At 49.2% G+C, this 57,230-nt stretch carries 56 protein-coding genes (1 of these 56 cut by a window edge); 30 read left to right on the forward strand and 26 right to left on the reverse strand.

From position 1 onward, the window contains the following. Positions 1-180 precede the first annotated feature (180 nt). Positions 181-810, reverse strand: a complete 630-nt coding sequence (locus HHL17_RS12585) for a pyridoxamine 5'-phosphate oxidase family protein (protein WP_169225062.1) — start codon at positions 808-810, stop codon at positions 181-183. Between the two features lie 65 nt (positions 811-875). Here HHL17_RS12585 and HHL17_RS12590 point away from each other — a divergent pair, with 65 nt between their 5' ends. Continuing rightward, positions 876-2,354: an aminotransferase-like domain-containing protein gene (locus tag HHL17_RS12590; RefSeq protein WP_169225063.1), complete on the forward strand. Its 1,479-nt coding sequence runs from the start codon at positions 876-878 to the stop codon at positions 2,352-2,354. Here HHL17_RS12590 and HHL17_RS12595 read toward each other — a convergent pair. Next, the gene (locus tag HHL17_RS12595; protein ID WP_240975176.1) at positions 2,341-3,411 is read right to left on the reverse strand and encodes a mechanosensitive ion channel family protein; all 1,071 of its coding nucleotides are present in this window, start codon (positions 3,409-3,411) and stop codon (positions 2,341-2,343) included. The two genes, HHL17_RS12590 and HHL17_RS12595, sit on opposite strands and share 14 nt — an antisense overlap. A gap of 161 nt (positions 3,412-3,572) precedes the next feature. Here HHL17_RS12595 and HHL17_RS12600 point away from each other — a divergent pair, with 161 nt between their 5' ends. The 3 genes from HHL17_RS12600 (at position 3,573) to HHL17_RS12610 (ending at position 6,518) form a co-directional block, all read left to right on the forward strand. Continuing rightward, entirely contained in the window at positions 3,573-5,375 is a 1,803-nt protein-coding gene (locus HHL17_RS12600) for an erythromycin esterase family protein (protein WP_206155970.1), read from the forward strand. Between the two features lie 187 nt (positions 5,376-5,562). Then, positions 5,563-5,877, forward strand: a complete 315-nt coding sequence (locus HHL17_RS12605; RefSeq protein ID WP_169225066.1) for a hypothetical protein — start codon at positions 5,563-5,565, stop codon at positions 5,875-5,877. A 68-nt stretch (positions 5,878-5,945) separates the two neighbouring features. After that, entirely contained in the window at positions 5,946-6,518 is a 573-nt protein-coding gene (locus tag HHL17_RS12610) for an NADPH-dependent FMN reductase (RefSeq protein ID WP_169225067.1), read from the forward strand. Between the two features lies 1 nt (position 6,519). Here HHL17_RS12610 and HHL17_RS12615 read toward each other — a convergent pair whose 3' ends face one another. Beyond that, on the reverse strand, positions 6,520-6,975 hold the full coding sequence (locus HHL17_RS12615) for a hypothetical protein (RefSeq protein ID WP_169225068.1): 456 nt from the start codon (positions 6,973-6,975) through the stop codon (positions 6,520-6,522). A gap of 71 nt (positions 6,976-7,046) precedes the next feature. Here HHL17_RS12615 and HHL17_RS12620 point away from each other — a divergent pair, with 71 nt between their 5' ends. The 3 genes from HHL17_RS12620 to HHL17_RS12630 are packed head-to-tail and all read left to right on the forward strand — an operon-like array spanning position 7,047 to position 8,781. Further along, the gene (locus tag HHL17_RS12620) at positions 7,047-7,958 is read left to right on the forward strand and encodes a helix-turn-helix domain-containing protein (protein ID WP_169225069.1); all 912 of its coding nucleotides are present in this window, start codon (positions 7,047-7,049) and stop codon (positions 7,956-7,958) included. 53 nt (positions 7,959-8,011) lie between these two features. Then, positions 8,012-8,473 carry a hypothetical protein gene (locus HHL17_RS12625; RefSeq protein WP_169225070.1) on the forward strand — a complete coding sequence of 154 codons (462 nt, stop codon included), beginning with the start codon at positions 8,012-8,014 and terminating at the stop codon, positions 8,471-8,473. Positions 8,474-8,475: 2 nt separating this feature from the next. After that, the gene (locus HHL17_RS12630; protein WP_169225071.1) at positions 8,476-8,781 is read left to right on the forward strand and encodes a DUF3817 domain-containing protein; all 306 of its coding nucleotides are present in this window, start codon (positions 8,476-8,478) and stop codon (positions 8,779-8,781) included. A 41-nt stretch (positions 8,782-8,822) separates the two neighbouring features. On the opposite strand, the gene HHL17_RS12635 is transcribed toward HHL17_RS12630, so the two are convergent. Next, positions 8,823-9,035, reverse strand: coding sequence for a helix-turn-helix domain-containing protein (locus HHL17_RS12635; RefSeq protein WP_169225072.1), 213 nt, complete (start codon positions 9,033-9,035; stop codon positions 8,823-8,825). Between the two features lie 3 nt (positions 9,036-9,038). Next, complete coding sequence (locus HHL17_RS12640) at positions 9,039-9,584, reverse strand: DUF2975 domain-containing protein (RefSeq protein WP_169225073.1); 546 nt, start codon at positions 9,582-9,584, stop codon at positions 9,039-9,041. A gap of 104 nt (positions 9,585-9,688) precedes the next feature. Between HHL17_RS12640 and HHL17_RS12645 the strand changes: the two genes are divergently transcribed. Further along, positions 9,689-10,600: a polysaccharide deacetylase family protein gene (locus HHL17_RS12645; RefSeq protein WP_169225074.1), complete on the forward strand. Its 912-nt coding sequence runs from the start codon at positions 9,689-9,691 to the stop codon at positions 10,598-10,600. Here the strand turns inward: HHL17_RS12645 and HHL17_RS12650 are convergent. Further along, positions 10,595-11,089, reverse strand: coding sequence for a DinB family protein (locus HHL17_RS12650; RefSeq protein ID WP_169225075.1), 495 nt, complete (start codon positions 11,087-11,089; stop codon positions 10,595-10,597). The two genes, HHL17_RS12645 and HHL17_RS12650, sit on opposite strands and share 6 nt — an antisense overlap. Before the next feature lie 143 nt (positions 11,090-11,232). Here HHL17_RS12650 and HHL17_RS12655 point away from each other — a divergent pair, with 143 nt between their 5' ends. Both HHL17_RS12655 and HHL17_RS12660 read left to right on the forward strand, forming a co-directional pair. Then, positions 11,233-11,532, forward strand: a complete 300-nt coding sequence (locus tag HHL17_RS12655; RefSeq protein ID WP_169225076.1) for a hypothetical protein — start codon at positions 11,233-11,235, stop codon at positions 11,530-11,532. Between the two features lie 28 nt (positions 11,533-11,560). Beyond that, complete coding sequence (locus HHL17_RS12660; RefSeq protein ID WP_169225077.1) at positions 11,561-12,337, forward strand: 3-keto-disaccharide hydrolase; 777 nt, start codon at positions 11,561-11,563, stop codon at positions 12,335-12,337. A gap of 16 nt (positions 12,338-12,353) precedes the next feature. Here the strand turns inward: HHL17_RS12660 and HHL17_RS12665 are convergent, their stop codons facing one another. Beyond that, the gene (locus HHL17_RS12665; protein WP_169225078.1) at positions 12,354-12,500 is read right to left on the reverse strand and encodes a hypothetical protein; all 147 of its coding nucleotides are present in this window, start codon (positions 12,498-12,500) and stop codon (positions 12,354-12,356) included. 171 nt (positions 12,501-12,671) lie between these two features. Between HHL17_RS12665 and HHL17_RS12670 the strand changes: the two genes are divergently transcribed. Further along, a complete protein-coding gene (locus tag HHL17_RS12670; RefSeq protein ID WP_169225079.1) occupies positions 12,672-13,655 on the forward strand; it encodes a GlxA family transcriptional regulator in 984 nt (327 codons plus the stop codon). 105 nt (positions 13,656-13,760) lie between these two features. Here the strand turns inward: HHL17_RS12670 and HHL17_RS12675 are convergent, their stop codons facing one another. After that, positions 13,761-13,961 (reverse strand): hypothetical protein, encoded by a 201-nt coding sequence (locus tag HHL17_RS12675; RefSeq protein WP_169225080.1) that lies wholly within the window; start codon positions 13,959-13,961, stop codon positions 13,761-13,763. A 36-nt stretch (positions 13,962-13,997) separates the two neighbouring features. Beyond that, entirely contained in the window at positions 13,998-14,222 is a 225-nt protein-coding gene (locus tag HHL17_RS12680; protein WP_169225081.1) for a hypothetical protein, read from the reverse strand. Positions 14,223-14,615: 393 nt separating this feature from the next. On the opposite strand from HHL17_RS12680, the gene HHL17_RS12685 reads away from it, so the two are divergent. Both HHL17_RS12685 and HHL17_RS12690 read left to right on the forward strand, forming a co-directional pair. After that, the gene (locus HHL17_RS12685; RefSeq protein ID WP_206155971.1) at positions 14,616-15,104 is read left to right on the forward strand and encodes a GNAT family N-acetyltransferase; all 489 of its coding nucleotides are present in this window, start codon (positions 14,616-14,618) and stop codon (positions 15,102-15,104) included. Positions 15,105-15,248: 144 nt separating this feature from the next. Then, entirely contained in the window at positions 15,249-17,609 is a 2,361-nt protein-coding gene (locus HHL17_RS12690) for an ABC transporter permease (protein ID WP_169225082.1), read from the forward strand. 2 nt (positions 17,610-17,611) lie between these two features. Here the strand turns inward: HHL17_RS12690 and HHL17_RS12695 are convergent, their stop codons facing one another. The 6 genes from HHL17_RS12695 to HHL17_RS12720 are packed head-to-tail and all read right to left on the reverse strand — an operon-like array spanning position 17,612 to position 22,323. Continuing rightward, positions 17,612-18,301 carry an SIP domain-containing protein gene (locus HHL17_RS12695; RefSeq protein WP_169225083.1) on the reverse strand — a complete coding sequence of 230 codons (690 nt, stop codon included), beginning with the start codon at positions 18,299-18,301 and terminating at the stop codon, positions 17,612-17,614. 55 nt (positions 18,302-18,356) lie between these two features. Continuing rightward, complete coding sequence (locus HHL17_RS12700; protein ID WP_169225084.1) at positions 18,357-19,232, reverse strand: AraC family transcriptional regulator; 876 nt, start codon at positions 19,230-19,232, stop codon at positions 18,357-18,359. 10 nt (positions 19,233-19,242) lie between these two features. Beyond that, positions 19,243-20,112 (reverse strand): aminoglycoside phosphotransferase family protein, encoded by an 870-nt coding sequence (locus tag HHL17_RS12705; protein ID WP_169225085.1) that lies wholly within the window; start codon positions 20,110-20,112, stop codon positions 19,243-19,245. A gap of 60 nt (positions 20,113-20,172) precedes the next feature. Then, a complete protein-coding gene (locus tag HHL17_RS12710) occupies positions 20,173-21,027 on the reverse strand; it encodes an NAD(P)-dependent oxidoreductase (RefSeq protein WP_169225086.1) in 855 nt (284 codons plus the stop codon). A 46-nt stretch (positions 21,028-21,073) separates the two neighbouring features. Further along, complete coding sequence (locus HHL17_RS12715; protein ID WP_169225087.1) at positions 21,074-21,808, reverse strand: hypothetical protein; 735 nt, start codon at positions 21,806-21,808, stop codon at positions 21,074-21,076. A 41-nt stretch (positions 21,809-21,849) separates the two neighbouring features. Beyond that, the gene (locus tag HHL17_RS12720) at positions 21,850-22,323 is read right to left on the reverse strand and encodes a hypothetical protein (protein ID WP_169225088.1); all 474 of its coding nucleotides are present in this window, start codon (positions 22,321-22,323) and stop codon (positions 21,850-21,852) included. Between the two features lie 229 nt (positions 22,324-22,552). On the opposite strand from HHL17_RS12720, the gene HHL17_RS12725 reads away from it, so the two are divergent. Continuing rightward, on the forward strand, positions 22,553-23,869 hold the full coding sequence (locus tag HHL17_RS12725; protein ID WP_169225089.1) for a sensor histidine kinase: 1,317 nt from the start codon (positions 22,553-22,555) through the stop codon (positions 23,867-23,869). Positions 23,870-23,961: 92 nt separating this feature from the next. Next, positions 23,962-24,519, forward strand: coding sequence for an RNA polymerase sigma-70 factor (locus HHL17_RS12730; protein ID WP_169225090.1), 558 nt, complete (start codon positions 23,962-23,964; stop codon positions 24,517-24,519). 26 nt (positions 24,520-24,545) lie between these two features. On the opposite strand, the gene HHL17_RS12735 is transcribed toward HHL17_RS12730, so the two are convergent. Both HHL17_RS12735 and HHL17_RS12740 read right to left on the reverse strand, forming a co-directional pair. Beyond that, entirely contained in the window at positions 24,546-25,079 is a 534-nt protein-coding gene (locus HHL17_RS12735) for a hypothetical protein (protein ID WP_169225091.1), read from the reverse strand. A 4-nt stretch (positions 25,080-25,083) separates the two neighbouring features. Next, positions 25,084-26,394, reverse strand: a complete 1,311-nt coding sequence (locus HHL17_RS12740; RefSeq protein ID WP_169225092.1) for an AAA family ATPase — start codon at positions 26,392-26,394, stop codon at positions 25,084-25,086. A gap of 154 nt (positions 26,395-26,548) precedes the next feature. Between HHL17_RS12740 and HHL17_RS12745 the strand changes: the two genes are divergently transcribed. From HHL17_RS12745 to HHL17_RS12765, 5 genes are all read left to right on the forward strand, one after another. Continuing rightward, complete coding sequence (locus HHL17_RS12745; protein ID WP_169225093.1) at positions 26,549-27,658, forward strand: FecR family protein; 1,110 nt, start codon at positions 26,549-26,551, stop codon at positions 27,656-27,658. Positions 27,659-27,887: 229 nt separating this feature from the next. Beyond that, positions 27,888-31,322 (forward strand): TonB-dependent receptor, encoded by a 3,435-nt coding sequence (locus HHL17_RS12750; protein WP_169225094.1) that lies wholly within the window; start codon positions 27,888-27,890, stop codon positions 31,320-31,322. Between the two features lie 18 nt (positions 31,323-31,340). Beyond that, the gene (locus tag HHL17_RS12755) at positions 31,341-33,119 is read left to right on the forward strand and encodes a RagB/SusD family nutrient uptake outer membrane protein (protein ID WP_169225095.1); all 1,779 of its coding nucleotides are present in this window, start codon (positions 31,341-31,343) and stop codon (positions 33,117-33,119) included. A gap of 18 nt (positions 33,120-33,137) precedes the next feature. Next, a complete protein-coding gene (locus tag HHL17_RS12760; protein WP_206155972.1) occupies positions 33,138-34,556 on the forward strand; it encodes an arylsulfatase in 1,419 nt (472 codons plus the stop codon). A 102-nt stretch (positions 34,557-34,658) separates the two neighbouring features. Next, on the forward strand, positions 34,659-35,765 hold the full coding sequence (locus tag HHL17_RS12765; RefSeq protein WP_169225096.1) for a Gfo/Idh/MocA family protein: 1,107 nt from the start codon (positions 34,659-34,661) through the stop codon (positions 35,763-35,765). Here the strand turns inward: HHL17_RS12765 and HHL17_RS12770 are convergent, their stop codons facing one another. Beyond that, complete coding sequence (locus HHL17_RS12770; RefSeq protein ID WP_206155973.1) at positions 35,766-36,662, reverse strand: helix-turn-helix domain-containing protein; 897 nt, start codon at positions 36,660-36,662, stop codon at positions 35,766-35,768. It lies immediately after the preceding gene. Between the two features lie 132 nt (positions 36,663-36,794). Between HHL17_RS12770 and HHL17_RS12775 the strand changes: the two genes are divergently transcribed. Beyond that, positions 36,795-37,559 (forward strand): SDR family NAD(P)-dependent oxidoreductase, encoded by a 765-nt coding sequence (locus tag HHL17_RS12775; RefSeq protein ID WP_169225097.1) that lies wholly within the window; start codon positions 36,795-36,797, stop codon positions 37,557-37,559. Between the two features lie 607 nt (positions 37,560-38,166). Here HHL17_RS12775 and bglX read toward each other — a convergent pair. Both bglX and HHL17_RS12785 read right to left on the reverse strand, forming a co-directional pair. Beyond that, positions 38,167-40,437 carry a beta-glucosidase BglX gene (gene bglX / locus HHL17_RS12780; protein WP_169225098.1) on the reverse strand — a complete coding sequence of 757 codons (2,271 nt, stop codon included), beginning with the start codon at positions 40,435-40,437 and terminating at the stop codon, positions 38,167-38,169. Positions 40,438-40,470: 33 nt separating this feature from the next. Continuing rightward, complete coding sequence (locus HHL17_RS12785) at positions 40,471-41,388, reverse strand: TolB family protein (RefSeq protein WP_206155974.1); 918 nt, start codon at positions 41,386-41,388, stop codon at positions 40,471-40,473. A 491-nt stretch (positions 41,389-41,879) separates the two neighbouring features. Here HHL17_RS12785 and HHL17_RS12790 point away from each other — a divergent pair, with 491 nt between their 5' ends. Continuing rightward, positions 41,880-42,293: a transcriptional regulator gene (locus HHL17_RS12790; RefSeq protein WP_169225099.1), complete on the forward strand. Its 414-nt coding sequence runs from the start codon at positions 41,880-41,882 to the stop codon at positions 42,291-42,293. Between the two features lie 187 nt (positions 42,294-42,480). Beyond that, positions 42,481-42,780 (forward strand): DUF3175 domain-containing protein, encoded by a 300-nt coding sequence (locus HHL17_RS12795; protein ID WP_169225100.1) that lies wholly within the window; start codon positions 42,481-42,483, stop codon positions 42,778-42,780. A 394-nt stretch (positions 42,781-43,174) separates the two neighbouring features. Here the strand turns inward: HHL17_RS12795 and HHL17_RS12800 are convergent, their stop codons facing one another. Further along, positions 43,175-43,441, reverse strand: coding sequence for a hypothetical protein (locus HHL17_RS12800; protein WP_169225101.1), 267 nt, complete (start codon positions 43,439-43,441; stop codon positions 43,175-43,177). Between the two features lie 224 nt (positions 43,442-43,665). Between HHL17_RS12800 and HHL17_RS12805 the strand changes: the two genes are divergently transcribed. Then, positions 43,666-44,247: a PhnA domain-containing protein gene (locus tag HHL17_RS12805; RefSeq protein WP_169225102.1), complete on the forward strand. Its 582-nt coding sequence runs from the start codon at positions 43,666-43,668 to the stop codon at positions 44,245-44,247. A gap of 1 nt (position 44,248) precedes the next feature. Here the strand turns inward: HHL17_RS12805 and HHL17_RS12810 are convergent, their stop codons facing one another. From HHL17_RS12810 to HHL17_RS12820, 3 genes are read right to left on the reverse strand one after another with little or no spacing between them, the layout of a single operon-like run. Further along, the gene (locus HHL17_RS12810) at positions 44,249-44,944 is read right to left on the reverse strand and encodes a LytR/AlgR family response regulator transcription factor (RefSeq protein ID WP_169225103.1); all 696 of its coding nucleotides are present in this window, start codon (positions 44,942-44,944) and stop codon (positions 44,249-44,251) included. Between the two features lie 5 nt (positions 44,945-44,949). Then, positions 44,950-46,011 carry a sensor histidine kinase gene (locus HHL17_RS12815; protein WP_169225104.1) on the reverse strand — a complete coding sequence of 354 codons (1,062 nt, stop codon included), beginning with the start codon at positions 46,009-46,011 and terminating at the stop codon, positions 44,950-44,952. Next, positions 46,004-46,963, reverse strand: a complete 960-nt coding sequence (locus tag HHL17_RS12820; RefSeq protein WP_169225105.1) for a histidine kinase — start codon at positions 46,961-46,963, stop codon at positions 46,004-46,006. The genes HHL17_RS12815 and HHL17_RS12820 overlap by 8 nt, the downstream gene beginning before the upstream one ends. Before the next feature lie 308 nt (positions 46,964-47,271). Here HHL17_RS12820 and HHL17_RS12825 point away from each other — a divergent pair, with 308 nt between their 5' ends. Genes HHL17_RS12825 through HHL17_RS12840 form a run of 4 tightly spaced genes read left to right on the forward strand, consistent with a single transcriptional unit; the run spans position 47,272 to position 54,127 of the window. Then, a complete protein-coding gene (locus tag HHL17_RS12825; protein ID WP_169225106.1) occupies positions 47,272-50,328 on the forward strand; it encodes a SusC/RagA family TonB-linked outer membrane protein in 3,057 nt (1,018 codons plus the stop codon). 11 nt (positions 50,329-50,339) lie between these two features. After that, positions 50,340-51,683, forward strand: a complete 1,344-nt coding sequence (locus HHL17_RS12830) for a RagB/SusD family nutrient uptake outer membrane protein (protein ID WP_169225107.1) — start codon at positions 50,340-50,342, stop codon at positions 51,681-51,683. Between the two features lie 31 nt (positions 51,684-51,714). Beyond that, positions 51,715-52,944: a TlpA family protein disulfide reductase gene (locus HHL17_RS12835; protein WP_169225108.1), complete on the forward strand. Its 1,230-nt coding sequence runs from the start codon at positions 51,715-51,717 to the stop codon at positions 52,942-52,944. A gap of 19 nt (positions 52,945-52,963) precedes the next feature. After that, positions 52,964-54,127: a TlpA disulfide reductase family protein gene (locus tag HHL17_RS12840; protein WP_169225109.1), complete on the forward strand. Its 1,164-nt coding sequence runs from the start codon at positions 52,964-52,966 to the stop codon at positions 54,125-54,127. 61 nt (positions 54,128-54,188) lie between these two features. Here the strand turns inward: HHL17_RS12840 and HHL17_RS12845 are convergent, their stop codons facing one another. Both HHL17_RS12845 and HHL17_RS12850 read right to left on the reverse strand, forming a co-directional pair. Then, positions 54,189-55,772: an oleate hydratase gene (locus tag HHL17_RS12845; RefSeq protein WP_169225110.1), complete on the reverse strand. Its 1,584-nt coding sequence runs from the start codon at positions 55,770-55,772 to the stop codon at positions 54,189-54,191. Between the two features lie 69 nt (positions 55,773-55,841). Then, on the reverse strand, positions 55,842-56,501 hold the full coding sequence (locus tag HHL17_RS12850) for a GNAT family N-acetyltransferase (protein ID WP_169225111.1): 660 nt from the start codon (positions 56,499-56,501) through the stop codon (positions 55,842-55,844). Between the two features lie 123 nt (positions 56,502-56,624). Between HHL17_RS12850 and HHL17_RS12855 the strand changes: the two genes are divergently transcribed. Beyond that, on the forward strand, positions 56,625-57,188 hold the full coding sequence (locus HHL17_RS12855; RefSeq protein WP_169225112.1) for a peroxiredoxin: 564 nt from the start codon (positions 56,625-56,627) through the stop codon (positions 57,186-57,188). A 25-nt stretch (positions 57,189-57,213) separates the two neighbouring features. After that, positions 57,214-57,230, forward strand: partial view of an NUDIX hydrolase gene (locus HHL17_RS12860; RefSeq protein WP_169225113.1) — the 5' end (the start) only. The gene runs 388 nt beyond the window's last position; only the first 17 of its 405 coding nucleotides appear in the window; the start codon lies at positions 57,214-57,216; its stop codon lies off the right edge, out of view.

The raw sequence follows: 57,230 nt of genomic DNA on the forward strand, positions 1-57,230 counted from the left end.
CTGATTTTCCTGATTAACGAAGATCAGTACGAAGCTATTGTGTTTTTTTGATCATCGGCTATTTTTATTGACTCTTTTTTCTTTGTCCTTTCTCTTCGTATTATTTTATTCTATTATTACTCGCTTCGGTCTAAGCTTTTAATCTTCGTTAATCAGGAAAATCAGTAATCATCATGTCCATCACAGTTTCAAATGTGGAGGCAGGGGGATTCCTTCGCTCACGTCCTCTGTCACGGGCGCCAGTCGCCTTGTTTCCAGCGGAATGATGCCGGACCAGATAGGCTGCTCTTTATCTTCATCATCACCAGTCATGCCGGTGCGCACTTTGGCGGAAGCTTCATCCAGGGAGAAAGCCAGTACCGTAGTTTTCCGGACTTCATTTTCCCGGATAGGCCGCAGATAGTCCCAGCTGTTGGGAACGAACTTCTCGGTGAGCCACCGGAAGGCTTCTATTTTCTGCTGCACGTCCTCAATTTTTTCGGGGGTACCGAACAGGATGACGGAACGGTAGTTAACAGAATGGTTGAAAGCTGATTTGGCTACCACGATGGCATCTATCAGGGTGACGGAAATACATACCGGTAGCCCTTTTTCTATTTCGCGGATGAAATGGCTGCCCACGGAACCGTGGATATATATTTTGTCCTCATGGCGTACAAAGCCGGTCGGAATGGCAAACGGTTTATTGTCAAGCGTAAAGCTGATGGTACAAACGAGCGCTTCGTCCAGGATGGCGTTGATGGCATCCCGGTCGTAGGTAGCCCTTTTGGGATAGCGGCTGGGAGTGAGATGTGGGGGAATAGGTTGCATGTCGTTGTAATTTTTCACAAAGTTGTACCTTTATTGGCTCGGTGTTATCATCCGATTCAGATAAAATGAGTAGTCCAATTTTCTCCTTGTTGCAATTAGACCGGGAAGACAAACAGCCAGTTTACCTACAGCTGGCCAATCAGTTGATGGGATTGATCCGGACCGGTCCCTTGCATGCCGGTCAAAGGCTGCCCAGTAGCCGGGAAATGGCAGAGAAGCTGCAATTGCACCGCAAGACGGTGGTACGCGCCTACGACGAGCTGTTGGCCCAGGGCTGGCTGGAAAGCCATACCGGCAGTGGTACCTTCGTGGCCCGTCATCTCCCTAAAACAGAATTACAAACGCTGACCGGTAGCCAGGAGGCTCCTTTCAACCCGCAACGCACGGCAGGTTTCTCTTTCACCGTACCGGAACACCTCAATCGTCCGGTGATGAAGGCCACCAGCCATCTGCACCTGGATGATGGTTTCCCGGATGCCCGCCTCGCGCCACTGGAGGAACTGACGCGTAATTACCGCGGCCAGTTGCTGCATGGCAATCCCTACGTGCGGCTGGGCTACGGTGATACCACCGGTGCTTCCCGCCTGCGGCAGGAGCTTTCCACTTATCTCAACGAAACCCGCGGCCTTAATACGACCGCAGAAAATATCCTGATCGTCAGAGGCACCATTATGGGCTTCTTCCTGGTGGCCACCGGACTGGTGAGCAAAGGGGACCATGTGGTCAGCGCCAGCATGTCGTGGGCCGGCGCAGCGGCTAATTTTAAACAGGCCGGCGCGATTCTGCATACTGTGCCCGTAGATGAATACGGCATGGACACAGATGCCCTGGAACAGCTCTGTCAACAGAAAAAGGTACGCATGGTGTATGTGACGCCGCATCACCATTATCCCACAACTGTTGTACTGCGGACCGACAGGCGGTTACAACTGTTACGGCTATCCGAAAAATATGGTTTTATCATTTTTGAAGATGATTACGACTATGACTTCCACTACCTGAGTAAACCGCTGGCGCCATTGGCCAGTGCAGACAAGGCCGGTATGGTATTGTACGGCGGGTCGTTTACCAAAGCCATTTCCCCGGCTTTTCGTGTAGGCTACCTGGTAGGATCGGAAAATGTGATCCACTATCTGGCCAAACTGCGGCGTATTGTGGACCGTCAGGGTGATCTGATGCTGGAGAATGCTTTCGCGGAGCTGTTGCACAGCGGCGTGATTCACCGGCACCTGCGCAAATCCCTGCGCCTGTACCGGGAGCGCAGAGACTTTTTCTGTGAACTGCTGCGCTCCGAGCTGGGCAAGGAGGTGGATTTCCAGGTACCGGTAGGAGGTATGGCAGTATGGACCGGCTTTGATCCCCGCATTAACCTGAAGATGCTGGCGGAGAAAGCGCTGCAACAGGGCCTTTACTTTTATGACGGTCATACCTTTGATGTGCCGGGCGTTAAGTTAAATCACACGCGGCTCGGTTTTGCGTCTATGACGCCATCGGAACTGGAACAAGCGGTGGGCATCCTCCGGAAAATTATCAGGAAGATGTAAGCGGAGTATGTGTTTTAGCCAATGCTGAATCCTCCACGATAGCCCTTGTTTTAGGAAGACATTCAGGGTGGTTTTCGCGGATGTATTTCACCAGTTCTTCGCGCATATAACAGCGGAGGTCAAAAGCATTGCCGGAAGTGGCGGCGCTCATCAGCGTTCTTACTTCGATGGTACGTTCAGACGTGTTCGTTACCTGTAGCGCGCTGGCGCGTCTGTCCCACAGGGGAGATGCCTGCAGCAGCCGGTTGAACTCGGCCCGGATTTTATCTACCGGCGCACAGTAATCGAGATAAAAGAAGGCAGTTCCTAATATTTCGGAACTGTTGCGTGTCCAGTTCTGGAAGGGTTTCTCGATAAAATAATTAATAGGGAGGATCAGTTTACGCTGGTCCCATATACTCAATACCACATAGGTAAGGGTAATTTCTTCCACACGTCCCCATTCACCTTCCACAACCAGTACATCATCGATACGGATGGGCTGTGTAAAAGCGATCTGAAAACCAGCGAGCAGATTACCGAGTGATTTTTGCGCAGCAAAACCAATGATAATGCCGCTGACGCCCACACCGGTGAGCAGGCCTGCGCCCAGTTTACGCAGACTGTCAAAACTCAGCAGGATAACACAAGCGGTGAGTATCAATACTATTGAAATAGCCAGTTTACGTACAAATTGCAGCTGGGTGCGTATTTTCCGTTCTTTCAGATTGTTGCTCTTCTTCAGATCATATGTGTGATATACATAATCTTCCGATACTTTGATCGCGCCAATCACCAGTGCTGCGAAGGAGAGCGTGAGCGCTATTTCCACCACGCGGCTCAACAAGGGCTCATCTTTGGGCGGTATCCGCATCAGTGGCATCAGTATGTTGAGGATGAGCAGTGGCAGGAAATAATTAAAAGCTTTTCCCAGGTGAAGCAGTGAACTGTGTACCAGTGAAAAGTCTCCATCTTTTGAAGCCGTTTTACGCAGGAACTGAGACAGCAGAAACTTGATCAGCCATCCTGCAATTACTGAAATGCCCACCAACATCAGGTCCCATATGATGTTGGGCAAATGGTCCGTTTTTTCTAATATTTCATTCCACATAGCGCGCAGGGCACAAAAACGGTGCCGCAGGGGGATGTGATCATTAAAATAATGTTAGAATCAAATTATCCTGTCGTTAAAAAAAAGACAATTGAATAATTTTTATCATGGCAGACTGTTATTTTAGTATGACCAAGATCAGATATTCCTATATGAAAAAAGTCCTGTTATTACTGCTATACTTTACCCCTGCTGTATTGTTTGCACAATTGCGTTACAACCTGGATATGGAAAAAACGGATTCGCCGTCGGTGCTGCCTGCGGGGTGGACGGGCTTTGCAGCTAAACCCACAGACGACTGCCATATGTTACTGGACAGCACAACGGTTTATTCCGGGAAATATGCTATCCTGTTAATGAAAGATAGTATTGGAGAGACAACCCCCAGTATAGTGGTTTATGAGATACCGGTAGATTTTTATGGTAAAACCGTGAAGCTGCGTGGGTACGTACGGACAGAAGCCGTGGAAGGCGGCTGGGCCGGGCTCTGGATGCGGGTGGATGGTACCGCCGCTTTTGATAATATGAGCAATCGCGGCATCAAAGGCACCACGCCCTGGACACCCTATGAGATAGAACTGAAACTGGCTAAATCGGCCACACAAGTTACGTTGGGAGGACTGCTGACCGGGAAAGGAAAAATGTGGATGGACAGTCTTTCGTTTTCCGTAGATGGGAAAGATATACAGCTGATACCGGAAGAAAACGTTGCTGCTAAAACGGATGAACAGCACTGGCTGAAAACCCATGCCATGCCGTTGAAGACCGTGGATGCCGGTCATGGCAGCGAAGACCTGCAAGGCCTGAAACCATTGGTTGGTGATGCGCGAATAGTGGCGTTAGGTGAATGTACACATGGATCGAGCGAAGTGTTCCGGATGAAGCACCGGTTGCTGGAATTTCTGGTGACAGAAATGGGTTTCCGGATTTTCGCGATAGAAGCCAACCTGCCCGAAACCAATATCATGAATGACTATGTGTTGTATGGCAAAGGCAGCGCGGAGAAAGGCCTCGATGCCATGTACTTCTGGACATGGCATACCAAAGAGGTATTGGAGATGGCCAAATGGATGCGGGCCTATAATGTAGCGCATCCGGATAAGATGGTGCAGTTTGTGGGTTTTGATATGCAGTTCACCCAGGGTGCCTGTGATAACCTATCGCAGTTTGCTACACAGTATGCGCCTGAACTAAGGCCGGTAATGGATTCCGTGGTACTGTACTGCAATAAATACAAACGTGTTGCCTTCGATCATGGGATACCCCGCGAGGAAAAAGCGCGGTTAGCGGGATGGCTGGAGGAGGCCGGTGATCTGCTTAAAAAGAACCGGAAACAATATACACAGCTGGTGGGAGACACGATGATGGCCTGGCAGGCCCGTTACCTGGTGGTATTGCAACAGTACCTGAAATTGTACACTGACGCCCGTTCCGGCCGTAATGTGCGTGATGAAGCGATGGCAGAGAATGTAGCCTGGATCGCAGCGCAGTATCCCGGTCAGAAGCTGGTATTATGGGCACATGACGGCCACGTGGGCAGAAGAGTTGCTTCTATGGGGGGCCACCTCGACAAAACCTTTAAAAAGGATATGGTGGTGGTAGGCTTTGGTACCGCCAAAGGGCAGTACACGGCCATCAGGAAAGGCAAGGGGTTGCAACAGGACAATACCCTGTGCGCGCCGATACCACGGTCTTTCGAACGTTATGCGCAGGCCAGTGGCGTTGGTAATTTTATTCTTGATATCCGTAAACAGCACCTGCAGGATGAAGCGGCATCCTGGTTGTTGCGCAGCGCCCGTTTACGCAACATCGGCGCATTAACGGCGGAAATCTGTAACGCCCAGTTTGAAGGCGGTATATTGCCGGATGTCTATGATGCCATTATTTACCTGGAGAATACCACCGCCAGTGAAACAATCTTCAATAAGTAGGTGTGGCTGTTTGTTACAGATTTGGAATTAGCCGGCTTGATGTATATATTTAGAGACTGTAAGGTAGCGATTTCACGTTTGAATCAAAGGGCAGCAGCAGGGAAAGGACTATGTGATCGATTTATCGGGGCTTCGCCCGGGAGATGTTCCTCCACAACTATTTGTAGTGAAGATAAAATAAGCGCTCATGAACTTTGAAGGAGATTGCCTCCGCGAGGCCGGGCTGCTGGACGCACCCTCATTATTGTCTATACTGGGAGAAGGCTGGAAAGAAGATGATGTCCGCCGCATATATCCGTTGGCGTTACCACAGGCAACAACAGGCCGGAAAGTGGAGCTGGTGCGGCAACTCGCCGATGTGGACGGTCATTCCCGTTTGTTCCGTGTAGGGCAGTATTACCTGTTCGAGTCTATTGACGGCTGGATGCATGATATATTTGCCAGTGAACCGCTCATGCTGGATATCATAGCAGCGATGCAGCATCTGAAGCAAAAGGAATAAAAAAATTGAAACCCCGGTTGATTGCAGCCGGGGTTTCGTATTTTTAGGCGGTAAAAAGAACCGTCAGCATGTCTCAGAAAATCCAGCTACTCGCCATTTCCGGCAGCACCCGCCAACAATCGTCCAACCATCAGTTGATACAGGCTATTGCCACCCTGGTGGCAGATGTGGCCGATGTGCAACTATTTGAAGGATTGACCGGAATCCCGCATTTTAATCCTGATCTTGATACAGACCAACCACCGGCAGAGGTGACTGCTTTTCGCGAACGCCTGCGTGCTGCAGATGCGGTGTTGATCTGTAGCCCGGAATATGCCATTGGGGTGCCCGGCACGCTGAAAAATGCCATCGACTGGACCGTTTCTTCCATGGAATTTTCTAAAAAGCCGGTTGCGCTCATCACGGCCGGTACCTCCGGCGTAAAAGCCCATGCCTCTTTACTGGGCACTTTGCTGATCATTGAATCGAAAATTGCCACTGATGCGCAGCTGCTGATTTCCGCGGTGAGAACGAAGCTGAACCAGGAAGGGGTTATTACGGACACGGACACACTGGAAAATGTGAAGGCACTGGTGCACGCGTTGATAGCAGTGGTGAAGGAAGAACCTGTGGAGTTGCTTCCCCCACCATCACTGCGTTAAATTATTTTTTCTGCCACGGAATCAGTGTGTCTGCCGGCACATCATATTCGTAAAGCTTTCTTGTTGCGGTATTGATATATATCCATCCGTCGGTGACGAACCGTGGATTGGAATGGTCTTCCTCTTCCACATGGTGGCCGAGGTGGATAATCATGTATTCCGCAGAATCTCTTTTCTCTGTAGTGTCCAGTATCCACGTGAGTGAACTGTCTTTCACTGCATATTTGATTAATTCATTGCTGCTTTCCCTGGCGTAAGCCATGATCAATGAATCTGCCCAGGCGGGCGTAGCGCCGGGAACATCGTCGGCGTCAGGTTTTGCCTCCGCTGTAGCAGCGGCAGGCGGTGCGGCGTTGACAGTAGCTGTGGTGGTATCGGTTTTCCCTTGTTGGTCACTTCGGTCAGCACAGGCCATGGTCATGCATACAGGCATCAGGTAAATAAAATACTTCTTCATAAAATATGTCTGGTATATAAACGTCTACCTAGGTACTAAAGTATGTAAAATAAATTAATACCTGTTGGGACATGCCGGAAAAAAACAATAGCATATCTGACCCTGCAGCCTTTACAGCGGCCTTTATGCCGGGAATGGACAGGCAGGCAGTATTTAAAGCAGGGCGGGAAAAATTTTTTATCCTGAAGGTGGAAGACATGTACCGGCATCTCAAAGGAAGCGTCCCTGCTTCGAAATCCACCATGCATTCCTGCCTGTTTCTCACAGAAGGGAGTGCCTTGATGAAAGTGGGCAGTGATTCCTGTGAGATTTATGAAAATGAGTTGTTATTTGTGGCAGCGGGACAAATGTTTTCTTTCAGCGAAGGAGACGCGAACAATGGCTACCTGTGCGTTTTTCATGATGATATGCTCATTGGCCGGTTTGTCAGCAGTATGTTGGGGAAAGATTTTGAATGCCTGCGTGCCTGGGGAAATCCTGTGGTGCGCCCCGACAGTCAGACGGCCGGTTTTATCCTGCAATTGCTGCTGCGGTTGTATCATGAGTACCGGCAGCAGGGCATTCAACGGCCGGATATCATTCAGTCCTACCTGATTGCGCTGCTGACCGAAGTGAATGCAGTGTACCGGCCTTTGCAACGGCCGGAACGATCAGCAGCGCTTCAGCTGATGAACCGTTTCCACGACCTTCTTTTTACCGGTGTGCCACGATGGCGGCAGGTGGCCGATCTGGCAGCACAATTACATATTTCTCCCAATCATCTGAATAAAATTGTCAAACAGGTGACCGGCAAATCGCCTATCCGCTGGATCGATGAAGCGACGGTGCTGGAAGCCAAAATATTGTTGTCCCAACAGGAGATGCCTGTCGGCGAAATAGCACTGACAGTGGGTATTGAAGATGCTTCTTATTTCACCCGGCTCTTTAAAAAATACGAAGGCGTTACCCCAACTGCTTTCCGGGGCAGGATTGAAAAGTCCTGAAACAAGATTTTTCTGTCCTAGCCGGGCGCTGCATTCTGATTCAATTTTGCAGGATGTATGCTTCGTTTTTGTTTTTGCATAGTGCAGCACGTTGGTTGTTGCTGCTCTCCCTGTTGTATGCCATTGGAAGGGGAATGGCCGGGTGGACCGGCCGCAGGCCTTTCACCCGCCATGATAACCTGGTACGGCATCTCACCGCCACTTTCTCGCATGTTCAGTTGCTGATCGGTTATGTGCTGTATTTCCAAAGTCCGTTGATCGCTTATTTTCGGGCACATATCAAAGAAACGGGACTGCCTTTTGAATTCCGTTTCTTCGGATGGATACATGTACTGCTGATGACGGTAGCCGTGATACTGATCACTATCGGCAGTGCGGCTGCCAAACGGCAGGAGACAGACCTGCGGCGGTTCCGTACCATGACCATCTGGTTTGTGCTGGCATTGTTACTGATCATCATGGCCATACCCTGGCCTTTTTCACCACTGGCCCACCGGCCATATATCCGTATTTAGTTATGAACAGATTTTTCACCACACAATTAGGCCGGCTACGGCTGCTAGGCCTGCTGGAAGGGATTTCATTGTTATTGCTCATCGGCATAGCCGTGCCTTTAAAATATTTCGGGAACGATCCGTCGCTGGTAAAAGCGATCGGGCCTGTACACGGACTGCTTTTCGTGTTTTTTGTTTTTAATACGATTACGGTGGGGATTGCCTATAAGTGGGCTTTCCGTACCACAACGTGGAAAGTACTGGTGGCCTGCATCATCCCGTTCGGGACTTTTTATGTGGACCGGCATATCCTGTCCAAAATGGGGTAACGGCCGTAAAAACAACAGCCTGTTGTTTTTACGGCAGGCTGTTATGCTTCTTCGTCGCGGTACTCCAAAATGTCCGCCGGTTGGCAGTCCAGCGCTTTGCAGATAGCATCCAGTGTGCTGAAACGCACGGCCTTCGCTTTGCCCGTTTTCAGGATGGAGAGATTGGCCAACGTGAGACCGACCTTTTCCGAAAGTTCGTTTAAAGACATTTTTCGTTTGGCCATCATTACATCCAGGTTTACAATAATTGCCATGGCTTATACGGTTAATTCGTTTTCGGTTTGCAATTCAATTCCTCTCTTAAAAATCTGCGCAATCACAAAAAGGGTCACGCTCATAAACAGCCATACATCGGCACCGCCTAAACTTAAATACTGTACATCCGGTATCGTGACGCCTTGTTGCACCAGCCACGTGGTGTACTCTACGCCACACCAGGAGAACAGCCCGATCATAAATGGTACATAAGATAATTTTGAAATGAAGCGTCCCACTTCTCTGTTAAAAGGTTGTGAGAGGTTGAGTTTCCTGGTGGACAATATTGCGATGATGAGATAAAATAAATAAGCTTTCAATATAGCGACAATGCTTATGGTCAATACTAAGGTGAAGAAGTGCTCCGGACTATACTTTAAAAGTGCCGAGAGGTCTACTTCATGCCATAGGTATTTGACTATCGACGGATTGACGATGGCAAAAACCGCATTGGTAAGGTAACCGCCGGCTTCCACGCATATGCCCACGAATATTATCCATGAAAGGATATACAGTACTTTCAGTACCAGGTTGGTGTTAACTTTCATCGTGATGGAGTTTAAAGGATCATGATACGAATATAGATATATTTATTGAATTTCGATAAATATTTATTGAAATTTGACTAAAATATTTTTTTATCTTCCTTCCCATGAAACGTTTTTTATCCGCCATACTGCTATTGCCATTGGTTTCCTTTGCCCAACGCCAGGTTGCCATCACCCTGGATGACGCACCCATCATGGCTTTGCCGGGTTACTACACCGCTGCCCAGCGTAAAGCCACCAATGAAAAACTGCTGCAGCAAATTACCTTGTTACGCACGCCGGTGAGCATTTTCATCAACGGCGCTCATTGTATCATACCCGATAATCAGCAGCTGTTAAAGAAATGGGCCGACAATCAGATGATAACGTTGGGCAGTCACACGCTGAATCATCCGAACTGCGCTGACTTGCCAATTGACAGTTTCAAGATGGAAGTGACGATCAACGATTACATTATCAAAGCTGTGGCGAAAGATAAGCCGGTGCCGTATTTCCGTTTCCCGTACAACGCCATGGGAAAGGATAGTGTGGCACAGGCAGTAAGGATTGGTTACCTGAAAGAGAAAGGTTATACGGCCGTTCCGTTCACTGTGGAGAGCAGTGATTACATGTTTGAACAAACCTACCAGGAAGCATTAAAGAAAAAAGATAACACCAAAGCGAAAGCGATCGGAGAAGCGTATATCCGCTACACGTTATTTTCATTTGATTATTTTGAGAAACTTGCCCGCGAAGTATTTGGACGCGACATTCCACAGGTATACCTCTGTCATGTGAACCAGTTGAATGCTGACTATTACACCACGCTGGTGAAAGCCTTGCAACAGCGCGGTTACCAGTGTGTATCCCTGCAGCAGGCGATGCAGGATAAAGCCTACGATACGCCGCTTTATGATCACCGCCAATACGGCTTTTCCTGGCTGTTCCGCTGGATACCGGATGCGGCTATACGGAAATCACATCTGCGAAACAGCCCGGAGCCGGATAAGGAACTGGCAGTGTTTAAGTCATTATAATTTTGCTTTGATATTTTTCAGTTGATGGATATGCCGTTGCGTATGGGTGTTGATGAACTGGATCCATTCATAGCGGGTGAAGGGACCGAAGCCATATACGACAAAATCGAGGCAGGTATCTTCCAGTTGAACGGTTTGGGCCGCGTTGATCAGGTTGTCCCACCGCTCGCGCAGGTCTTGTAGCAGTGCCGCTTTCTCATGGCTCTCCTGCGTGGGCAGTATCATTTCCGGCGACGGGTATTTGGCGTTGAAGTTGAGGAACAGATCACGAATGGCCTGTAATTGTTCATCCGGCTGACGGTCTGACGGAGCTGTATTGCCATATACGATCCCGCAATCGGCGGCTTTATAAACATGCTCTGCCACCTGTCCGGGAGTCCAGCTGCCTTCAAACGGACTAACATTGATTTGCGCTTCGGAAAAGGATGACACTGTTTCCAGCAGTTCGTTGCCGGTGGCTTCTACTTCGTTGATAAGTTCTTGTCTCATAACATATGGGTTTTGATGCAAACTTACTATCAATAGACCACCCCTAAGGGGTGTAACTATGACTTTTCATAGGGCGCATTGCGACAATGCATTTTAATAGCTATCTTGTGTGTGAAAACAAATTCCACGTAAAATAACTCACCATGGACTTACAAACATTTATGACTGCCATGAATGCTGCCCGCCCCCTTGATGGGCTGACAGTGTATTTGCAGGCATTGTGGTATGCCGGCAAAGGTGACTGGGATCATGCACATGAGCTGGTCCAGGACCTGCCCGACCGCGATGCAGCCCATATTCACGCATACCTGCATCGTGTGGAAGGCGATCAGTGGAACGCAGACTACTGGTACCGCAAGGCCGGAGAAAAAAGTCCCGCCGTTGGACTGGAAACTGAATGGCAGCAGCTCGTTAATAGTATGCTGACTGCCGGTAAAAAATGATCATCAACCTAACTCAACAAAATATTTTATGAAAGGAAAAATTATACTGACCGCCCTCTTAGCCGGCGGATGTTATATGGCCCAGGCTCAAGACCAGAAAGCGAAACCAGAAGATACGGAAGTATATAATCCGGTTCCGCCGGAAGTGAAGCCCGGAAAAAAATGTGGCGACGCTCCTTCTGATGCGATCATCCTGTTTGATGGCTCTAATCTCGACCAGTGGGTAATGGCAGATGACAGAAATACTCCTGCCAAATGGAATGTGTCCAAAGGCATCCTGACCGTTAACAAACAGGTAGGTAATATCGAAACTAAAAAATCATTTAACAACTATCAGTTGCATATCGAATGGCGCGTACCGGCCAATATTACTGGCACCGGTCAGGGCAGAGGCAACAGTGGCGTGTTCCTGGCTTCCATCGGTAAAGGCGATGCAGGTTACGAGTTGCAGGTACTGGATTCCTACAACAACAAGACCTATACAAACGGCATGGCAGGGAGCATCTACAAACAATTTGTTCCGCTGGCCAATCCTACCAACAAACCGGGTGAATGGCAGGCATATGATGTGATCTGGACCGCGCCTGTATTTGGCAACGATGGTAAACTGGTAAGTCCGGCCCGGGTGACCGTACTGTTCAACGGGGTATTGGTACAGAACAATGTGGAGCTGAAAGGGCCTACTCAGTATATTGGCGCCGCCTCCTATCGTCAGGCACATGGTCCGAGCCCTATTAAGCTGCAGGCCCACGGTGATAAGAGCGAGCCGCTGAGTTTCCGCAATATCTGGATCCGCGAGTTGTAATTCTTTTTCTTGCTGCTCATCTGAGTAACAGATGGGCAGCAAAAATCATCTCCCGCAAGAGTAGCTGCACATCCTCGAATAACCAGTCAAACAACGGGTCTTCCTGCTCTCTTCTATAAGCAGCCACTACTTTCCCCACTATTTTTGTTATCCGGTAATTCATGATGGAAGGGGTTCAAACTGTGTGAATACATTACCCCTTCGGAGTAATACCTTGGTCATAGATGTGATATTTGTTGAATACAAACTTACTGTCGTATTTTTATATCCATGGGCCTCTATTACGACAAAAAAGGAGGTTGTTTACGACATTGGTTTTTTTTATATTTGGTACATGAAACACATATCCATCCTCGTCCCCAAAGGTGATGTAGCCCTATCTTGCATCGAAGGCTCATTTACAGTGTTTAACAAGGTCAATGACTTTCTGGCCGCATCGGGCAGATCCCCTTTATTCAAAGTGCAGCTGGTGGGCCTTGCACGGGATCCAGAAACCTACCACCGTCTTTTTGCTGTAACACCTGATCTCACACTGGATGAAGTCAGTCAGACAGACCTGATTGTTATTCCGGCAGTGAATGGCGATATGCACCAGGTGATCAGCCAGAACCAGGACTTTTTTCCCTGGATTGTAAAGCAGCACCATAAGGGGGCCGAAGTGGCCAGCCTTTGTGTGGGCGCATTCCTGCTGGCATCCACCGGGCTGCTGGACGGAAAAAAATGTTCCACCCACTGGTTTGCAGCCAATCACTTCCGGAAAATGTTCCCGGATGTACAACTCGTCTCTGAAAAAATCATCACAGACGAAGGTGGTATCTACTCCAGCGGCGGGGCAGCTTCTTTCTACAACCTGATCATCTACCTGGTAGAGAAATACGCCGGCAGAGAACTGGCTATCCTCTGTTCCAAGATGTTCGAAATTGAATTTGAACGCAGCAATCAATCACCCTTTATCATCTTTGAAGGCCAGAAAGGCCATGATGATGAACCTATCCGTAAAGCCCAGGAATATATCGAAAACAATTTCTCGGAAAGAATCACGGTGGACCAGCTGGCGACCATGTTCTCCCTCAGCCGCAGAAACCTGGAAAGACGTTTTAAAAAGGCGACTTCCAATACAGCTGTTGAATACATGCAGCGCGTAAAAATCGAAGCTGCCAAAAACAGCCTGGAAAGAGGTTCCGAAAATGTGAGCGAAGTAATGTATAAAGTAGGATACACCGACACCAAAGCATTCCGTACGACCTTCAAAAAAATCACGGGCCTCTCTCCGCAAGAGTACCGTAACAAATACAACAGGCAAGCCATCGCCAGCTAACTGCCCATCCGGGAGGGGTTTGTACTGTCATGGTGTTGTTATAATGATACCGTATATACAAAGGGACCGCTTTGTGGCGGTCCCTTGTGAATTTCATTTCATCGGTTACAGGTCTTCGTTCAGCGGCTCGTCTCCCGCCAGTTCTTCATCATCGATAGGTGTCTGTTCCGGTATATCCTCTTCTGCTCTTTTTTGTTGTATTATCCGTTCCTTACTATGAGGGTCTTGCGGATGCAGCGTTTCATCTGTAACCTTTTTGTGCTCATTGCTACGGTCAGAGCCGGTTGTCTTTTCTTCTGCTGGCATAAAAAGAGATTTACGGATAAAAATAAAACCGGTACGCTACCGGCCTACCTTGTCATGATAGGCCTGTTCCCATGCATTGATAGCCTCGTCCGGGGTATTGCCGGTGCCGAGAATGACAGCATCGCATCCTGCGCCCAGTACACAGAAATATTCAGGCCCATCGCGATATACATCAGGCATGAAATTCCTGGCGGCAGGAGGGAGTGCCGGATTGCTATAGTCTATCTTTACATGTTCTCCTTCTAACGAGAAATGGTTCATACTTGAGCTGTTTTCTCCACCTATCCGGTCTAAAAACCATGCCGTTGCCACCGATCATTTTCTTTGTTTTATACAATAAAAGCAGGGAAATGTGCAATGCCCGGGACCGCCGGGTACATTACTTTTGCTGTGACAGACGCAACCTTCGGTAGCATATCAGCATGAACTGTAAAAACATAAGGCATATTATGTATTTGTGGAGGTAAACTACCGCTGCCGTAGTTACTGTCAACCTTTTTGACGGAAGATTATCTTTTTATAACAGTTGTAGGTTAATGATAAACCGGGGTATTCCTATCCCGGTTTTTTCATGATTTGGGTAGGTTGTTCCACGATGAAAACCGGCTACAGCCTTGTGTTCTACAAGCGTACTGGTAAATGTGCCCGCTTTTTATGTATCTTCCCGCCATGATGCCCACTGCCGAAAATATGATGATTCAACTGCTGGAACCCCTGGACGATCTTCCTTATGACCTGTTGCTGCTGGCTGATCCATCTAGGGAGATCATAGACTCCTATATCCGCAATTCCCGTGTGTATGTGGCCCTTATTGGTAATGTACGTGTAGGCGTGTACGTGCTGATGCCTTTGGAAGATAATAAAGCAGAAGTGAAAAATATCGCTGTTCATGAAACATGGCAGGGGAGGGGATTGGGAAAACAGCTGCTCACCGATGCCGCGATAAAGGCCCGGGAACTGGGCTTCAGGACACTGGTGATCGGTACAGGTAATTCCAGCGTAGCACAGTTGTATCTCTACCAGCGCAGCGGTTTTGAAATCACCGCCATCCGTAAAGACTTCTTTATACAACACTATCCGGAGCCGATCTATGAAAATGGCATACAATGCAAACACATGATCATGCTTGAAATGCCACTCTGATACCCGATCACAGAAATGGACAGATGTGTGTCAAAATCGAACAGTTTACATAAAAAATATATTTGTATTATTTTGACAGATATACGCGCGTAAGATTGGCGTTGGATATGCAGGCTGGTGATGTCTGTATAAAAAACCGGTATCATGTTTAAAAGTTACTTCCTTACCACGTGGCGCAACCTGGTGAAAAATAAATTTTACTCCCTGATTAATATTGCGGGTCTCACTACCGGACTGGCAATTGGATTGCTGATTCTGTTGTGGGTACAGGATGAACGCAGCTTCGACCGCTTTCACCGGCACGGGGACCAGCTGTACCGGCTGGTGAACAGGGTGGGCACCGGCGTCAGCCGCCATATATGGACCGTCACTAACGCGCCCATTGCGGTGAATGCACAGGCCAGGCTACCGGAAGTAAAAGGCATGTTACGGACAGCCGATAATTATGTTTATTCTTCTTTCCGGTATAACAACCAGCTGTTCCCCGCCAACAAGGCTTTCTTCACAGATACAACGCTCTTTACCCTGTTTGATTTTCCCCTGGTCCAGGGAAACCCCGCCCAACCGTTTACAGACGCACATTCTGTGGTGATGACGGAAAAAGCCGCCCGTAAATATTTCGGGCATGAATCCCCACTGGGAAAGGTGATTGTGGCCAACGACAAAAGCATTTTTACTGTAAGTGGCATTATCAGGGACTTTCCGAAAAATTCTTCGATACAGGGAGAATTGTTCTTCCCCATGCAGTTGCTGAATGATATGTTCCACGCTGGTAAAGGGATATATGCTGACCAGGAATGGAATGAATATAATTTTCGGACTTATCTTTATTTACAGCCCGGCAGTAAAACTGCTGCGCTGGCAAATCAACTGCGCAATATACACCTGGAGCATAAGCCGGAAGATACTGATATCGAATACCTATTACAACCACTGGAGACCATGCACCTGTACAATGCCGACGGCGAAGAAGATGGCATGCAGACAGTACGGATTTTTGCGATCATCGCCGTGCTGATCCTGGCTATTTCAGCGATCAATTATGTCAACCTCTCCACCGCCAGGGCCGTACTGAGGGCTAAAGAGGTGAGCGTGCGCAAGATCATAGGGGCGGAAAAAAGACAGCTATTTATGCAGTTTATACTGGAAACAGCTTTTCTTTTTCTGCTTTCACTGGTGCTGGCACTTGTGCTGGCAGGTGCGTTGATGCCGCTGTTCAACCAGTTGTCAGGCAAAGAGCTGGTCATTAATTATACCAGCTGGCACCTCTGGATGTTGGTTGGGATTACCGGACTGGCCACACTGGCAGTGTCCAGTATTTATCCGGCGCTTATGTTGTCGTCCTTTGAACCCTTGAAAGCGCTCAAAGGCATGTTGGTAACAGGTGTCAGGAATGTGACCTTCCGCCGGATATTGGTGACAGGGCAGTTCGCTATTTCTATCGGGCTCATTACCGGCACGCTGATCATCGGGCAGCAGCTGCATTTTATGCGGACGAAGAACCCGGGTTACGACAAGGAACATGTGCTGACGTGCTGGTTGCCACAGGGAAATGCACACTACGACGCCATTCGCGAGCGGATGCTGCGTGAACCAGAGATAAAAAGCATGGTCAGGGCCTCCGGTAATATCGCCATGCTGGGCGTACAGTCGGGCGATAATCAGTGGGAAGGCAAAGAGAAAGGAGAGACGGTCATGGTGTACCCGCTTAGTGTGGAAAAAGATTTTATCCCTTTCTTTAAAATGCAGCTGTCAGCAGGCAACAACTTCTCCGGTACGCCGGCCGATTCCGGTCACTATATCCTGAATGAAACAGCCGTAAGGGAAATGGGCCTTAAAAACCCGGTAGGACAGCGTTTTAAGCTATGGAAACGGGAAGGTACCATTGTCGGTGTCGTTAAAGATTTTCACTTTGCTTCGCTCAGGGTGAAGATAGAGCCGGTCGTGCTTTATTACCAGCCGGAGCGCAGCGATATGCTGCTGATGAAGACCGGTGGGCACGACGCTCCAGGCGCTATCGCTGCATTAAAAAGGATATGGGAACAATACAGTCCGGATATACCATTTGAATATCATTTCATGGATGAAACATTTGACGACATTTACCGGGCTGACGGACGCACCGGATCATTGTTCAACGTATTTGCCGGTATCGCCATCTTTGTGTCCTGCCTCGGTTTACTGGGACTGACAGCCTATACTGCGCAGGTGCGTACCCGTGAGATTGGCGTCCGGAAAGTATTGGGTGCGGGTGTGAGCAGTATTGTCCGTTTGCTTACATTGGATTTTATCCGGTTGATATTGATCGCCAACCTGATCGCATTACCGGTATCGTGGTGGGCTATGAGTCGGTGGCTGAACGAATTTGCTTACCGTATTCCGCTCAGCTGGACCGTCTTCCTTTTCTCCGGAGTCATAGCATTACTGATAGCGTTGTTTACCATCAGTTTTCAATCGATAAAGGCCGCTATGGCCAATCCTGTCAGGAGCCTCAAAACAGAATAAATTTATTTCCAGAATCCCTGCGCCTGTATGTGATCGCTGGTGCACCCTCTTGCTTTTAATATTTTTCTGGCTGCCACCACCAGGAGGGAGTTGCCCACGAGGTAATATTGCCACGATGGATGTAATGCCTGTTGCTCCAGTTGCGCCAGCAGCGCCTCTGCGGTAGGCAGGGTATCCAATGGCAGTTCAGGGAATGTCTGTGTAAACTGGCGGCGGTGTGCTTCTTCCGGTATCACGACCATTCCTGATATCCAGTTGTGGGAGGCGGCCAGTTGCTGCAGTCCGTTGAAATGTCCAATCGCACTTTGATCGCCAAGCATGACGAGATGAGAGCCCTGCACTATTTTTTGCCGGGTGCCATCTACGCCGATATAGTGGAAAATATCTCCAGGGACAAGGCTTTTCGCCCATTCTACGCCAGGCCCTTCATGATGGGTATCAATAAAAAGTGTACAGGTGCGGAGCGTTACATTCCAGCGTGCCGGCGTATAGTCGCGATAGTGATACGGCGCCACGCGGCATTTGATATGCGGTGGTGATTGCCAGTTGTGCATGTTCACACCTGGCAGGTGAAGGTCTATTTCGCAAAAGCCGGTTGGTTCCCAATGACGAACGTCCAGCACGGATCCTTGCCGGTTAATGGTTTTCTCCAGGAACCCCATGCGGCGTTGACGTAAAGTAGTTGTTTCCATATGCATTCATTTGAATGCAAAGCAACGAATGAATCGGTGCCTGAAAAATAGACAATCAAAGGGAAAGATTGGACAAATCGCGGTATCTGGCCCGGAATGTCAACGGCGTTTCACCTGCCAGCTTACGGAACACGCGGGTGAAATAGGTGTGATCTTCAAAGCCGGTGCGGAATGCAATCTCTTTGGTGGTGAGATCTGTGTAGTAGAGCAGTCGTTTGGCTTCCCGTAAGGACTCCTGCTGTATCCAATGGCTGACTGGAAATCCGGTATGTCCTTTTACCACTTCGTTGAGATAAGAAAGGGAGAGGTTCATTCTCTCTGCATAGGCGGCGGGGCTTTTCAGGGTGAGGAAATGTTCCTTCACCAGTTCTTTGAACTGCCGGGTGATAATAGCTGCCCGGTCTGTCTGTTGTTGGGTGTTGTCATTGGCATGCAGGAATGCGGTGGCCACCATACCTATGTAGGCATCAATCAGGGAGTGCAGCACTTTACGTTGCAGGGCGTCTCTGCCGGACTGGTTGTCGTATTGCAATATCAGCTGAAGGCATTTGGTGAAAGGGCTGATATTGTCGATGGGGATGCACTGTTGTTCCCCTTTGGCATTTTCAAAGATATTGCGCCAGGTATCCTGCACCAGCGGGATGTCTACTGCGAGAAACCAGCCTTTGGCGGTCCCATTGTCTGTATAGTGATGTACCTGTCCGGGTGCGACGAATCCAATACCCTTGCCGGTTGGGCGATGGAGCGCAAAGTCGATCATGAGTTCCATATTACCACTGTCCTGAAGGAAAAAGACAAAATAGTCATCGCGGTGTGGTTCCAGTGTGTCGAGTGTACTAGGTTGTATCTGGGTATATTTTATTTCGATTCCGTTGCCGAAATCGGCTTTATGAATAGGTACCTGTTTTTTCTTTTGTTGTTTGCTGGGCATGATATTTTATTTAGGATGACAGGAGCGCATAGGCTGTTTCGGCAGCCCTGAGCGCTATGGTGGCGTCTTCACCGGCGTTGAGGCTCCAGGCGGCGGAGAGGCCGCCATAGGCGATGATCCAACGCAGCAGCCGTGAAGGCTCTATCCGGGCGGCGGTGCTGACTACCGCTACCTGTTCAGCGAGCCGTCCTGGCGCACCGGAAATTTCCTGGTCAGGATTGCAGAAGATATTGGCGTAATCGTACGCGCGGTCCCCCATTAATCCCTTGGGATCGATGGCCAGCCAACCCCTGGGGCCGCCGTCCAACACATTACCATGATGAAGATCGCCGTGCAGGAGGCTGACTTCCAGCTGATGCCGGAGCAGGTCGTGCGCAATCAGGTGGGCATCACCAAGGATGCCACCGTATTTATCCGCTGCGGGTGCCAGTTCTTCAAACCATTTTTCCAGCGGTATTAGTTGAGCCGGTGGTGGCGCGCTGCGCGGCGCGTGGAGCAGGTCTGCCACCTCGCAGATAATACGGCTGGCGGCTGCATCTTGTCCGTTATGCGCCATCTCTGCCAGTACCGGTGTGCTATTGAGCCGTTCCAGCAGCAATGCAGGGCCGTTCTGCTCAAGCACCCGTGCGGCGCCTATGCCGTTCCAGTAGGCCATTAACAGGCCGCCGCGTTGTTCTTCCGCTTCGAGGGCTATTTTCAGCATGGCGGGCTGTTGTTGGTAGTATACCGGTTGGAGCCAGCAGGCGTAGGTTTTGAATGGCTTACCGTCGGGTTCCAGTTGCCACTGTTGCAAATAATGTTTCCGTTGTTTGTCACCGGCCCTGAAAGCAGCTGCTGTTCTCCATTCCTGCACAGGGGCGGTGTTGTGATGTTTGGACATCCGTTGAAAGGGAGATCGTTGTTAAAAAAAAGTCCCTCCGGCTGGCGGAGGGACAACCGGTTATGCCGGGATATTATCTTTTGCGATAACGGTCCAGTCCTGGCTGCCGTGTCCTTTGGCGATCCAGCGGTCCATTTCTTCCGCGATAGCCGGGATAACAGCGAGATGTGTTCCGTTTTCTGTGGCAGCGTTGATAAACAGCTGGGTGTCTTTGCGGGACATGTTCAGCTCCCAGGATGGCTCATCATAAGTGCCGGAGGTCAGGCGTTTGATCCTTGGTACTACCTGTGCGCCCGGGTTCCAGGAGTTGAACAGGGAATATACTTCATCCAGTTGTATGTTCAGTGCTTTGCAGAGGGACAGCATATCTGAGAGGCCGGCGGTGAAGGTCACCAGGAACAGGTTGCCCATCAGTTTGATAGCAGCGGCTTTTCCTGGCTCAGGCCCGAAGTTGAGCACTTTCCCGGTGAATGGCGCCAGTTCTGGTTCCAGCTGGCTGATCAGCTCCTGGTCACCGGAGACGAGGATGTTGCCGGTACCTTCCAGCGCATTGGCTGGTCCCATGAATACGGGAGCATGCTGATAAACAAAACCACGTTCTTTCCATGTCTGGGTGCGTAGAGCAGCGCCTTCGGCGGAAGTGGTGGTATGATCTATGATAATGGCGCCCGGCTTCAGTCCGGCGCTGGCGGCGGCTAACACCTCATCTACAGACGCGTCATCTTTCAGGGTAAGATAAATCCTGTCTGCTCCTTTTACGGCATCTGCCGCATTTTCAAATGCTTTGGCGCCGTATGCTTCCAGTGCTGTGGCACGGGAGGCGGTGCGGTTCCATACCTGTACCTGCATTCCTTTACCGATCATTGCCCTGACAAAGCTTGATCCCAGCAGGCCCATACCTAAAAATGCTACCATAATGTTGAATTTTTGGCAAAGGTAGGAAAGAGTGGGAATATGCTTTTTACATCTCTAACATCATCAGCTGCATAAAGGCTGCAGTGCTGCTTTTATGCTCCCGTGCAGCATGCAATGCGTCGAGATAGGGAAAGGTGTGGATGTTGTAACGAAACGCGGGTAATTTGTGGCTAAACTTCTTTTCAAGGTATTGATTTAGCTCTGCGTCTGTTTTATGTCCTTCTATATAAGCCGTCAGAAAATAGTACAGGCTTTTGTGTTCTTTTTCCAGCAATAGATGCAGGGCGATGACAAACGCACCATAGGTGATATCATTGCTTCGGGCGATGATACTACCGGCTTTCTCATAGAAAGTGGTGTCCAGCTGTTGATAGTGTTGCGGAAAAAAGATCAGGCAGAAATATTCGATGTTGCTGTTTTCAAAAACGCCGCCGGTGGTTTCGCCGCCGTCCATGTTATGCCAGGTGGCCCATTCCATGAATTCGTTGAGCGGCTGCCTGCCGGCCAGCAGCTCGTTCAGCTGATGTACCAGTCCTTTTACAGTAGGAGCGGTATCTTTGGCGTATTGTTTATAGTCCTGCCACTCGAAAAAATAATCTGGCTGATAAGTTTCCAGCGCTGTCTCAAAAAGAGACACCGGGTCGGTGAACCCCGGTTCATAGGGTTCCGGCTGCAACACTTCTTCCAGGTGGGTAATCAGTTCCCGGGTAGTCAGTTCTCCCTGGAACCAGCGGATGATCATATCGTGAAAAAACGGGTATTGTTTTCCCGGGGTACTCATAGGCAAACAGGTTTATGGGTACTAATGTACGAAAGAAGTGATTACAGGGAGAGCTCGCGGGCGTCATGACCTGCCAGGACTTTTAAAGTTTCCGGCAGGTGGTTGAAAAAGGCTTCCACCGTGTCTTCAGGGAGATTCCGCTGAAAATGGGGCGTATCCTTCGGCATAAACGGATTGGACCAATGGCTGAAAGCGGCATTGTCCGGCAGGTAGAGTGATAGTTTCCGGCAAACGATCAGTACTTGCTGGTGGCCAAGAACGATATGCTCGTCAATTTGGTCCTGGTTGGCCATCCCTGTATCAAAAGACGGATGTTCTTCCGGGATGATGTGCTGTACTTTTTCCAGCACATAATAACTGTAGTTTATCACACAGTTGATACCATTGACCGTATTGCCTTCCATCAAATTGAGATTGATATAGGGGATGATGACATAACCATTGCCCATCCACGCCTTCCGGCTGTATGCTTCGCAGGTATTGATGTAATCGCCTGCATCATAATGTTGTAACATAGGAATAATACACTGATGGGCAATTTAAATTATTTCCGGTCGAAAAACCGCTGTTTATTGCCCGCATTTATCATCACCATAAATGAAGTCTATATAAAATTTGTATTAATTTATTTTATATGTTTTATTATTCCTATGCTTTTAAGAGAAGATAAAAACGGGAAAACTCCCCTAAATCTTTGGCGTGCATGAATTATTTTTGCGATTCCTTTTGAGATATAATCAAGCCATGTTCTTTAGGAAAATCGCTAACTACTGGAATGCTGTCGTTAACACCGGAATACATCCCGGTTTGTCTTTCATTGAAACGAGGAGGACCAAGTTGCTGAACATCGTAGCTATTCCCGGGGTTGTACTGACCTTATATTTCTGTGTCCTTAACCTGGTACAGCATCGTCCTTTGCTGGCGCTGGTGAACTTAATCCATACCCTTGCAGACGTGCTGATCCTGTACCTGAACAAAAAGCGGCGTTACCTGGAAGCACGGGCTGCGGTAATTGTATTCGCTTTGCTCCTGTATGGTATTTCCGGATTTTTTTTCCGGAATGGTGTGGAGTTTTACCTCATTCTTGTATTGGTGCTCATCTATCTCATTTATGATAATAAATGGTTATTAGGTTTCCTTTCTGTATTGATCATATCCGTGATCGCGCTTGTATACTATGCGCCGGTGATATGGGACCTGAAGCCCCTGGTACCTTCCGGCAGGATACTGGCCAACCTGGTGATAGCACTGGGTATGGTGGTCATCGCCCTGATTTATTTTAAAAGCGTACATACTGAATACCAGGAACAGACGGAAGATCAGCGTAAAGCACTGGATGTGCTGAACCGTGACAAAGTGAAACTGTTTTCCGTCATTGCACACGATATCCGCAGTCCGCTGGCCACCCTGGAAGGGTTGCTGCTGATGTTCAGCAATAACCACTACAGTGAGACTGATATGAAATCGGCAGCGGTGGAACTACACCTGAAAGTATCGCAGCTGGGAGAAACGCTCAATAACCTCCTGCGCTGGACGGCCGGACAAATGAAAGGTTTCCACACCGAGCCGGCAGACGTGCTGTTGGCGCCCCTTGTCAATGATGCGCTCAGCACTTTTGAGCCGAACATCCGTCAGAAGGGGCTGAAGCTGGACATGTCCGTGGATGGCCGCACACCGGTATATGCAGATACCAATCAGCTGATGATCGTGTTGCGCAACCTTATCAGCAACGCTATTAAATTCAGCCACCAGGAAGGAACGATTACCATCAGCGCTTCCTCGGACAATAAGAATGTATGCCTGAGCGTAAGCGACCAGGGCATGGGCATGGACCGCGAGCGGCAGGAAACACTGTTCACTTTCGGTTATAAACCCAGCTATGGCACAGCCGGTGAACGAGGTTCTGGGATTGGCCTGGTACTGTGCGCCGAATTTATCCGCCAGAACAATGGGGAAATAACCGTGGAAAGTGCGCCGGGCAAAGGGACCACCTTCCGGTTAACCTTGCCCGCAGGCCAGGAAAAAACACTGGAAGAAATAGAAGAGGAGTGGTGGGCATAAATACCGCCGCCCCAACTTTGCATGATACTGGGTTTAATGGAATATTTTCATAGCTTTGTTTCCAAGGCTAAACATTTTCATCAACCAAACCAATGCCCGCTCACCACGTATACGAGGACAGTGAACTGCTTGACTTCATGAAGTCGGGCAATGAAGCCGCATTTGATGAAATTTACCGCCGGCACTGGCACAGCCTCTATCACAGTGCCTATTACCTGCTACAGGAAGAAGCTCCCGCCATGGATATTGTACAGGACGTATTCGTCTGGTTCTGGGAACATCGTGACCACCTGGTACTTACCACTCTTCGGGGATATCTCCTCATGGCCGTCCGTTATAAAGTAGCCAACTATTTCCGCCGGCAGAAAGTACGTGCCGCCTTTGCCGCAGAATCCATCCTGCTGGCGCGTGAAGAAGGCACCCACGAACAGGCCCTGGAACTGAAAGAGCTGAAAGCGGTCATTGCACGCTTTACAGCAGAACTGCCCGACCGTTGCCGGGAAGTATTCCAGTTGAGCCGCCAGGAACATCTATCTAACCGTGAAATAGCCCGTCAATTGGGGATTTCAGAGAAGACGGTGGAAAATCAGCTGACGATTGCGCTGAAGAAATTAAGGGTGAGATTGGGGAGTATGAGTTTGTTGATGTGATGCTTGCGGTTGGGGCCTATAGCGGATCAGAATGAGATGGTGTTTCCCTCTTCTAATTTTACCTTATACTTATCCAGAAAAATAGCTCTTTGGGAGTTGGAAGACGCTCTGGTGGGGTATTTATCCTGTCTTTTAAAACAAATAATCGCCTTGGTTTCATAATTTGTCAGATCGATATTCCCGTTCCTAAAGGCTTCTATAGTGGCCGCTAATTGTTCCACCGCTTTATTTCGCTTGGCATTTCTTGCGCCGGCACTGCTCCATTTGATCTCAACAAAGAAAAGTTTGTCAGCGCTATGCAGGATACAATCACATTTACTAACCTTGTTCGGGAATAAACACTTATCGGTCTTTATAAATTCAATTTCTAACTGATTGGAATTTTCTACTATAAGTTGATGATCTTCATGAGCACTTACAATTTGCGCTGGCCTGCCATCATCAGCATCACAAACATAGAAAACAGGATCCGTAATAGTTTGATAGGAGCTTTGCAGGCTACAGGTGGATGTGGCCAGGTGCTTACAGTCTCCAAAACGCGCTCTTATGAGTGTTTTCATGAGGTTAGTTTGCTAAATCCATTAATGCATCAAAATCATCGGAGAGCTTGTCTGAAGCATTATCAATGTAATTGTCGATAATGACACCGTTTTCGCGGTCAAAAATGGATGCTGCCCCACCATTAGATATTTGATAGGCCGTAAAGTAGTAAGGGTTGATGTCAGCAGAAACTATGTTGTTGACTTTCTGGATGTGATCCTCTCTGTTCACATCAGCAGGTATAACTGACCGCTTTATTTTATTGGCATAAAGTAGATTATTTAATGCGGAGAGGATATAAGGACTATGAGTGGTATAGGTGTGTATGGATCCATAATCCTCCCAGTATGGCTCTTTCCTTAAAGATTCCAGCTTTTTTATCAGTTCATATTGCGCAATAGGAAACAAATTCAATTCCGGTTCTTCAATTACAAACGACCTGTGTCCACCTACTTCTTTGTGAGCTAAAATCGGAATTAAAAGAGGCAGGACACTCTGAATACCAGAAGCGGCTTCCGTTAGCTTTATACTATGCTCTGTATCCGTAAATATTCTGTCTTCTCCGTTTATATTTTTATAAGTAAGATTTTTTTGCAAAAAACTTAAATCGATGTCTTTAATAAATGCCTTTTCAACTCCCGCACCAAAGGCCAATATATGCTTTGGAATGGGGACATTGTTCAGCATTAAATTCAAAGACGCGTTTTTAATGATATTGACAAAGGTCCTTTCAGCTGGAATATAGAGCGCCGCATTGGTACTTAAATTGGCTTCAGTTGTTTTTATGATTTTTATAATTTCTGAAAATTGTTCTTCATTTAACTTGGCTAATTTTTCGGATGTTATTAAAAATATATCGGACTTAAAACTCTCTTTCAATATCAGTCTAACATGAATGTCAAAAAGAATAAACTTGCTTGCAAGATCACTAATGCTTTGTCTTATTTCTGCCCGGTTCCCCTCAAAATTCTCCTTCAACTCTTCCATCATCTCAATCCTATTAAGGAGCAGTGGAGTATAGGTTATCTTTCCTCCTCTATAGCTTATGGAGTGCAGCTCGGAGATAAATTCTATTTCAGTTCCGCTTTTAAGGAATGAAGAAATATTATATTCTTCTAATACTTCCTGAAACTGCCAATTAACCTCCTGCGGCTCAGCAACAATATCGAATCTATCTTCCTTAATGAACTTCCTCGGGGCTTTAAAAATTGTATATAGCTTGGCCAAAGCGCTCTTGCCGCTCGCCTGTGGCCCAATGAAAACATTCACATTTCTCAGATCCAAATCTACAAAATCAATTGGCCCAAAGTCTTTAACTATCAGTCTGGACTGCATATGCAACTAAATATTTAGTGTAAAATACTGAACTTAATACAGAAATAGAAAATTAACCTGCTCGCCGAATGGATTAAAATTCTCTCAAAAAAAATTTCACTCCCCCTTGGGGGATCGCTCCCATTAAGGTGCCTACTATACAGGAACGTCCTTTATGGAACAGGAAACATTACAGCGTTTATTGGAGAAAATCAGCGATGGTACCGCCACAGAGGAGGAAATAGCCTCCTATCTCCGGTATTGTGAAGCGGCGGAGAAAGCAGGGGAAAGCACCTTGCCTCCCCCCGATACCAGGGGAGTGGAGCAGCGCATGCTGGCAGCCATTCACCAGCGTACCGGCCGGCGGAAGTCACGCCGCATGATGCGTTACTGGTATGCCACAGCAGCCATGCTGGCGGGCCTGATAGCACTGGCAATATACCTGAAACCGGAACGACAGTTCAAACCGGCGCTGGCTACAGCTGTGCAACAGGATATTCCCGCCGGCACTGATAAAGCGGTGCTCACGCTCGCCAACGGCAAAAAGATCATCCTGGGAACGGCCAACGATGAAGCGGTGGCGCAACAGGCCGGGCTACGGGTATACCGGAGCGACAGCGGAGAGATTGTGTACGAAGCAACGGGCGCCGGCAGCGGCTTCCATGAAATCGCCACACCGCGCGGCGGACAGTACCGGGTGGTACTGCAGGACGGCAGTAAAGTGTGGCTCAATGCCGCTTCTTCATTGCGTTATCCGGCTACTTTCACTGGCAGCACCCGGACCGTGGAATTGAAAGGGGAGGCCTATTTTGAAATAGCTGGCAATGCCCGTCAGCCTTTCATTGTATATACGCCATCGCAACGGGTGGAAGTGCTGGGCACTCACTTCAATGTAAATGCTTATGAAGAGAATGCATGTACGCAAACAACACTGTTGGAAGGCCGCGTAAGAGTTAGCGCAGGCCACAACGGACTAATACTAAATCCCGGAGAGCAGGCGAGCCTCTACCACCAGGGCGCCCTGTCCAAAGCGCCGGCAGATGCAAATGCCGCAGTGGCCTGGAAAAACGGGTATTTTATTTTTAATGATACGTATCTAACAGAAGTATTGCAGCAATTATCCCGCTGGTATGATGTGAAAGCAGATCTTAAAACCATTCCTAACATGCACTACAACGGCGTTATCCCACGAAACGTACCGTTGTCAAAGGCTTTGGAGATGCTTGAATTCACCGGCGGCGTAAAATTCAACGTGAACAACAATATCATCAGTGTCAGACATTAAAAAGTAAAAACAAGGAGGAAAAACAATTCGTCAACCAGAAAAAAAGACCGGCCATGCGCCAACATGACCGGTCAGAGATAAGGTAAAACAGTTACCAAACGCTTATTCAGTAAACTATTCTTTCACCTAACCAAGCAAATGTATGAATTTCAGAAATCCATACAAGGGGGTGTTTTGTCCCACCACCAGGAACCCCCGTCACCAGTACCTGACAAAATTTTTAAATGTTATGAAGCTGACGTTTCTGTTGATGACGGTAGCTTTCCTTCAGGTGTCTGCTGCGGCATTTTCGCAGCAGGTGACCCTGCAACTGGAAAAAGCCTCCCTGAAAACAGTGTTCGCCGAAATACGGCGACAGACAGGCTATGAAGTGCTGTTCAGCACGGAAATACTGGAGAAAGCTACTCCGGTCAGTATACGGGTCAAAGATGCCTCCATCGATGAGGTGATGGCGACTGTACTGTATCATCAGCCCCTGTCATACCGGGTGGACGGGAAAATCATCTTGATAGGGAACAAAACATCTAACCCGGTCACTATGCCTGTCATCGTAAAAATGCCGGTCAAAGGCAAGGTGACCAACGATAAAGGGGAACCGCTGCCTGGTGTCAGCATCCTCGAAAAAGGCACGACCAACGGTACGATCACCGACGGGCAAGGCGTATTTTCCCTCAACGTACAGGGCGCCTCATCTGTGCTGATAGTCCGTTTTATTGGTTATGCTCAGCAGGAAATCAAAGCCACCGCTACGATGAACATCGTGCTGCAGGAAGATCTTTCTGCTATGAATGAAGTCGTGGTGGTAGGTTATGGCTCCCAGAAAAAAGCCAACCTCACCGGCGCTGTCAGCTCTGTGAAAATGGATGAAGTGCTGGGCGACAGGCCCGTCAGCTCCGCCTCGCAGGCCTTGCAGGGGGCTGTTCCGGGTTTACAGATCACCTATGGCTCCGGCCAGCCCGGTACTTCCACCGCTATCAATATCCGCGGCTATACTTCCATCAACGGCGGCGACCCGCTGGTACTGGTAGACAACGTACCGATGGACATCGACGATGTAAACCCGAAAGATATTGACAATATAACGGTGCTCAAAGATGCGGCAGCAGCCTCAATCTACGGCGCCCGTGCCGCCTTTGGCGTGATACTGGTCACTACTAAAAAGGGAAAGAAGAACCAGCCTGTCCGCTTCAGCTATTCCAATAACTTTACTTTCAGTTCACCTACCACGCTGCCTAAGAAAGCGTCGCCCCTGGAACTGGTGCGCGCCTTGAAAGACTTTGGCACTAACTCCTACTGGACCGGTCAGAATGTAAACACCTGGCTGAAACTACTGGAAGATTATCAGCAAAACCCGTCTACTTACCCCGACGGCTATACGACAGTGAACGGACTAAAGTACCCGCTGGCGGAAACGGACCTTTATGGAGAGCTGTTCACCCGCGGCTTTGAACAGATGCACAACTTCTCCTTCGGCGGCGGTTCTGAGAAAACAACGTTCCGCGTATCCGGCGGCTACACCGGGGAAGACGGTATCCTCGTTACCAACAAGGACAAATACACCCGTTATAATTTCAATGCTTTCCTCGGCACAGAGCTGACTAAAAACCTCAATGCCAGTGTAAACCTGTTTTATAAAAACAGTAACCGCACTACGCCGGCAGATTTTGGTAGCCTGTTCTACAACGCGATCACCTATAGTTCGTATATTCCTACAGGTTATGGCACCGCTCCCAACGGGGATGTGTTGCCTTATAATACACCGAATAATGTAGTAAGAACAGAACCGGTCAATACCTCGTTTGGTGACGATCTGCGCCTGTTCGGTAAATTGGAGTATAATCCGCTCAACGGCTTAAAAATCACCGGAGAATATACCTACAACAAAAAAAATCAGGACGACCGGCAGATAAGAGGCAAAAATGAATACATCAACGCCGCCACTTACGACCGTCAGTTCCTTAACAATAATACCCGCTACACCCGCGCCAATGACCAAACGGTATACCAGGCGGTGAACCTCTACGCCAGCTATACCAAAGCTCTGGGGCAACATCATGCCACGCTGCTGATAGGTACCAACCAGGAAATCAGTAAACAGGAGAATTTTAACATCAACAGGCTCGATATCCTGAGTCCGCAGGTGCCTTCATTATCTACCTCCACCGGCACGATTGCCGGCGGCGACGGCTTCGGCGAATACGCTATTTCCGGTTATTTCGGCCGTATCAACTACGATTATAAAAACAAATACCTGGTGGAAATAAACGGCCGTTTCGACGGTTCCAGCCGCTTTGCGCCGGGCCATCGTTTTGGTTTCTTCCCCTCTGTGTCTGCTGGTTGGAATGTTAGTGAAGAACCTTTTATGAAACCACTCAGCCCCGTGCTGTCACAATGGAAGCTGCGTGGCTCCTTCGGCGAAATCGGCAACCAGGTGGTGTTTAAAAGAGATAAGAATGGCAACCGGGTACCTAACTATTACCCCTATATTCCCGGTATGGAGCCTTACAACGCTTCCTGGACAGACCCCGCGACCAACATCCGTTATGTATCGCTGGGCATGCCCGCACTCGTGAGTTCCGACTTTACCTGGGAAACAGTGCGTACGCTTGATTTCGGTACTGACATCAGCTTGTTCCGCGACCGCCTCAATACTTCGTTCGACTGGTTCCGCCGCAGCACGCTCAACATGCTGGCGCCAGGCGCCGAGCTGCCCGCTATCCTGGGCGCTCCTGCACCCTTGCAAAACGTAGCAAACCTGGAATCCAAAGGCTGGGAACTGCAAATGTCCTGGAAAGATAAAGTGCGGTCCGTAAGTTATTCTATTGGCTTTAACCTGTCAGACAGCCGTGCTTTCATTACGCGGTATAACAATCCTGCCGGCCTGTTGACCATCAATGGTAGTGGTCAGCTGGACAACTATTACACCGGACAGGAGATAGGGGAGATATGGGGTTTTGTGACCCATGGGTTTTATACGGTAGATGATTTTCAGAAAGGATCGCTGGACGCCAATCTGCAAAAAGGCACGCTGTTGCCCGGTGTGCCCGGATACCGCGGTGTACCGCAAAATCCCGGTGATATCCGTTATGAAGACCTGAACGGCGATGGCCAGATCTTCACCGGCAACAACACCCTGGCTGATCCAGGTGACCGTAAAGTGATCGGTAATACGCAACGCCGCTTCCAGTTTGGTGTTTTCGGTAACGCCTCCTGGAATAATTTCGATTTCTCCTTCTTCCTGCAAGGTGTTGGTAAAAGAGACCTATGGCTCAGCAACCAGCTGTATTGGCCTTATCTCAACCAGTTTGGCACCATGTACAAACATAACCTCGACTACTGGACGCCCGCCAATGCGAATGGTTTTTATCCGCGCGGATATCCTGATGGCGCCGGTAATGCGGACAAAAGCCGTTTTGTGCAGACCAAATATTTATCCAACGGCGCTTACCTGCGGGTGAAAAACATTACGCTGGGATATACCGTGCCGAAACCACTGCTGAAACGTATTTTCATCGATAATATTCGTGTATTCGTAACCGGTGAAAACCTCTTCACCTTCGATCATCTGCCGGATGGCATGGAAGCAGATGCCAGTATAGTGAGCGACGGCGGTATCTATCCTTTCCTGAAGAAATACAGCTTCGGTCTAAATGTTAATTTCTAACCAGCAAAACCAATCAGTATGAACCGTATTCAACATATTGTTTCCATTGCTGCCGCAGCCTTGTTGCTGCACAGCTGCCAGGGCCGGCTGGACCTGCAACCGAAAGACCAGCTCACCGAAAAAACAACGTTTACACAATACGATAATATCAAAGCATACGCATGGCAGTTCTATGAAGTGTTTCCCGGGTATGCTCCCGCGAGCGTGAATAAAGAATATGATGCGGACCTGTTCCTGAATGCTAATCCCAGCGGGGAATCCAACTGGATCTGGCAGCGTATCACCATCCCGTCTGCCTCTGACGATTACAAAGATCCTTATGCCAGGATCCGTGCGGTGAACATCATGCTGGACAACCTGGACCAGTCGCCTATCTCCGCGTCAGACAAAGATCACTGGCGGAGCGTGGGATATTTTTTCCGGGCTTACAGTTATGCCAACCTCGTGAATAAATACGGCGATGTGCAGTGGGTGGAAAAAGCTTTGTCAGATGGCGATGCAGACCTGCTCTACGGCAAACGTACGCCACGTGCAGAAGTGACACAGAAAATCCTGGATCAGCTGTTATGGGCAGAAGCGCATATCAAACCAGCCGGCGACGGTCCCAATACCATCAACGTAAATGTGGTGCGTGCACTGATTTCCCGCTTTGGACTGACAGAAGGTACGTGGCGTAAGTACCATCAGCTGGGCGATCCGTTGCCTTACCTGCGTGCCAGCGCAGATGCGGCGGCTAAACTGGTGAAAGATTTCCCTTTGTTGAATCCTAACTATGATCTGGATTTCAACAGTGAGTCGTTGGCCGGCGTACCGGGCATCCTGTTGTATAAGCAGTACGATCAAACGCAGGTGTATCATTCGCTGGCATCATTGGGCCGTAACTCTTCCGGCCGCTGGGACCTTACGAAGAAGGCTGTCGACATGTACCTGATGACAGACGGACAGACACGCTGGAGCAGTCCGCTGTTTGCCGGTGATAAGTCACCGTACACCGAATTCCGTAACCGTGATAAACGTTTATACTTCACCGTACCACCGCCGTTTAAAGTGCTGGTGAACCATCCGAGCATGAACTGGCAGCCTACCACTAACCCGGCAGACCAGGAGTATTTCCCGGTGATGGCCGCTATCTCCGGTCCTAAAAATAAAACGTTGCCCACGCTCAACTGGCAGGGACTTGTGGTGCGCCAGGAGCCGCATTTTGTGGATGATAACCAGGGACAGCCTTTTAACGTGACGTATACCGGTTACCGCTTTTATAAATTCAGCAACAAGATCCAGATGGTGCAGAACCTTGATGTGAATGATGCGCCTATCTTCCGGATGGGAGAAGTGCTGATCAACTATGCCGAAGCCAAATATGAGCTGGGCGAGTTTGATCAGGGTATTGTGGAGCAGACCATCAACAAGCTGCGTGCACGCGGTGGCGTAGCGCCGTTGCAGCTCGCCGCCATCCCGGACGATCCTACCCGCGATCCAACGGTAACGCCTACACTCTGGGAGATTCGCCGTGAAAGAGCTATTGAGCTGATGGGAGAGTCTTTCCGCTTTGATGACCTGCGCCGCTGGAAGAAAATGGATTATGCCGTGCAGCAGAAGCTGGGCCGCTGGATTAAAAAAGGTACCGATGTATCCGCCACAGCGCCCATTCCTATTCAGAACGGCGCTACAGAAGGATATATCGCTTATGAGAAAGTGCCGCCTGCACCTTTCCCGGACTATTATTATCTTTATCCGATCCCATCCAATCAAACGGTGCTGAACCCCAGTCTGGTGCAGAACCCCGGATGGAAATAACCCGTAAAAATGAACGTGATGATGAAAAAAATCGTTCTTCCGCTCCTGTCAGCCTTGTTGCTGGCAGGGGTGTCTGTGCAGGCGCAGCAGCGTCCGAACATCGTGTTTATCCTGGCAGATGACCTGGGATATGGCGATCTGGGCGTATATGGCCAGCAGAAAATCAAAACGCCCAATATCGACAGGCTGGCCCGTCAGGGGATGATGTTTACCCGTTTTTATGCCGGTACTTCCGTGTGTGCACCGTCCCGTTCTTCGTTACTGACCGGGCAGCATACCGGTCATACTTATGTGCGCGGCAACAAGGAAATACAGCCCGAAGGCCAGGAGCCGCTGGCAGATACGGTGCAGAGTTATGCCAGGATGTTGCAACAGGCCGGCTATGTGACCGGCGCCTTCGGTAAGTGGGGACTGGGCATGGTAGGCACTTCCGGTGCTCCTGACAAAAAAGGCTTCGATGTGTTTTACGGGTATAACTGTCAGCGCCAGTCGCACCGCTATTATCCCACACATCTGTGGAGCAACAACACCCGCATCGATCTGGAAGGTAATGACCTGAAGCAGAAAAAAGTGTATGCGCCGGAGTTAATACAGCAACAAACGCTGGCTTTCATTGAGAATAACCGCAGCAAGCCTTTTTTCCTGTTTGTGCCGTCCATTCTGCCACATGCGGAATTGTCCGGCCCGGATGATCAGTACTACAAACAATATGAAAACGCTTTCCCGGAAAAGCCGTACAAAGGCAATGATTATGGCCCCGGTGCGCTGGTGCCCGGTTACGCTTCCGTCGAAAAACCACATGCCACCTACGCCGCGATGGTCAGCCGCCTGGACGCCTATGTAGGTCAGATCCTCGATAAGCTGGACCAGCTGGGGCTTACGCAGAACACGATCGTTATTTTCAGTAGTGACAACGGAGCACACCGTGAAGGCGGGGCAGACCCGGTGTTTTTCAACAGTGCCGCCGGGCTGCGCGGATTCAAACGCGATCTCTATGAAGGAGGCATCCGTACGCCTTTCATCGTAAAATGGCCGGGCAGCGTAAAATCCGGTAGCCGCAATGCCTTTATGGGCGCGTTCTGGGACCTGATGCCTACCTTCACGGATATGGTTGGGGCACCCAAACCTCCTTACACCGATGGTGTTTCGCTGGTGCCCACGCTTACCGGAAAAGGTAAACAGGCGCAGCATCCTTACCTGTATTGGGAGTTTCATGAAGATAATGGTACACAGGCCGTGCGGATGGGCAAATGGAAAGGTTTCCGCAAAGGCGTGTCAAAAGATGCGCATGCGCCGCTGGAATTGTATGATCTCGACAAAGACCCGGCAGAACAGCATAATATAGCATCTTCCCATCCTGATATCGTCAAAAAAATAGAAGGGTATATGCAGGAAGCACATATCGAAAGTCCGGTATTCCCGCTGATCGCACAATAAAAAGTTATCAAACAGATAAAAACAGCCAGCTCATTCATGGGCTGGCTGTTTGCATAAACAGGTATTTTTTTGTACTATTAACTACGTTTAAAATTCCCGTTTATGCATACACGCCGTAATTTCCTGCAACAGGTGGCCGCCGCCGCCATGGCTATCCCGCTATCATCGCTCGCCAGTCTGGCTGCTGTGCCCCGCCGCGAAGGGCAGGTGCTTAGAGTAGCTCTCATGGGCCTGGGTGGCTATGCCAACCGTGTGGCAGAAGCCATGCAGTCCTGCACCAAAGCAAAGCTTACCGGTATTGTCAGTGGTACGCCTGCTAAAATAAAAGACTGGCAAAGTAAATACGGTATCCCCGAAAAGAACTGCTACAGCTATGATACTTTCGATCAGATCAAAAACAATCCCGATATAGATGTCGTATATGTGACCACGCCGAACGCCTTGCACCACAACAACGTGATACGTGCCGCCGCTGCCGGTAAACATGTGATCTGTGAAAAACCGATGGCCCTCAATGCCAAAGAAGGCAGAGAGATGATCGCCGCTTGTAAAAAGGCCGGGGTACAGCTGTTAGTCGGATATCGGATGCATTTTGAGCCCAAAACGCTGGAGGTGGTCCGTATGCGTAATAATGGTGAATTTGGGAAAATCATGTTCTTTCAGGGGCAGTGCGGTTTTCGTATAGGCGACCCAACACAGTGGCGCCTGAACAAAGCCCTGGCCGGCGGCGGTTCCCTGATGGATATCGGTATCTACGCGCTCAACGGCGCCCGTTATATGGTGGGGGCAGACCCGGTATGGGTGACCGCGCAGGAAACGAAAACAGACCCGGTGAAGTTTAAAGAAGGTGTGGATGAAACGATACAGTTTCAGCTGGGATTCTCCGATGGTGCCGTAGCTTCCTGCCTATCGACCTACAACATGAATAACCTCGATCGGTTCTTTTTAAATGGGGAGAAAGGGTTTGCAGAACTGCAACCATCTACCGGTTACGGTCCTATCCGCGGGCGTACACATAAAGGAGAACTTACACAGCCGCACAAAACACATCAAACGGTACAGATGGATGAGATGGCGGGCATCCTGCTGGAAGGCAAACAGCCGGTAGTGCCGGTCAATGGGGAAGAGGCGCTGAAAGATCTGCAAATCATTGATGCTATTTATCTGGCCGTAAAAACAGGGCGTAAAGTAGACCTGCATCTCGGGTAGCTATCCTCTGAAGGTATTGGGTGCCAATGATGTTTGTTTACGGAAGAAATTGGAGAAGTGCGCCAGTTCTTCGAAACCGAGGCTATAAGCGATCTCGGAGATGCTCCAGTCGGTTTGTTTCAGCAGTATTTTAGCTTCCTGTAATATCCGGTTGCTGATCAGTTCTGTGGTGGTTTTGCCTGTTTGGTCTTTTAATACTTTATTGAGATGATTAACATGTACTGCCAGCTGTCCGGCGTAATCTTTCGCCGTGCGCAGGCCGATCCTGTGCTGCGGAGAGGCCACAGGGAACTGCCGTTCCAGTAGTTCCATAAATAATGATGACACTCTTGCAGCCGCATTGTGTGAAGGGTTTAGGATGCTGACAGGTTGCAGTTTCTGGCCGTAGTGGATGAGTTCCATGACGTAGTTGCGCAGCAGGTCGTATTTGTAGAGATAATCGGAAGCCAGTTCCTTCTGCATTTTTTTGAAGATAGCCAGTATCTCGGTTGCCTCTTCATCGGAAACCTGGAATACCGGTACGCCTCCCGGGCGATAGATCGGCAGTTCTTCCAGTATAACACCGCTTTTATGGCGGGTCAGGAATTCGTCATTAAAAATACAGAAGCAGCCGTCCTGTTGGGCGTCCAGTGGTACCCAGTTGTACGGTATGCGGGGGGTGGCGAACAGCAGTGCGTTTTTTTCAATATCGATGACCTTGTCCGCATATTCAGCGCGGTTTTTCCCGCGAATAAGACTGATTTTGTAATAAGTGCGCCGGTTATAGGGCATCACGTTCTGTTTGTTGACCTCGGCGGTATCAAACACATTAAAGTGGCCTATTTCCTTATGGGCATCTGCCGGTTGCTGTCTTTCTGTTTCCCTGTAGAAATCCTCCAGTGTACTAATATCCATCATGATGTCAGATTTGCACTATCCAAAGGTACAAAAAGCGGGCTGATTTGAATTTTGCAAATAATGGATTGATAGACACAACCAGCCGCAACAATAGCCGGCCTACCTTTGTAATATCAAAAACAAATTTCAATTATGGCATCTCATAAAAAAATAGCACTGGTAACAGGCGGCAGCCGTGGACTGGGAAGAAATATGGCGCTGCGTATCGCTGAAAAGGGAATCGATGTGGTGATTACTTATCATAGCCGTAAAGATGAGGCCGATGCGGTGATCAAAGCCATCGAAGAGAGAGGGGGCAAGGCGGCGGCCCTTCAGCTGGACGCTGGTGACATCAAAGGTTTTCCGGATTTCTTTCAGCGGCTGAAAACAGTGCTGGCCGACACTTTCCAGACAGGTCAATTTGATTTTCTGGTGAATAATGCTGGTACCGCTTTATATAAACCGTTTGCTGAAACAACCGAAGAAGAGTTTGACTCCGTGATGAACATTCATTACAAAGGTGTTTTCTTCCTGACGCAGCAGGCATTGACGTTGCTGAATGATGGTGGCCGCATTATCAATATTTCCTCTGGCCTGGCGCGGTTTGCTTATCCCGGCAGTTCTGCTTATGGTTCCATGAAAAGCGCCATTGATACTCTGACCCGGTATCTGGCCAAAGAACTGGGGCCACGTCGTATAGGCGCTAACGTAGTCGCTCCCGGAGCTATCGAAACAGATTTTGGTCATGGTCATGTGAGGGACAATCCCGAAACCAATAAAGCCATAGCAGACGCCACAGCGCTGGGCCGGGTAGGATTGCCGGAAGATATTGGCGGAGTGGTCGCTTTCCTGTTGACCGAAGAAGGCAGGTGGATAAATGGTCAGCGGATAGAGGTATCTGGTGGTATACACCTGTAACACCTGACGGACATGATTACTGCTGATGCGCCTGATTTGGGGAGATTAAAGCGGATAATAATTATTCAGGTTGATGGATAACGAAACAGCCATGGACGCGTATCCATGGCTGTTTTTATTTTTTTGTTTCCTGTGTGATTTTTTTACTTCTCCTGCGAATAATAAAACAGGGAGATTATGCCGGGTTGACGATTTATTAAGAATCGTGTGACACGTGGCTTGGTCTTGGTACTTGGTCTTATGACTTGATCTCGTACCTGATCTTGTGATTTGATCTCGTGACCGATCTTGTGACTTGATTTCGTACCTGATCTTGTGATTTGATCTCGTGACCGATCTTGTGACTTGATTTCGTACCTGATCTTGTGATTTGATCTCGTGACAGATCTTGTAACTTGATTTTGTAACTGATCTTGTGACTTGATCTCGTAACCGATCTTGTGACCTGATCTCGTAACCGATCTTGTGACCTGATCTCGTGTCTTGATCTTGTGACCTGATCTTGTAACCTGATCTCGTGACCTCAACATCTTAGCCCAGGGCTTCAGCCCTGGGATTACGGGCGCATACCCCCACAACATTATCGCATCACGTTGTCGCGACGAAACTACTTCCGCCATGTGATCGTCGCTGATTTCGTCTCCGCAGAATTGGTACCAATGCGGATGATGAACTCGCCAGGTTCCCAGACATATTGCAGGTTGCTGTTATAGAACTTCAGGTTCTCGGTAGAGATATTGAAGCTTACTTCCTTGCTTTCGCCGGGTTGCAGGGGTATTTTACGGAACCCGATGAGGTCCTGCACGGAGCGGGTGACAGAGGCTACCGGGTCGGTGAGGTAGAGCTGCACTACTTCCTCACCGGCGTATTTACCAGTGTTGGTAACAGTAACGCTGGCGGTGATAGTTTCATTGCCGGCAGGGTTTTGTTTGCTCACTTTCACGTCGCTGTAGGAGAAGGTGGTATAGCTGAGGCCATAGCCGAAAGGATACAGCGGTGTATTGGGAACATCGAGGTAATCGGATTTAAATTTCTGGAAGGTAGTGCCTTCCAGCGGGCGGCCAGTATTTTTATGATTATAGAACACTGGTATCTGGCCTACGTTGCGGGGAAAGCTGGCCGTGATTTTTCCGGAAGGGTTGTAGCGGCCAAACAGTACGTCGGCAATGGCGTTGCCTGCTTCGGTACCGGCGAACCAGGTATCGAGGATGGCGGTTACGTTGGCATCTTCCCAGGTGATGGTCATGGGGCGACCATTCATGAGTACGAGCACCACAGGTTTGCCGCTTTGAACGAGTGCTTTGAGCAGTGTGCGTTGGCTTTCGGGAATGTCGAGGTTGCTGCGGCTGGCGCTTTCACCGCTCATTTCGGAAGCTTCGCCCAGTACCGCTACGATCACATCGGCTTTTTGGGCTACGTTGAAGGCTTCGTGTAACATGACATCCGGGCTGCGGCTGTCTATTTCCGCGCGGGGACCGAAGACGTTCACATTTTTGGCGAGGGTGGTATCATCTGTGAGATTGGCGCCTTTGGCATACAGTATTTTCACACTATCGCCCACTACGTTGCGGATACCTTCGCGTACGGTAACCGCCTGCTGCAGGTCACCGGATACGGCCCAGGTGCCCAGCATATTGTTTTTGCTGTCAGCCAGCGGACCAATGAGGGCAATAGTGCCTTTGTTGGCCAGGGGCAAGGTTTGCCGGTCATTTTTCAGCAGTACGAAGGAACGGGCGGCTATTTCGCGGGCAGCGGCCCTGTTGGCCGGAGTAAGGATATCTTTGGCCACACGGTCTTCCCGAATATAACGGTAAGGATCATCGAAAAGGCCCAGTTTATATTTGGTTTCCAGTACGCGGCGGCAGGCGTTGTTGATGTCCTGCAGGGTCACTTTGCCTTCCTGTAGGGATTTTTTCAGGGTGGTTAGAAAACCTTCGCCTACCATGTCCATATCCAGACCGGCTTTGAGGGCCAGGGCGGATACGGTTTGCAGGTTACCGAGACCGTGGGCAATCATTTCGTTCACAGCGGTGTAGTCACTCACTACCAGACCTTTAAAGCCCCATTGTTTACGGAGCAAGTCTGTCAGGAGCCACTTGTTGCCGGTGGCAGGTACGGCATCGATATCATTGAAAGAGGTCATGATGCTGCCTACGCCGGCGTCGATAGCGGCTTTATAGGGAGGAAGGTAGTACTGGAACATTTTGATACGGCTCATGTCTACGGAGTTGTAGTCACGGCCGCCTTCTGCAGCGCCATAGAGGGCGAAGTGTTTTACGCAGGCCATGAGGGTGTTGCCCTGGCTGTAGTCTTTGCCCTGGTAGCCTCTTACCATGGCTTCGGCAATGCGGGAGCCGAGATAAGGGTCTTCGCCGGAACCTTCGGCGATGCGGCCCCATCTGGGATCGCGGGAGATGTCCACCATGGGGGAGTAGGCCCAGGAGAGACCATCGGCGGTGCCTTCCTGTGCAGCGATGCGGGCGCTGCGTTCAATCAGACCCATATCCCAGGAAGCGGAGAGGCCCAGCGGAATAGGGAAAATGGTTTTATGTCCGTGGATAATGTCCAGCCCGAAAATCAATGGGATATGCAGGCGGGAGTTTTTAACGGCGATGTCCTGTATTTTACGGATTTTTTCCGGGCCGGTGATGCCAAAGAGGCCACCTACGTTGCCTTTGCGGATATTGTCATCCACACCCTGGCTGACGACCGAGCCGGTAACGGTACCGCCTCCCGGCACGACCAGGTTGAGCTGACCGATTTTTTCCTCTAAAGTCATTTTGCCCATCAGATTGCTGACAAAGGCATTCATTTTGGCATCCTGTGCTTGTGTTTCCGTGGCGACTACCAGTAGTAGTCCGATTAGTAGCTTCTTCATCTCGTGTATTTTAAGGCCCGTTGGCGGGGCATATCAGGGTATCCGATAAGATACAAAGGCGAGCCTTCGACCGTCGGGAGACCACGAAGGTACATTGATTGTGCCTTGTCCCCCAAAGAAAACCGGCGTTAAATCACGGACGGTCTGGCTAACGATGTCGAGCAAACGAAGCTGCACGTTTTTTCCGAAAGGATGTTCCTGCTGCTGGTTCTCCATGAAACTGAGGAATACTACCAGTTTTCCGTTGGGTGAAGGATGCGGGAACCAGTTGGCGTAACGGTCGTCTGTGAGCTGTTCCGGCTCACTGCCATCGGCCTTCATCCGCCATATCTGCATCCGGCCGGTGCGGAAAGAGTTGAAATAGATGTATTGGCCGTCGGGCGAGTAATCCGGACCGTCATCCAGCCCTTTTTCGCGGGTGAGCCTCTTTTCAGGGCCGCCATCAGCGGGAACGGTGTAAATGTCAAAATCTCCGTTACGCAGCCCTACAAAGGTCAGTGTCTTGCCGTCAGGGCTCCAGCCATGCCAGTAGGAGGGTGATTGGTGAGTGAGCTGCCGTAGCGGGCCTCCTTCGGCAGGAGCGGTGAAAATATGAGAACTATTGTTGCCGCTGCTGATGGCCAGCTGCGAGCCGTCCGGAGAGAAACCGTGGTCGTTGTTGGCCTGCAAGGTATTGTCAAATGGTAATTCGTCCGTCACCCGGTCGTTTAGCCAGTACCGGTATAACCTGCCTTTTTTGTTGAAAAGGAGGTAATGGCCGTCTTTTGACCAATTGGGTGCTTCCAGCAGGGCGGCCTCGGAATACACCACGGTCCGCTTGCCGGTAGCCACATCAATGATTTCAAGGGAGCTGTGTACACCGGCTGGGGCCTGTGCCTGAGATTGACCAGCATGAAGAAAAAAAGCAGCAATGCCTGTCAGCATATGTAGCAGTGGTATACGTGTAACCATATGTATTAGGCGCAATCAGGGTTTCAGGGGCGGAAAGTTCGTCTACAGGGGAAAGGCTATACTATCGGGTTGTGTTTTCATATACTGAAAGATAGAAAGTCTTTTTGATATGTACGCCTTAAATTGTCGTTTGCCTTAATTTTGTAAAAAACACAATTTGCGTAAAACTTGATTTGCGTAAAATGCACCTTTTGTAAAGTCACTTTGCCTGGAAGCATTTTGCATAGAGGTACTTTGTTTAGAAGCTCTTTGTGTGGAAATACTTTGCGTAGAAGTGCTCTATGTGGAAGCTCTTTGTGTGAAATTTGATTTGCGTAAAATGCACCTCTTGTAAAGTCACTTTGCCTGGAAGCATTTTGCGTAGAGGTGCTTTGTGTAGAAGCTCTTTGTGTGGAAATACTTTGTGTGGAAGCACTTTGCGTGAAACTATTTTGTGTAGAATTGTTATGTATAGAACCTCCGTTTAAAACATCCTTAAAAAACCACGATCTATGGAAAACTTCACTATTGAACAGGACATTCCGGTATGGTATGTAGCTGCGGCCAGTTTCCCGGAAGGCGTTCCGGCTGCATGGGCCGAATTGCACGGCTTATTGCCAGGATCCACAGGCCGGCAGTTTTATGGTATTTCCCATCCGGACCAGACTGGTAAAATCACCTATAAGGCAGGGGTGGCAGCAACTTCCCCGGAGGAGGCCTGGCAGTATGGCACACCAGAGGTGACGGTACGTAAAGGCGTATATGCGAGCGAAATGTTGCAACTGGGCTCCGATGCCGGCCGGCAGATAGGAGAAGCTTTCCTGCGGCTGCTGAAACATCCGGCCCTTGACCCGCAGGGATATTGCTTGGAAATGTATCTCGATGGGGGCATGGTGCGCTGTATGGTGCCATTGGTGGAGAAGTAGCGTTTCCTGGTTCATTAGCACGGCAGTGGTAATAACAGTTGATGGTGCTGATGGGCCAACGCTAAATGCGAGGGGTAACGCTGAGCATGCTGCCAGTATCGTGTTCCTGTGACAACCGGTTAATGATAAATGAAGTGTCCGGTGAGACCGGGGCATTTTTTTTGTGCCATTACAGGAAAAAGCTGCTATGGCAACAAAGAGAAAAGTATTGCGGCCCAAAAGGAAATGGTCTGCTCGGGTAACTAATACCAGCAATGCCATGGACCTGGAAGGAGGCGTATTTACACTACATGACCCGGCGGAAATTGCGGCGTCACTGAAACGCTCTGCCAGCAAGAGCACACGCCGGAAAGGAACTCCTTACCAGTCTGCTATGTCGATGTTGAACTTTTATATCAACAGGGCTGGCAAAAATCTCCCTGAAAAACAAAAAAAAGTGCTGGAAGAAGCAAAAGGTGAATTACGGAAAGCATTTCACCGAGAGTAACCCATTATCTTCTTCGATCGCTATCGACGGCAGCATCCGGGAACTGCTTCCCTGTAAATGCCGGCAGGGAAAAGCGGAAAATTGTTTTCCGCTTCATCCCTCAGTTCCGGCAGACATCAGTAAATGGGATCAATGGAAAATGCATCCCGTTCAACCTGGTATAACCGAATACCGGTTGATGGCCAACAATAGTTGATAGCGTGGTAAGGCAACTCATAGGCAGCGTAAGGATTGGTCTTTTCCGTGTTTGATTTCTAAAATATTTCCATTTGACTGCTATCCATTGTTCGTCTTTTTCCGGACAGGCGGCTGAATCGTGGAAAGCAGCGTTGATGCCCGGGGCATACATATGATGGATGAGCTGATATGAATCTAACGGGTTAGTAGCAGTAGTTCAGGCAGTTCCTGAACTTCCCTCTTGTTCTTCTTCAGGTTCCCATTCAGTGTCATCGGCCTCTTCATCGGAGAGACTGTTTTCTTCAAAATCATCTTCTTCCAGTACAGGATCGGTGTCTTCCAATGCCTCTTCTTCTTCTTCTTCTTCAGGGCGACCTCCCGGCCCGATGGCTGTCGGCATGGGTACTACTCTCAGTGTGGCTGCACTCGGGAAAAATGACGGGCGTTTACGCCGGAGGGTTGATGCAGGTGTTGGAAATATCATAAGCGTGATTTTAGTTTATGAAACCCAAAGACTACGCCATGATGCCAGATCATGTCCAATCACTGTTGCGGAAATAAATATGCGGAAACACTTACTCATCCAATAGGGGAAACGGGGAACAGAATGGGTGATATTTTACAGCATGTACCCGGTTAAATACGCTGCTAAAAGGCTGTACCCGTAAAAAAATAGTATCTTCGCCCGCATTTTTTAGTGAAAGCATCATGAAACTGGAAGAACAATTACAGCAAAGAAGCGGCAACCAATGCGAGTTGTGCAGCTCAACAGACAACCTCAAAATGTATGATGTGGCGCCCCGCTCCGGCGATGGCCCGGACAGCACGGTGCTGATCTGTGATAACTGCCGCGCGCAGATTGAGCGCAAGGCGGAGCTGGACAGCAAACACTGGAGCTGCCTCACCACAGCCATGTGGAGCGAAGTGCCGGGTATTCAGGTACTGTCCTGGCGCATGTTGCACCGACTGAAAAAAGAAAGCTGGGCCATGGAAAGCCTCGATATGCTTTATCTCGACGAGGAAACACTGGCATGGGCACAGGCTACCGGCGATCATGACAACGATGACGCTGTGGAACTGCACCGTGACTGCAACGGCAACGTGCTGCAAAACGGCGATAGCGTAACCCTCATCAAATCCCTTGATGTAAAAGGCTCTACCCTGAATGCTAAAATGGGCACAGTGGTGAAAAACATCCGCCTCGTGGAAGACAACATGGAGCAGATTGAAGGAAAAATCGAAGGACAGCTGATCGTGATTCTGACCAAATACGTAAGAAAACAGAACTAGTCTATCGTGGCATACTGATGGCTTCCATGAACTGTTTCAGATAAGCATCGCCGATAGGTACACAATGTGGCCCTGTGAAGATACGCTGCTTCTCGATGCTGTCAATTTTGTCCAGCGAGATGATAAAGGATTTATGTACTCTGATAAAACGGAAAGGCGCCAGTATCTCTTCAAAACTGCGCAGGTTCTGTAAAGTCATGATCTTCTGTTTGACTGTCTGGATGGCCACATAGTTGCGGAGCGCTTCTACAAACAGGATGTCTTTTACATCTACCCGTACAATTCTTTTGTCTGTACGCACAAAAATATAATCGGTGCCGGCCGGCTGTGAAACGGTGACCGTGCTGCGGGCCAGTACCCGTTGCACAGCCCTGGCAAACCGCTCAAAAGACACAGGCTTCAGCAGATAATCGATCGCTTCCCGGTCAAATCCTTCTAAGGCATATTCATCATAGGCGGAAACCAGCACCACCTGCACGCCGGGAGGGGCCAGCTGCATCAGTTCCAGGCCGCTGAGCTCCTGCATCTGTATATCCAGGAAGATAAGGTCAATTTTCTCTTGTTTAATAAAAGCCAGTGCTTCCATAGGGTTATGGAAAACCTTTACTAACTGCAGATCAGGCGTTTTATGAATAAACGATACCAATACCTGCGCTGCGAGTGGCTCATCATCTACCACGATACACTTTACTCCCATATCCTTTACCAATTGATCACTAAGTTACTGAAATATTCTGCTCCGGTATCCCTGATGTCCAGCTGATGATGGCCCGGATACAATAGCTGCAACCGTTTCCGGACATTGTCCAGCCCGATGCCGCCTGTTTTATCGCGCTGCTGGCCGGACACATAGTTATGCACGCTGAAAAGCAACTGCTGGTCAGTGCATGACAGCGTAATGGTGACCGGTTTCCCAGGACGGTTGCTGACTCCATGTTTGAACGCATTTTCCACAAACGGCACCAGCAGCAGCGGCGCGATATTTTTCTCCGGCAATATATCCGGTGTATTGAAGACGATGCCTTCCTGAAAACCGGTACGGAGCCGTTGTAAGGTCACAAAATCCTGTAGATAACTGATTTCTTCGCGGATAGGCGCCCGATATGCGATATCAGAAGGTTGGTCCACCATATATGCCAGCAGATGTGTCAGTGTTTTATTCGCTTTTACCACCTCCGGAGACCCCATCAGCGCGAGAGAATAGATGCTGTTCAGGCTATTGATCAGAAAGTGCGAATTGAGCTGCATCTTCAGAAAGCCGGATTCCGCCTGCATCTGCTGCTGTTGGAGCATGGCCCGTTTTTTCTCTTCCTGAAGCCACAGCTGGAACAGCCTGAAGGAAAAAGCAGCGATGATGATAATAAGGTTGTTCCAAAGTCCATTCACAAAATACTCTCCAAGGGTAGTGTATACCTCCACTTTTTGCCAGTTGATGAGCTGGTGACCTCTGTATAATATGTCCCGCGCAAAAAAGAGATAAATGAATCCGTATTTCAGCAGCGTAAATGCTGGTATGATCAGTAATAAAATACCGGCGGAGAGTAGCCGTCGACGCTTATCCAGCATGGGGGTAGCTATCCAGCGGTAGCAGCCATAAAACAGGAGGAAGTTGACCAGGCCCAGTGCGGCGCTGTTGATATGTACCATCCGGAGGGTTTTATCATTAAAACGGATGACCGTCATGAGGTTGCCGCTATATACCAGCACCAGCCAGCCGGCCAGTAACAACATAAAATCCCGGAAAGAACGGTGGACATCAGACATGATCGGGATACAGTTTAAATTGATAATGCTGTTCACGGGCGCGATCAGGCTGCACACTCAGCATGACCACATCCTGGCGTACCTGTACCCGGATGGCCACAGGGCCGCTGTTGTTATGGAACTGTTGCAGCACCGCTTCAGTAGTTTGCTGTAGCTGAAGGGCTGCCAGCGTACCTTGTTGCGTATCGCCGGTGATGACCAGCTCCAGCGGCTGGTGGTTGTTACACAAAGTACGTAGTTCCACATACCGTTCAAAGTTGAGCAGTTCTTTCGGAAGACTGACCGTGTCCTTTTCCAGCGCTTTGTCATACAACATGTAGCGCAGCAGATCTGATAATAACAGGATGGCTTTTACACCTTCCTGGTCACGCTTACGTTCATCTTCGAGAATAGGGGTGAGCTGTTGCAGGTTATGTAACAGTAACCGGGAATTTTCCTGCATCCGTATATAACGTGCCCTTGCTGCTTCTGCCGCGGATGCCAGCAGGCGGTCCTGTGGCCCCGTTTGCTGCCGCTGCAACAGCAGCCGGTAACTATAGGCCAGCAATGCTACGCCCAGTCCCGTTTTGGTGGCCATCAGGAAATACATCGGAAAACTATAGTAAACATGTGGTTTCCCAATCATAGAGTACATTCTGATCAGTACCTGGTCAGGAAACAGGAAATAACCAACGGCATACTTGATAACAGCAAACCCGCACACAGCCAATATACTCCGGATAATGACCTGCCCGTACCGCCGTTGTACCACAGGCTTCGGTAACCACACAAAGACCAGCAGGAAAAATAGTTGGAAGTTGATGAATCCATACAGGATATCCTGCACCAGCACCCTTTTCAATCCGAAAGACGAATTAAAACTAATCCTCAGAGATGGATAGGCATACAACAGCACCAATGCCATCCACACCACAAGGTGCATAAAATACCGGTATGGTTTATTATGTCGCATAAGTTAACAGTGGGTTGAAGATAGTATATGTACCCCTGTTTTCTGCATCTGTGAAGGCATATTTTTTTCGTCCCTGCGATGTGCCGGTTCGTCCTTTTAAAATGGACGGTGATACCTGTAAAACCCTTATTGCCGACGGGAAAGCGCTTATCAAGCCCTAAAGGCGTTCATCCCCGGAAAAGGGCGGGATATACATTTACGGTTCCGGTATGTCCATTATCCGGAAGAAAAAATAATACGATATCTATTTTGGCAACACAATGTTCGAGGGACAGTATACCAACCATAATAATCAACCAACCACTTGTATGAGAAAGTCAGTTTTATTTATCCTTTTATGCATGTCCGGTTTGTCCGTGTATGCACAACAGGTACTGAAAGGGACGGTCAAAGACGCCACTACCCGTCAGCCTGTTCCGGGCGCCACCGTGAAAGTGGTAGGCTCCGCCACCGGCGCCACCACCAACGAGAAAGGCGAATTTGAACTCAAGGTGCCGGCCAATGCACAATTACAGATCACTTCCATCGGTTTTGAAAACGTAATGGTAGCGGCCAGCCTGATCAGAGCAACACCCATATTCATGAAAATGAAAGCTATCTCGCTGACAGACGCCGTAGTAGTGGGTTATGGCACACAGTCAAAATCCAATGTCACCAATTCCATCGCTTCGGTGAAAGCCAGTGAGCTGACAGCAGAGAAAAACGTCGTCAGCGATTTTGGTAAAGCCTTACAAGGCCGGGTTCCCGGCGTATACATCGCTTCCCGGGAAGGCACGCCCGGCAACGCTTCCAGCATTATGATACGCGGGGCGCAGTCCGTTAGTGCGACCGCCACTAATCCGCTCATCGTAATCGACGGACTGGTGGTAGATGGCAATACCATCTCCATTAACAGCATCAACCCGCAGGACATCGAATCCATCGAAGTGTTGAAAGATGCTGCTTCTGCGGCTATCTACGGCGCGAGGGGCTCTACCGGGGTAATCATCATCACCACCAAAAAAGGAAAGGCCAACAGTAAACCTTCCCTTAACCTGAATATGTACACGGGTGTCAACAATGTGCCGTTCAGTCGGCACATGATGAATACCACGGAATATACGTCCGCTTTTAATGATTCGCGCAACAACCGTATCGGAGATATAGATGCGATACTGGCCAACCCGGGCTCGTTGCCGGCTAACCGTATCAAACAGTTGCAGGATGAAAAAACGGTGTTACAGGGCCAGCTGAACGGCCTGAAAATGGCCGACCGCAGCACCGACTGGCTCGATCGTATCAAACATAAAAATGCGCCGGTCAACAATATACAGGCGAGCATGAGCGGCGGTGGCGAAAAAAACAGCTACTATATGTCCCTCGGCCGTTATGCGGAAGTAGCTTCTATGGGCACTGGCCAATTTGAGCGTTACACCGGTCGCCTCGATGTGACGCAACAGGTGAACAACTGGCTGAAGGTAAACGGTAACATCAACCTGACACAGTCAGTGAATAAAAACATGGCCAATCCGGTTTCCGCGGCATTTTCGGCCCGCCCTGATACGCCGGAAGACCCTATGTTGCAGCCGGATGGATCATTGGGGTATTACGTCGGCATGCAACAACATCCGCTCGGCGCTATGATGGACAATAAAAACAAGAATAAAACCAACATATACCTGGGAAGCCTGTCGGCCGATCTGCAATTGCTGAAGGAATTGTCATTCCGCACGTCCTTCAATGCTACCAAGTATAATGGTCTGAGCAACAATTTCATGCCACCTTCACTGTACCTCGGCAATTTCAATAACGGGCAGCTGAAAATGCTGGGCACTGATAACTTCTCCTACAACTTTGACAATTACTTTACTTACAATAAGCGGTTCAATAAACTGGGTGTCAACGGTACACTGGGCTATACCTACTACAATAATGAACTGAATAGCTTCGGTTATGAGTTGTATGGTTTTCCGAAAATTGATAACATATCCGGAGGTGGAGCAGCCGCCATTTATGGCCCGTCTTCCAATATTGGCAGCCTCAATACCAGCAACCGCGAGATATCTGATGCCTACTTTCTGCGTACGGGTATAGACTGGGATGGTAAATATATGCTGAATGCTTCCTTGCGCCGTGATGGTTCCTCCAAACTGGTGAAAGATAACCGCTACAGCTGGTTTCCTTCTGTCTCCGCCGGCTGGGATATATCCCGCGAGGCTTTCCTGATGCAGCAACGTGCTATCAGTCAGCTGAAGGTGCGCGCCAGCTATGGTATCAGCGGTAACATGCGCCCACTGGGCTATTTCGATGCCCGCAACCTGATGAAGGCTACTTCTTACATGGGCAATCAGGCACTGATACTGAACAGCATCATCGGTAACCCGGATATCCGCTGGGAACGTACCAAACAGATGGATGCCGGTGTGGACGTGGCCTTGTTCGGCAATCGTATCACACTGACAGCAGACTATTATAACAAGACCACCGACGGACTGATGAGCAACACGGATGTGTCCTGGATATACGGCGCTGCCAACATGCCGGATAACATCGGCAGCATCCGCAACTATGGCGTGGACCTGCAACTGGCGGTCAACAGCCGCGCAGGTGCGGTCTTCGGTTGGAAAGTGAGCACCAATATGAACATCAATCGTAACATGATCCTGTCCATGAAAGACTCCACGGCTCCTTTCGGCTCTCTGATATTCGGCGGCCCACAGTCCCGCTCCAAAGTAGGACAGCCTGTAGGTTCTGTCATGGTGTTTGAATCGCAGGGCGTAGATCCGCAGACAGGTGATATGATCTATACCGACCGTAACAAAGATGGCCGCTGGGATTCTAATGACTATATATCCGTACCCATTGCACTGCCTACCTTCGCCGGCGGCACTTCGATCTCGTTATCGTATAAACGTTTTACGCTGGATGCACTGTTCACCTATGTAGTGGGCAACAAAGTATATGATTTCTATGAGCAAACACTGAGGAACTACAGCCTGGATAGCTACAGCGTGATGCCCAATAAATTCGATAATCTGGTCAACCGCTGGCGCAAACCCGGTGACGTAACAGATATCCCCCGTGCTGTGACTGGCGTACATGGCGCCGGACAGGTAGCTGACTGGAACAGCAAACCATCTACCCAGTTTATCACCGACGCTTCGTACCTGCGTTTGCGTAATGTCTCACTGGCGTATATGCTGCCCGCCAAAATATTACAGAAAGCAAAAATCAACCAGGTACGCATATATGGGTCTATGGAGAATTTGTTCACCATCACCCCGTACAAAGGCTTTGATCCGGAAGCCGTGTCCAATACAGGCATCGTTTCCACTAACCTGCCGAACCCGCGTTCCGCTGTTATCGGTATTGACCTGACCTTCTAATTGATGATATCATGAACAAAAAATATATACTTCATATAGCCGTTGCCGGTAGCATGCTGTTCGCATCATGCAGCAAAAATCTGGACGATGTGCAACCGAATACACAGGTGACTTTTGACCAAATCAACCGCAGCAACCTGCCGCTGGTGATCAATGGCGCTAAATTAGCACTCACCAACAATGCCCTGTACCAGATATATGGCTTACAGGATGTTATGGGAGATGACTTCCAGTCTATATCCTACGTTACCTACGAAGGCAACAATGTACCTTCTACGGACAACTCGCTCACCTTTGCCTACAGGCAGCCGTATCAGTGTATTGCCAATGCAAACATGGCTATTAACTTCGCGGCACAGCAGCCGGCAGGTGACAGCCTGATTACGGTCAATCTGGGAGAGGCTTATCTTTTGCGTGGCTACTCCTACATGCTGCTGACGGAAATGTTCGGTGATGTGGTGATCATAAAAGGAGGTGAAAACCCTAAAGACCATCCGGTACGCAATCCTGTCGGCGAAGTACGGCAGCTTATTGAGGCAGACCTGAAGGCTGCATCTACACAGTTGCCCGATTACAACGGTAAATCATTGAACGGCTCCAAACAGGCCGCACAGCTGCTGCTGGCCAGGTTGTACCTCAACCTGGGCCGTAACGACGAAGCACTGGCCTTGGCCAACGTGGTGATCAGCTCCAACCGTTTAACGCTGCAATCCAACTTCGGCGATATCTTCAAATCCGGTACGACCAGCCCGGAAGCATTGTACCGCGTTAATGAAATGTCTACTGTCGGCAGTGCATTGTATGGAATACCGGCATTATTTGGCCCCGGAAAGTATGCCGGCGCCGTTAGGGCAGGCAGTGGCAATACATGGGTAGATAGCACGTTGCTGAAAACTTATGATGCCAGCGACATACGCCGTGCTTTCTTCCTGAAAAACAAAGGTGGATCTATTCTGGATTCCGTCTATTTCGTGACCAAATTTCCCGAGGAGACTACGCCCTCTTATCCTATCTGCCGCTACAGTGAAGCTTTCCTGATCGTGGCGGAAGCTAATGCACGCAAGGGCGTGATCGATGTAACGGCGTATAACCAGCTGCGCGCGGCCAGAAAAGCATCACTGCGCAACAACAGCGACTTCGCCAATACTGCCGCTTTTCTTGCTGAAATTGAAATGGAGCGCCGCCGCGAATTTGTAGGTGAAAGACTGCGTTGGAGCGATATGCAGCGGTTCGGTAAAATGAACGCCTGGTTGCAGTCGTTCGGCCAACCTGCATCACATGTGCTGCTGCCAATCCCCACCCACGAGTTTGCGCTCAATCCTAATCTGACTCAAAACGCTGACTATAGCAAATAACAAAAAACATAAACTTTAAATAATCATCATTATGAGAAAAGCAGGAAGAACAGGTATTTTACTGGCCATGCTGGCCGCTCCGGCGGCACTGTTTGCGCAAGTAGGCAAACCAGTAAAATCCATCACTGTAAAAGGTACTGTTGAATTTACCGATCCGAATGCGGCGGTACAGAAAGTATGGCTTTCTAAAGATAATTTTAGCGGGAAACCGGTGATAGTGGATTCTACCGTGGTAGGAAAGGACAATACCTTTACCTTCAAAATTAAGCAAGACCACCAGGGGGTATATATGATCAATGCCATGTACTGGGACCATGCCACTTTCTGGAGTGATGCCGATGTATCTGTTGCTATGCGCGGGTATGATACAGCGAAATACAAAGTGAAAGTACCACACTACAACTATGTAGAAGGGTCTTATGATAATAACTTTATTAACATGATGGTCCTCAACAATGAGTTGAATTATCGCCGGCTGATCGATGAGTACAACATGGAGTATTACGCTAAAAAAGCTACCGATACTACCTGGGCCGCCTATATGAAAAATACGAAGAAGTACAACCCAATGCGGGAGGATTACCAGATAAGGGAAGAAACCCTCATCCGCTCTTTCATTGACCGGCCCGTGCTGGTATATGCGCTGAGAGGCATGGCTTCTACCGAGAGCACGCAGAAGTACGATAAGGCGATGAAGTTGCTGGAAGGTCTGATCGCCCGTTATCCCTGGCTCACGGAAGCGCAGAAATTGAAACAAACCATTATCACTAACAGGGCACAGGCCATGAAACTGAAAACCGGTGAACCTATGCCTTCTGTTAAGTATCCGAGCGCACAAGGCACACAGGAAGGGCTGGAAAAATACAAAGGCAAATACCTGTTGGTAGATTTCTGGGCCAGCTGGTGCGGTCCCTGCCGCCAGGCTATTCCCAAAGTAAAGGAACTGTATAGTGCCTACAAAGACAAAGGCTTTGAAGTGGTGAGCATTTCTATCGACACAGACAAAAACGCCTGGCAAAAAGCTATGAAGGAGGAGAATATGCCATGGGAGCAGCTGTTGAGCGATAACAAAGACAAAACGATGGAACAGTTCCAGTTTTCCGGTATCCCTACCATGTACCTGGTTGACCGTGAGGGTAAAATCCTGGAGCGTTTCACAGGCTACTCTGAAGAGGCGGAAGCCAAAGTAAAGGATATCGTCTCTAAAGGCACTAAAGCAGAACCCAAAAAAGCAGCGTCTGTTCCTATGACCGGCTTCTAATAAAATCAATACACCAACCATGAAAAAAACAACCCTGATGATCGCCGGCAGTTTACTGCTGGCGATCATTTCAAATGCCCAGGAGAAGGGCTTTAAAATTACCGCCGATATCAAAGGGCAGGAGGATTACCGGCTGGTGATCTCACGGGTATCTGATGGCAAACGTATCATGGATACGGCAATCTCCCACACCGGCGACCACTTCGTGTTCACCGGGCATGTAGACGAGCCTGCTATCGGAACGTTGTCTTCCTCTCATCCTGCTTCTCGTTTTGAGATGGTGAAAGGCGGTATGTTCATGCCGGCGCCCAGCCTGGATTTTGTGATCACTAATACGGACATCACCATCACTGCGGACGCTACGGAGCTGTTTAAAGGTACCGTCGCCGGTGGCCGGGAGAATAAGGAGCTGAACAACCTGCATAAGCTGGAAGTACCACTGATAGCACAGGAATGGGAGGCGCGGAAGAAGATGCCTTCCTTTAAAAAAGATAGCGTAGGCAAGGCCGCGTTATTGGAAGAACAAAAGGTGGCCAAAGCGAAGTTGCTGGATATCCGGAAACAGTTTGTTGCCAAACATCCGGGTTCTTTTGTCAGCGTGATGCTGCTGAGCCGGCTGAATGGTGATTACGACATGGCGGCATATGAACAGGCTTACAACAAACTGTCAGACACCTACAAAAATACTTACCTCGCTAAATACGTCGCTTCCCGTATTTCCGGCGCCAAAGCCACGGAAGTAGGCGCGAAAGCGATCGGGTTTACTAAAATAGATAATCACGGACAGCCGTTCACGTTAGCTTCCCTCAAAGGGAAATATGTGCTGCTGGATTTCTGGGGCAGCTGGTGCGGTCCCTGCCGGGCCAGCCATCCGCATCTGCGGGAAGTGTATGACAAATACAAAGACAAAGGATTGGAGATAGTAGGTATTGCGGAAGAAAAAACTGACGATGTGGCAAGGGCTAAAGAATCCTGGCTCAAAGCAGTGGAGTCTGACAAAATGAATTGGATCCAGGTGTTGAATAACTACAATAAAAAAGAGGCGGACATGGTCATGGCCTACGGTATTGACGGTTTCCCGACCAAGATTTTACTGGGTAAAGATGGAAAGGTACTGTTCAAAATCGTCGGGAACGGCGGTGATGAGCTGGACCAGAAACTTAAATCGGTGTTTGGTTTGTAATCGTAAAAGCCCTGCAGTTCGCCTGCGGGGCTTTTTATGCGTGACAATTATTGAAACCAGCTTAACGGTAAGCGGTGTGTACTGCTTTGGCCAATACATCCGGGCGGCGGTTGTAAGGCGTTACGGGTGCTACTTCCCTTTCTATATTAAGCAGTGTATATACCGCCGTACGGGCAGCCCTCACGGAGTATTCTTCTGTAAACACCATGTCCTGCGGGATTTCCACGAACTGGCTGATCATAGCCAGGTTGGTGGAGCCTCTGGGCACTACCGGTGGACGGTCGGACTTGGCATGTGGCTGAAACAGGGCATCGATGTAGGGCATCATCACCGGGATGACGTTCACTACGCTCTCTTTGATCTCGGCTTCATGTTGTTCAAAATGCAGGTGATGTATCAGCTCTGTGAGGATTTCCTCGCCGGTGCAGTCAATCATCCGTTTCTGTACAAAATCGCCGGTCTTATCGGGATAGAGGCCATAGCCCCAGAAGATGGTGGTGTCCTCGCCCTGCGCTTTAAAATGCGGTTGCGCCGCTACTACGATAGACATGCGCCAGGAGGAGTCGCGGAAGGTCATGAGTGCGCCGCTGCCGGGTTTGTTGCCGGAAAAGGCTTCGATAAGCTTCAGCATTTTGTTGCCCCGGAGCGTAGCGGTAAAGGAATACCATTTTGTTTCATCGGGTTTACCGAAGAAAGGGTCCGGGTTACCGAGGCGTGGTTTTTTAAGCGCGATTTTTTTCCAGAGCGCAAAAGAAGGCGGGTTGTCCGGCAGGTAACGGGCCGGCGTTTTGTAGTCGCCGTTGTTGGAGTTATCGGTGATACAGCCGTTGGTAAAGAAGCAGATATCACCTTCCTGTAAGGAGATGGCGCCTGTTTGTCCATCAGCATCCTGGTATTGTATAGCCGTTACCGTGATACCGTTGTCGTCTTTGAAAATGAGATCGGTCACGGTCCTTTGGAGGGAATAATCGACCCCAAATTTATCGAGGTGTTTTTTGATGGGGAGGATCACGGATTCATATTGGTTGTAAGGTGTTCTGGTGACGCCTTCCAGCGTGTCTATCCTGGAGAACTCCAGGATCATACGGTTCATATATCTTCTGAATTCGAAGAGGCTGGACCATTCCTGCCAAGCGAAGGTAGTTTGCCACATGTACCAGAAATTGGTGGTGAAGAAATGATCACCGAACCATTCGCGGATGGTCATATGGTCCAGTTCATGCTCATCGGTGAAGAAGAGTTTGAGCATCTTCATCCGGTCATCATGATCAAAGCCCATGGAATGCACGTCGAGGATCTTACCGTACTTGTCGATCAGCCTGGCTTTGGCGTGGGTAGGGTTGGCGTGGTCGAAGGCCAGTATCTCGTCTTTTACTGAAATATTGGGTACTTCAAGGGAGGGGATGCGGCTGGTAAGCTCCCAGAAATTCTCATATGTTTCTTCGTTGAGCATTCTGCCGCCGCGGCATACGAAGCCTTCCTGTTTGGCGCCGGAACCGTCGTTGCTGCCACCAATGATGGGCAGGGCTTCGATGATGTGAATATTTTCTCCTTTGAAACCTGCATCTTCAATCAGGTAAACGGCTGCAGCCAATGAAGCGAGGCCTCCGCCTATAAAATAGGCGTGTTTGTTGCTATCGTGCATAATCAATCAATTTAAGCGGTTTAACGGAGTTGTGTGAAGACTTAACAACCGGATGGTTGTTTTGTTGTGTCAGGGTTGCGGGATAACTGCAGTGGTGTACAGCGAGTACATTTTCCAGCCGAGTGTTTCATACAATGCTTTACCGGCGGGTGTGGCCACGAGTATGCCCTTTCTGATGCCACGCGAGACGGCTTCTATTGTAAGGGCGGTCATAACAGCGCTTCCCAGTCCACGGCGCTGATGTGCCGGCGTAGTCGCGATGCGGTCGTAAATAATATAGTCGTCAACGATAGCCAGCTGGCCATTGGCTGCTGTTTCGCCGTTGGCCGCGTATATGGTGGCAATGGGGCCGGCGCTGGCGGTATCAACAGAAAGGGAGTATCCTTCGGGCAACTGTACATGGGAAGGGCGTACAGGCAGGGTGCAGGTCATCATGAATCCGGGGCGCTGTATCTCCCAACGGGGCGGAAGTACGGGTCTTACGAGGGAGGCCGGTGCACATACTTTGAGAAAAACCGCCGGTTGGAAAATGGTGTTGGCGAAGTGAAATAACCCGGGGCCAAGTGCAGAAAAAACGTATCGCCTTTGCTGGTCGGGCCATCCTACATCTACCCGGAGTCCGCCGTGGTCGGCTATTGGAAGAGGGAGTTCCCGCGCCAGTGACCAACCTTTCAGCCATGTTTCCACTACATGAGGGTCTGCTTGCTCATATGTTTCATCTGTTGTCATGAGGCACAATAAAGGTAGGCATTTGATGTCTCCCAAAGACATCTGTTATAGTAAAATATTCAAATTCTGTATCTGTTACATGTTCTCACAGGGAGCTAATTTTGACATCAAAAATTGGAAGCCATGGAAACAGATTTGACTTATTTACCGCCCAACCTGCCAGCCCCTGAAGATGACGGCGCCTGTGATCATCTTGATGGCCTGCGGATACCGGATATACACTTACCAGCTACCGATGGCACCATGGTATCCCTGCAGGACATCCCGGGGAGACTGGTGATTTACTGTTATCCGATGACAGGGCCTTCACATATCCCGTTGCCACCGGGATGGGACGAAATTCCCGGCGCCCGTGGATGCACGCCACAGGCTTGCTCTTTCCGGGACCACTATCAGGAATTGCAGCGTTTACAGACAACTGTCTTCGGCATGAGCACACAATCACCGGAGATGCAGCGCTCCGAACAGGAACGCATACACTTGCCCTTCCATTTGCTGAGCGATGAGCATAGACACTTCAGCGAAGCGCTCAACCTGCCTATGCATTACGTGGACTCGCTGATACTCCTTAAAAGGGTGACGCTGGTTTTTGAAAACGGATACATCCGCAAACATTTCTACCCTGTATTTCCGCCGGATAAAAATATTGATGAAGTGCTGGCTTATCTGAAGACAACTACCAGGTAAACCTGCTTTTGTTTATTTTTGCAGGATGAATTACATCGATTG

This window comes from Chitinophaga fulva (genome assembly GCF_012927205.1).
In the GTDB taxonomy this organism is placed as follows: Bacteria; Bacteroidota; Bacteroidia; order Chitinophagales; family Chitinophagaceae; genus Chitinophaga; species Chitinophaga fulva.

Bases quoted from the DNA above. Each gene is read 5' to 3' on its own strand.
- HHL17_RS12585 (WP_169225062.1), bottom strand. From the start codon at position 810: ATGCAACCTATTCCCCCACATCTCACTCCCAGCCGCTATCCCAAAAGG.
- HHL17_RS12590 (WP_169225063.1), top strand. From the start codon at position 876: ATGAGTAGTCCAATTTTCTCCTTGTTGCAATTAGACCGGGAAGACAAA.
- HHL17_RS12600 (WP_206155970.1), top strand. From the start codon at position 3,573: ATGACCAAGATCAGATATTCCTATATGAAAAAAGTCCTGTTATTACTG.
- HHL17_RS12605 (WP_169225066.1), top strand. From the start codon at position 5,563: ATGAACTTTGAAGGAGATTGCCTCCGCGAGGCCGGGCTGCTGGACGCA.
- HHL17_RS12610 (WP_169225067.1), top strand. From the start codon at position 5,946: ATGTCTCAGAAAATCCAGCTACTCGCCATTTCCGGCAGCACCCGCCAA.
- HHL17_RS12615 (WP_169225068.1), bottom strand. From the start codon at position 6,975: ATGAAGAAGTATTTTATTTACCTGATGCCTGTATGCATGACCATGGCC.
- HHL17_RS12620 (WP_169225069.1), top strand. From the start codon at position 7,047: ATGCCGGAAAAAAACAATAGCATATCTGACCCTGCAGCCTTTACAGCG.
- HHL17_RS12625 (WP_169225070.1), top strand. From the start codon at position 8,012: ATGTATGCTTCGTTTTTGTTTTTGCATAGTGCAGCACGTTGGTTGTTG.
- HHL17_RS12630 (WP_169225071.1), top strand. From the start codon at position 8,476: ATGAACAGATTTTTCACCACACAATTAGGCCGGCTACGGCTGCTAGGC.
- HHL17_RS12635 (WP_169225072.1), bottom strand. From the start codon at position 9,035: ATGGCAATTATTGTAAACCTGGATGTAATGATGGCCAAACGAAAAATG.
- HHL17_RS12640 (WP_169225073.1), bottom strand. From the start codon at position 9,584: ATGAAAGTTAACACCAACCTGGTACTGAAAGTACTGTATATCCTTTCA.
- HHL17_RS12645 (WP_169225074.1), top strand. From the start codon at position 9,689: ATGAAACGTTTTTTATCCGCCATACTGCTATTGCCATTGGTTTCCTTT.
- HHL17_RS12650 (WP_169225075.1), bottom strand. From the start codon at position 11,089: ATGAGACAAGAACTTATCAACGAAGTAGAAGCCACCGGCAACGAACTG.
- HHL17_RS12655 (WP_169225076.1), top strand. From the start codon at position 11,233: ATGGACTTACAAACATTTATGACTGCCATGAATGCTGCCCGCCCCCTT.
- HHL17_RS12660 (WP_169225077.1), top strand. From the start codon at position 11,561: ATGAAAGGAAAAATTATACTGACCGCCCTCTTAGCCGGCGGATGTTAT.
- HHL17_RS12665 (WP_169225078.1), bottom strand. From the start codon at position 12,500: ATGAATTACCGGATAACAAAAATAGTGGGGAAAGTAGTGGCTGCTTAT.
- HHL17_RS12670 (WP_169225079.1), top strand. From the start codon at position 12,672: ATGAAACACATATCCATCCTCGTCCCCAAAGGTGATGTAGCCCTATCT.
- HHL17_RS12675 (WP_169225080.1), bottom strand. From the start codon at position 13,961: ATGCCAGCAGAAGAAAAGACAACCGGCTCTGACCGTAGCAATGAGCAC.
- HHL17_RS12680 (WP_169225081.1), bottom strand. From the start codon at position 14,222: ATGAACCATTTCTCGTTAGAAGGAGAACATGTAAAGATAGACTATAGC.
- HHL17_RS12685 (WP_206155971.1), top strand. From the start codon at position 14,616: ATGTATCTTCCCGCCATGATGCCCACTGCCGAAAATATGATGATTCAA.
- HHL17_RS12690 (WP_169225082.1), top strand. From the start codon at position 15,249: ATGTTTAAAAGTTACTTCCTTACCACGTGGCGCAACCTGGTGAAAAAT.
- HHL17_RS12695 (WP_169225083.1), bottom strand. From the start codon at position 18,301: ATGGAAACAACTACTTTACGTCAACGCCGCATGGGGTTCCTGGAGAAA.
- HHL17_RS12700 (WP_169225084.1), bottom strand. From the start codon at position 19,232: ATGCCCAGCAAACAACAAAAGAAAAAACAGGTACCTATTCATAAAGCC.
- HHL17_RS12705 (WP_169225085.1), bottom strand. From the start codon at position 20,112: ATGTCCAAACATCACAACACCGCCCCTGTGCAGGAATGGAGAACAGCA.
- HHL17_RS12710 (WP_169225086.1), bottom strand. From the start codon at position 21,027: ATGGTAGCATTTTTAGGTATGGGCCTGCTGGGATCAAGCTTTGTCAGG.
- HHL17_RS12715 (WP_169225087.1), bottom strand. From the start codon at position 21,808: ATGAGTACCCCGGGAAAACAATACCCGTTTTTTCACGATATGATCATC.
- HHL17_RS12720 (WP_169225088.1), bottom strand. From the start codon at position 22,323: ATGTTACAACATTATGATGCAGGCGATTACATCAATACCTGCGAAGCA.
- HHL17_RS12725 (WP_169225089.1), top strand. From the start codon at position 22,553: ATGTTCTTTAGGAAAATCGCTAACTACTGGAATGCTGTCGTTAACACC.
- HHL17_RS12730 (WP_169225090.1), top strand. From the start codon at position 23,962: ATGCCCGCTCACCACGTATACGAGGACAGTGAACTGCTTGACTTCATG.
- HHL17_RS12735 (WP_169225091.1), bottom strand. From the start codon at position 25,079: ATGAAAACACTCATAAGAGCGCGTTTTGGAGACTGTAAGCACCTGGCC.
- HHL17_RS12740 (WP_169225092.1), bottom strand. From the start codon at position 26,394: ATGCAGTCCAGACTGATAGTTAAAGACTTTGGGCCAATTGATTTTGTA.
- HHL17_RS12745 (WP_169225093.1), top strand. From the start codon at position 26,549: ATGGAACAGGAAACATTACAGCGTTTATTGGAGAAAATCAGCGATGGT.
- HHL17_RS12750 (WP_169225094.1), top strand. From the start codon at position 27,888: ATGAAGCTGACGTTTCTGTTGATGACGGTAGCTTTCCTTCAGGTGTCT.
- HHL17_RS12755 (WP_169225095.1), top strand. From the start codon at position 31,341: ATGAACCGTATTCAACATATTGTTTCCATTGCTGCCGCAGCCTTGTTG.
- HHL17_RS12760 (WP_206155972.1), top strand. From the start codon at position 33,138: ATGATGAAAAAAATCGTTCTTCCGCTCCTGTCAGCCTTGTTGCTGGCA.
- HHL17_RS12765 (WP_169225096.1), top strand. From the start codon at position 34,659: ATGCATACACGCCGTAATTTCCTGCAACAGGTGGCCGCCGCCGCCATG.
- HHL17_RS12770 (WP_206155973.1), bottom strand. From the start codon at position 36,662: ATGATGGATATTAGTACACTGGAGGATTTCTACAGGGAAACAGAAAGA.
- HHL17_RS12775 (WP_169225097.1), top strand. From the start codon at position 36,795: ATGGCATCTCATAAAAAAATAGCACTGGTAACAGGCGGCAGCCGTGGA.
- bglX (WP_169225098.1), bottom strand. From the start codon at position 40,437: ATGAAGAAGCTACTAATCGGACTACTACTGGTAGTCGCCACGGAAACA.
- HHL17_RS12785 (WP_206155974.1), bottom strand. From the start codon at position 41,388: ATGGTTACACGTATACCACTGCTACATATGCTGACAGGCATTGCTGCT.
- HHL17_RS12790 (WP_169225099.1), top strand. From the start codon at position 41,880: ATGGAAAACTTCACTATTGAACAGGACATTCCGGTATGGTATGTAGCT.
- HHL17_RS12795 (WP_169225100.1), top strand. From the start codon at position 42,481: ATGGCAACAAAGAGAAAAGTATTGCGGCCCAAAAGGAAATGGTCTGCT.
- HHL17_RS12800 (WP_169225101.1), bottom strand. From the start codon at position 43,441: ATGATATTTCCAACACCTGCATCAACCCTCCGGCGTAAACGCCCGTCA.
- HHL17_RS12805 (WP_169225102.1), top strand. From the start codon at position 43,666: ATGAAACTGGAAGAACAATTACAGCAAAGAAGCGGCAACCAATGCGAG.
- HHL17_RS12810 (WP_169225103.1), bottom strand. From the start codon at position 44,944: ATGGGAGTAAAGTGTATCGTGGTAGATGATGAGCCACTCGCAGCGCAG.
- HHL17_RS12815 (WP_169225104.1), bottom strand. From the start codon at position 46,011: ATGTCTGATGTCCACCGTTCTTTCCGGGATTTTATGTTGTTACTGGCC.
- HHL17_RS12820 (WP_169225105.1), bottom strand. From the start codon at position 46,963: ATGCGACATAATAAACCATACCGGTATTTTATGCACCTTGTGGTGTGG.
- HHL17_RS12825 (WP_169225106.1), top strand. From the start codon at position 47,272: ATGAGAAAGTCAGTTTTATTTATCCTTTTATGCATGTCCGGTTTGTCC.
- HHL17_RS12830 (WP_169225107.1), top strand. From the start codon at position 50,340: ATGAACAAAAAATATATACTTCATATAGCCGTTGCCGGTAGCATGCTG.
- HHL17_RS12835 (WP_169225108.1), top strand. From the start codon at position 51,715: ATGAGAAAAGCAGGAAGAACAGGTATTTTACTGGCCATGCTGGCCGCT.
- HHL17_RS12840 (WP_169225109.1), top strand. From the start codon at position 52,964: ATGAAAAAAACAACCCTGATGATCGCCGGCAGTTTACTGCTGGCGATC.
- HHL17_RS12845 (WP_169225110.1), bottom strand. From the start codon at position 55,772: ATGCACGATAGCAACAAACACGCCTATTTTATAGGCGGAGGCCTCGCT.
- HHL17_RS12850 (WP_169225111.1), bottom strand. From the start codon at position 56,501: ATGACAACAGATGAAACATATGAGCAAGCAGACCCTCATGTAGTGGAA.
- HHL17_RS12855 (WP_169225112.1), top strand. From the start codon at position 56,625: ATGGAAACAGATTTGACTTATTTACCGCCCAACCTGCCAGCCCCTGAA.